Annotated in this window: 55 protein-coding genes and 1 riboswitch (1 of these 56 running past the window's edge); of the genes, 18 read left to right on the forward strand and 37 right to left on the reverse strand. The window is 68.8% G+C overall.

Annotated features, from left to right (window positions below):
• Positions 1-3,020, forward strand: a 3,020-nt coding sequence (locus ACE3TL_RS03080) for an efflux RND transporter permease subunit (RefSeq protein ID WP_374577229.1), incomplete at its 5' end; no start/stop codon positions are given.
• Positions 3,021-3,031: 11 nt separating this feature from the next.
• Here the strand turns inward: ACE3TL_RS03080 and ACE3TL_RS03085 are convergent.
• From ACE3TL_RS03085 to ACE3TL_RS03095, 3 genes are read right to left on the reverse strand one after another with little or no spacing between them, the layout of a single operon-like run.
• Positions 3,032-3,313, reverse strand: a complete 282-nt coding sequence (locus tag ACE3TL_RS03085) for a hypothetical protein (protein WP_374577231.1) — start codon at positions 3,311-3,313, stop codon at positions 3,032-3,034.
• 33 nt (positions 3,314-3,346) lie between these two features.
• Positions 3,347-5,188, reverse strand: coding sequence for an ABC transporter ATP-binding protein/permease (locus ACE3TL_RS03090; RefSeq protein WP_374577233.1), 1,842 nt, complete (start codon positions 5,186-5,188; stop codon positions 3,347-3,349).
• Positions 5,189-5,195: 7 nt separating this feature from the next.
• Positions 5,196-5,984 carry an Ig-like domain-containing protein gene (locus ACE3TL_RS03095; RefSeq protein ID WP_374577234.1) on the reverse strand — a complete coding sequence of 263 codons (789 nt, stop codon included), beginning with the start codon at positions 5,982-5,984 and terminating at the stop codon, positions 5,196-5,198.
• A gap of 97 nt (positions 5,985-6,081) precedes the next feature.
• On the opposite strand from ACE3TL_RS03095, the gene ACE3TL_RS03100 reads away from it, so the two are divergent.
• Complete coding sequence (locus tag ACE3TL_RS03100; RefSeq protein WP_374577235.1) at positions 6,082-6,678, forward strand: TIGR00730 family Rossman fold protein; 597 nt, start codon at positions 6,082-6,084, stop codon at positions 6,676-6,678.
• Positions 6,679-6,883: 205 nt separating this feature from the next.
• Here ACE3TL_RS03100 and ACE3TL_RS03105 read toward each other — a convergent pair whose 3' ends face one another.
• From ACE3TL_RS03105 to ACE3TL_RS03120, 4 genes are all read right to left on the reverse strand, one after another.
• Positions 6,884-7,411 (reverse strand): GNAT family N-acetyltransferase, encoded by a 528-nt coding sequence (locus tag ACE3TL_RS03105; protein ID WP_374577236.1) that lies wholly within the window; start codon positions 7,409-7,411, stop codon positions 6,884-6,886.
• Positions 7,408-9,075, reverse strand: coding sequence for an NAD+ synthase (locus ACE3TL_RS03110; protein WP_374577237.1), 1,668 nt, complete (start codon positions 9,073-9,075; stop codon positions 7,408-7,410). Before ACE3TL_RS03110 ends, ACE3TL_RS03105 begins: the two co-directional genes overlap by 4 nt.
• Before the next feature lie 94 nt (positions 9,076-9,169).
• Positions 9,170-9,598: an RNA polymerase-binding protein DksA gene (gene dksA / locus ACE3TL_RS03115; RefSeq protein ID WP_267229712.1), complete on the reverse strand. Its 429-nt coding sequence runs from the start codon at positions 9,596-9,598 to the stop codon at positions 9,170-9,172.
• 99 nt (positions 9,599-9,697) lie between these two features.
• Complete coding sequence (locus ACE3TL_RS03120; protein ID WP_374577239.1) at positions 9,698-10,132, reverse strand: flagellar assembly protein FliX; 435 nt, start codon at positions 10,130-10,132, stop codon at positions 9,698-9,700.
• A 193-nt stretch (positions 10,133-10,325) separates the two neighbouring features.
• Between ACE3TL_RS03120 and ACE3TL_RS03125 the strand changes: the two genes are divergently transcribed.
• From ACE3TL_RS03125 to ACE3TL_RS03140, 4 genes are all read left to right on the forward strand, one after another.
• Positions 10,326-11,447 (forward strand): flagellar basal body P-ring protein FlgI, encoded by a 1,122-nt coding sequence (locus ACE3TL_RS03125; RefSeq protein ID WP_374577240.1) that lies wholly within the window; start codon positions 10,326-10,328, stop codon positions 11,445-11,447.
• Entirely contained in the window at positions 11,447-11,752 is a 306-nt protein-coding gene (locus ACE3TL_RS03130; RefSeq protein WP_374577241.1) for a rod-binding protein, read from the forward strand. Before ACE3TL_RS03125 ends, ACE3TL_RS03130 begins: the two co-directional genes overlap by 1 nt.
• Positions 11,753-11,762: 10 nt before the next feature.
• On the forward strand, positions 11,763-12,206 hold the full coding sequence (locus tag ACE3TL_RS03135; RefSeq protein WP_374533266.1) for a flagellar basal body protein: 444 nt from the start codon (positions 11,763-11,765) through the stop codon (positions 12,204-12,206).
• 199 nt (positions 12,207-12,405) lie between these two features.
• A riboswitch (FMN riboswitch) is annotated at positions 12,406-12,558 on the forward strand.
• 97 nt (positions 12,559-12,655) lie between these two features.
• Positions 12,656-13,153, forward strand: coding sequence for a 6,7-dimethyl-8-ribityllumazine synthase (locus ACE3TL_RS03140; RefSeq protein ID WP_374577242.1), 498 nt, complete (start codon positions 12,656-12,658; stop codon positions 13,151-13,153).
• A gap of 24 nt (positions 13,154-13,177) precedes the next feature.
• Here the strand turns inward: ACE3TL_RS03140 and ACE3TL_RS03145 are convergent, their stop codons facing one another.
• Entirely contained in the window at positions 13,178-14,767 is a 1,590-nt protein-coding gene (locus tag ACE3TL_RS03145) for an ABC-F family ATP-binding cassette domain-containing protein (RefSeq protein WP_374577244.1), read from the reverse strand.
• Between the two features lie 321 nt (positions 14,768-15,088).
• Here ACE3TL_RS03145 and ada point away from each other — a divergent pair, with 321 nt between their 5' ends.
• From ada to ACE3TL_RS03160, 3 genes are all read left to right on the forward strand, one after another.
• The gene (gene ada / locus ACE3TL_RS03150) at positions 15,089-16,144 is read left to right on the forward strand and encodes a bifunctional DNA-binding transcriptional regulator/O6-methylguanine-DNA methyltransferase Ada (RefSeq protein WP_374577245.1); all 1,056 of its coding nucleotides are present in this window, start codon (positions 15,089-15,091) and stop codon (positions 16,142-16,144) included.
• Entirely contained in the window at positions 16,141-16,851 is a 711-nt protein-coding gene (locus ACE3TL_RS03155) for a 2OG-Fe(II) oxygenase (protein ID WP_374577247.1), read from the forward strand. The genes ada and ACE3TL_RS03155 overlap by 4 nt, the downstream gene beginning before the upstream one ends.
• 114 nt (positions 16,852-16,965) lie before the next feature.
• A complete protein-coding gene (locus tag ACE3TL_RS03160) occupies positions 16,966-18,183 on the forward strand; it encodes a dipeptidase (protein ID WP_374577248.1) in 1,218 nt (405 codons plus the stop codon).
• Between the two features lie 56 nt (positions 18,184-18,239).
• Here ACE3TL_RS03160 and ACE3TL_RS03165 read toward each other — a convergent pair whose 3' ends face one another.
• Positions 18,240-20,021, reverse strand: coding sequence for a DUF885 domain-containing protein (locus tag ACE3TL_RS03165; RefSeq protein WP_374577249.1), 1,782 nt, complete (start codon positions 20,019-20,021; stop codon positions 18,240-18,242).
• 252 nt (positions 20,022-20,273) lie between these two features.
• Between ACE3TL_RS03165 and uvrA the strand changes: the two genes are divergently transcribed.
• Positions 20,274-23,171: an excinuclease ABC subunit UvrA gene (uvrA, locus tag ACE3TL_RS03170; RefSeq protein WP_374577251.1), complete on the forward strand. Its 2,898-nt coding sequence runs from the start codon at positions 20,274-20,276 to the stop codon at positions 23,169-23,171.
• Here uvrA and ACE3TL_RS03175 read toward each other — a convergent pair.
• A complete protein-coding gene (locus ACE3TL_RS03175; RefSeq protein WP_374577252.1) occupies positions 23,168-23,800 on the reverse strand; it encodes a methylated-DNA--[protein]-cysteine S-methyltransferase in 633 nt (210 codons plus the stop codon). The genes uvrA and ACE3TL_RS03175 overlap by 4 nt on opposite strands.
• A 48-nt stretch (positions 23,801-23,848) precedes the next feature.
• On the opposite strand from ACE3TL_RS03175, the gene ACE3TL_RS03180 reads away from it, so the two are divergent.
• Complete coding sequence (locus ACE3TL_RS03180) at positions 23,849-24,460, forward strand: glutathione S-transferase family protein (RefSeq protein WP_374577253.1); 612 nt, start codon at positions 23,849-23,851, stop codon at positions 24,458-24,460.
• 1 nt (position 24,461) lies between these two features.
• Here ACE3TL_RS03180 and ACE3TL_RS03185 read toward each other — a convergent pair whose 3' ends face one another.
• Entirely contained in the window at positions 24,462-25,340 is an 879-nt protein-coding gene (locus ACE3TL_RS03185; protein WP_374577255.1) for a hypothetical protein, read from the reverse strand.
• A 126-nt stretch (positions 25,341-25,466) separates the two neighbouring features.
• Here ACE3TL_RS03185 and trmFO point away from each other — a divergent pair, with 126 nt between their 5' ends.
• Positions 25,467-26,873 (forward strand): methylenetetrahydrofolate--tRNA-(uracil(54)-C(5))-methyltransferase (FADH(2)-oxidizing) TrmFO, encoded by a 1,407-nt coding sequence (gene trmFO / locus ACE3TL_RS03190; protein ID WP_374577256.1) that lies wholly within the window; start codon positions 25,467-25,469, stop codon positions 26,871-26,873.
• A gap of 3 nt (positions 26,874-26,876) precedes the next feature.
• Here the strand turns inward: trmFO and ACE3TL_RS03195 are convergent, their stop codons facing one another.
• The 5 genes from ACE3TL_RS03195 to yajC are packed head-to-tail and all read right to left on the reverse strand — an operon-like array spanning position 26,877 to position 30,797.
• Positions 26,877-27,569 (reverse strand): squalene/phytoene synthase family protein, encoded by a 693-nt coding sequence (locus tag ACE3TL_RS03195; RefSeq protein WP_374577257.1) that lies wholly within the window; start codon positions 27,567-27,569, stop codon positions 26,877-26,879.
• 10 nt (positions 27,570-27,579) lie between these two features.
• Complete coding sequence (locus ACE3TL_RS03200) at positions 27,580-27,939, reverse strand: Mth938-like domain-containing protein (protein ID WP_374577258.1); 360 nt, start codon at positions 27,937-27,939, stop codon at positions 27,580-27,582.
• A 4-nt stretch (positions 27,940-27,943) separates the two neighbouring features.
• Positions 27,944-28,882, reverse strand: a complete 939-nt coding sequence (gene secF, locus ACE3TL_RS03205; protein ID WP_374577260.1) for a protein translocase subunit SecF — start codon at positions 28,880-28,882, stop codon at positions 27,944-27,946.
• Between the two features lie 10 nt (positions 28,883-28,892).
• Positions 28,893-30,494, reverse strand: a complete 1,602-nt coding sequence (gene secD / locus ACE3TL_RS03210) for a protein translocase subunit SecD (RefSeq protein ID WP_374577262.1) — start codon at positions 30,492-30,494, stop codon at positions 28,893-28,895.
• A 15-nt stretch (positions 30,495-30,509) separates the two neighbouring features.
• Positions 30,510-30,797, reverse strand: a complete 288-nt coding sequence (gene yajC / locus ACE3TL_RS03215) for a preprotein translocase subunit YajC (protein WP_374577308.1) — start codon at positions 30,795-30,797, stop codon at positions 30,510-30,512.
• 178 nt (positions 30,798-30,975) lie between these two features.
• On the opposite strand from yajC, the gene ACE3TL_RS03220 reads away from it, so the two are divergent.
• Positions 30,976-31,815: an ATP-binding protein gene (locus ACE3TL_RS03220; protein WP_374577263.1), complete on the forward strand. Its 840-nt coding sequence runs from the start codon at positions 30,976-30,978 to the stop codon at positions 31,813-31,815.
• A gap of 253 nt (positions 31,816-32,068) precedes the next feature.
• Here ACE3TL_RS03220 and ACE3TL_RS03225 read toward each other — a convergent pair whose 3' ends face one another.
• The 12 genes from ACE3TL_RS03225 to ACE3TL_RS03280 form a co-directional block, all read right to left on the reverse strand.
• Complete coding sequence (locus tag ACE3TL_RS03225; protein WP_374577264.1) at positions 32,069-33,835, reverse strand: LysM peptidoglycan-binding domain-containing protein; 1,767 nt, start codon at positions 33,833-33,835, stop codon at positions 32,069-32,071.
• A gap of 96 nt (positions 33,836-33,931) precedes the next feature.
• Positions 33,932-34,600, reverse strand: a complete 669-nt coding sequence (locus ACE3TL_RS03230; protein ID WP_374577265.1) for a protein-L-isoaspartate(D-aspartate) O-methyltransferase — start codon at positions 34,598-34,600, stop codon at positions 33,932-33,934.
• A 7-nt stretch (positions 34,601-34,607) separates the two neighbouring features.
• Positions 34,608-35,387, reverse strand: coding sequence for a 5'/3'-nucleotidase SurE (gene surE, locus ACE3TL_RS03235; RefSeq protein WP_374577266.1), 780 nt, complete (start codon positions 35,385-35,387; stop codon positions 34,608-34,610).
• Complete coding sequence (gene serS / locus ACE3TL_RS03240) at positions 35,387-36,664, reverse strand: serine--tRNA ligase (protein WP_374577267.1); 1,278 nt, start codon at positions 36,662-36,664, stop codon at positions 35,387-35,389. The genes surE and serS overlap by 1 nt, the downstream gene beginning before the upstream one ends.
• Before the next feature lie 79 nt (positions 36,665-36,743).
• Positions 36,744-37,688 (reverse strand): twin-arginine translocase subunit TatC, encoded by a 945-nt coding sequence (gene tatC, locus ACE3TL_RS03245; RefSeq protein ID WP_374577268.1) that lies wholly within the window; start codon positions 37,686-37,688, stop codon positions 36,744-36,746.
• Positions 37,685-38,188 (reverse strand): Sec-independent protein translocase protein TatB, encoded by a 504-nt coding sequence (gene tatB, locus ACE3TL_RS03250; protein ID WP_374577270.1) that lies wholly within the window; start codon positions 38,186-38,188, stop codon positions 37,685-37,687. Before tatB ends, tatC begins: the two co-directional genes overlap by 4 nt.
• Before the next feature lie 78 nt (positions 38,189-38,266).
• Positions 38,267-38,473 (reverse strand): twin-arginine translocase TatA/TatE family subunit, encoded by a 207-nt coding sequence (locus tag ACE3TL_RS03255; protein ID WP_374577271.1) that lies wholly within the window; start codon positions 38,471-38,473, stop codon positions 38,267-38,269.
• A gap of 100 nt (positions 38,474-38,573) precedes the next feature.
• Positions 38,574-39,221: an SMC-Scp complex subunit ScpB gene (gene scpB, locus ACE3TL_RS03260; RefSeq protein ID WP_374577273.1), complete on the reverse strand. Its 648-nt coding sequence runs from the start codon at positions 39,219-39,221 to the stop codon at positions 38,574-38,576.
• Complete coding sequence (locus ACE3TL_RS03265) at positions 39,218-40,030, reverse strand: ScpA family protein (protein ID WP_374577309.1); 813 nt, start codon at positions 40,028-40,030, stop codon at positions 39,218-39,220. The genes scpB and ACE3TL_RS03265 overlap by 4 nt, the downstream gene beginning before the upstream one ends.
• The gene (gene nagZ, locus ACE3TL_RS03270) at positions 40,018-41,040 is read right to left on the reverse strand and encodes a beta-N-acetylhexosaminidase (protein WP_374577275.1); all 1,023 of its coding nucleotides are present in this window, start codon (positions 41,038-41,040) and stop codon (positions 40,018-40,020) included. Before nagZ ends, ACE3TL_RS03265 begins: the two co-directional genes overlap by 13 nt.
• On the reverse strand, positions 41,037-41,855 hold the full coding sequence (locus tag ACE3TL_RS03275) for an SPOR domain-containing protein (protein WP_374577276.1): 819 nt from the start codon (positions 41,853-41,855) through the stop codon (positions 41,037-41,039). Before ACE3TL_RS03275 ends, nagZ begins: the two co-directional genes overlap by 4 nt.
• Positions 41,856-41,955: 100 nt before the next feature.
• Entirely contained in the window at positions 41,956-43,128 is a 1,173-nt protein-coding gene (locus ACE3TL_RS03280) for a deoxyguanosinetriphosphate triphosphohydrolase (protein ID WP_374577278.1), read from the reverse strand.
• Positions 43,129-43,205: 77 nt separating this feature from the next.
• On the opposite strand from ACE3TL_RS03280, the gene erpA reads away from it, so the two are divergent.
• Positions 43,206-43,538: an iron-sulfur cluster insertion protein ErpA gene (gene erpA / locus ACE3TL_RS03285; RefSeq protein ID WP_374577279.1), complete on the forward strand. Its 333-nt coding sequence runs from the start codon at positions 43,206-43,208 to the stop codon at positions 43,536-43,538.
• 54 nt (positions 43,539-43,592) lie between these two features.
• Here the strand turns inward: erpA and ACE3TL_RS03290 are convergent, their stop codons facing one another.
• Positions 43,593-44,540, reverse strand: a complete 948-nt coding sequence (locus ACE3TL_RS03290) for a CsgG/HfaB family protein (protein ID WP_374577281.1) — start codon at positions 44,538-44,540, stop codon at positions 43,593-43,595.
• A 254-nt stretch (positions 44,541-44,794) separates the two neighbouring features.
• Between ACE3TL_RS03290 and xth the strand changes: the two genes are divergently transcribed.
• On the forward strand, positions 44,795-45,574 hold the full coding sequence (xth, locus tag ACE3TL_RS03295; protein WP_374577282.1) for an exodeoxyribonuclease III: 780 nt from the start codon (positions 44,795-44,797) through the stop codon (positions 45,572-45,574).
• Between the two features lie 73 nt (positions 45,575-45,647).
• Complete coding sequence (locus ACE3TL_RS03300) at positions 45,648-46,241, forward strand: DUF4126 domain-containing protein (RefSeq protein ID WP_374577283.1); 594 nt, start codon at positions 45,648-45,650, stop codon at positions 46,239-46,241.
• On the opposite strand, the gene ACE3TL_RS03305 is transcribed toward ACE3TL_RS03300, so the two are convergent.
• Complete coding sequence (locus ACE3TL_RS03305; protein WP_374577284.1) at positions 46,238-46,630, reverse strand: YidB family protein; 393 nt, start codon at positions 46,628-46,630, stop codon at positions 46,238-46,240. The two genes, ACE3TL_RS03300 and ACE3TL_RS03305, sit on opposite strands and share 4 nt — an antisense overlap.
• A 132-nt stretch (positions 46,631-46,762) precedes the next feature.
• On the opposite strand from ACE3TL_RS03305, the gene ACE3TL_RS03310 reads away from it, so the two are divergent.
• The gene (locus ACE3TL_RS03310) at positions 46,763-47,401 is read left to right on the forward strand and encodes a hypothetical protein (RefSeq protein WP_374577285.1); all 639 of its coding nucleotides are present in this window, start codon (positions 46,763-46,765) and stop codon (positions 47,399-47,401) included.
• Between the two features lie 3 nt (positions 47,402-47,404).
• Here ACE3TL_RS03310 and ACE3TL_RS03315 read toward each other — a convergent pair whose 3' ends face one another.
• The 3 genes from ACE3TL_RS03315 to ACE3TL_RS03325 form a co-directional block, all read right to left on the reverse strand.
• The gene (locus tag ACE3TL_RS03315) at positions 47,405-48,088 is read right to left on the reverse strand and encodes an aspartate/glutamate racemase family protein (protein WP_374577286.1); all 684 of its coding nucleotides are present in this window, start codon (positions 48,086-48,088) and stop codon (positions 47,405-47,407) included.
• Positions 48,089-48,095: 7 nt separating this feature from the next.
• Positions 48,096-48,575, reverse strand: a complete 480-nt coding sequence (locus ACE3TL_RS03320) for a glutathione peroxidase (protein ID WP_374577288.1) — start codon at positions 48,573-48,575, stop codon at positions 48,096-48,098.
• A 137-nt stretch (positions 48,576-48,712) separates the two neighbouring features.
• Positions 48,713-49,639, reverse strand: a complete 927-nt coding sequence (locus ACE3TL_RS03325) for a Gfo/Idh/MocA family protein (protein ID WP_374577290.1) — start codon at positions 49,637-49,639, stop codon at positions 48,713-48,715.
• 150 nt (positions 49,640-49,789) lie between these two features.
• On the opposite strand from ACE3TL_RS03325, the gene ACE3TL_RS03330 reads away from it, so the two are divergent.
• Complete coding sequence (locus ACE3TL_RS03330) at positions 49,790-50,689, forward strand: cobalamin biosynthesis protein CbiG (protein WP_374577291.1); 900 nt, start codon at positions 49,790-49,792, stop codon at positions 50,687-50,689.
• Here the strand turns inward: ACE3TL_RS03330 and ACE3TL_RS03335 are convergent.
• The 4 genes from ACE3TL_RS03335 to ACE3TL_RS03350 all read right to left on the reverse strand — a co-directional run.
• The gene (locus ACE3TL_RS03335) at positions 50,686-51,087 is read right to left on the reverse strand and encodes a VanZ family protein (protein WP_374577292.1); all 402 of its coding nucleotides are present in this window, start codon (positions 51,085-51,087) and stop codon (positions 50,686-50,688) included. The genes ACE3TL_RS03330 and ACE3TL_RS03335 overlap by 4 nt on opposite strands.
• A gap of 59 nt (positions 51,088-51,146) precedes the next feature.
• On the reverse strand, positions 51,147-52,523 hold the full coding sequence (locus ACE3TL_RS03340; protein WP_374577294.1) for an MATE family efflux transporter: 1,377 nt from the start codon (positions 52,521-52,523) through the stop codon (positions 51,147-51,149).
• A gap of 66 nt (positions 52,524-52,589) precedes the next feature.
• Entirely contained in the window at positions 52,590-53,969 is a 1,380-nt protein-coding gene (locus tag ACE3TL_RS03345) for a class II 3-deoxy-7-phosphoheptulonate synthase (RefSeq protein ID WP_374577295.1), read from the reverse strand.
• Between the two features lie 95 nt (positions 53,970-54,064).
• Positions 54,065-54,605: the 3' end of an O-antigen ligase family protein gene (locus tag ACE3TL_RS03350; protein WP_374577297.1), read on the reverse strand. Its footprint extends 650 nt past the window's final position; 541 of the gene's 1,191 nt are visible here — the last part of the coding sequence; the start codon falls outside the window, past its right edge — the gene reads right to left on this strand; the stop codon is at positions 54,065-54,067.

Below are 54,605 nucleotides of genomic sequence, written 5' to 3' on the forward strand. Positions count from 1 at the left end.
CCGAGCTGCAGACGATCGAAGGCATTAAGGAGATGAACGCGGTCGCCCGCCAGAGCATGGCGATCGTGAACCTGGAGTTCGAGGCCAACTTCAAGAAGGACAAGGCCCTGGCCGAGGTGCGCGCCACGGTCGACCTGGCGCGCGGCAAGTTCCCGCCGGACGCCGAGGAGCCGATCATCGAGGAGGCCAACGCCTCCGGCGACCCGATCATCGGCATCGTGCTGTCCGGCGGCGCGCCGGAGCGCACGCTGTTCCAGATCTCGCGCAGCCTGCAGGACCGGCTGGAAGGCACGCCCGGCGTGCTGGAAGTCTATCTCAACGGCGGGCGCGAGGAGCTGCTGGAAGTCACCATCGACCCGGTGCGGATGGAGGCCGCCAACGTCTCCCCCGGCGAACTGGCCCTGGTGATCGGCCGCAACAACCAGCTCGTGCCGGCCGGCAACCTGGAATCGGGGGCCGGCAAGTTCGCGGTCAAGGTGCCCGGCGTGGTCAACGAGCCGGCCGACATCCTGGCCCTGCCGATCAAGAAGAACGGCGACCGGCTGATCACCGTCGGCGACATCGGCGACGTGCGCCGCACCTTCAAGGAAGCGACCTACATCACCCGCTTCAACGGCCAGCCGGCGTTCTCGGTCGACGTGGCCAAGCGCTCGGGCGCCAACATCCTCGATACGGTGAAGGAGGTCCGCAAGGTCGTCGCCGAGGAGCAGAAGCGTTGGCCCGAGACGGTCAAGGTGTCCTACATCTACGACGAGAGCGACTTCATCGGCCGGACCCTGGTGGTTCTGGAAAGCGGGCTGATCATCGCCACCATCCTGGTCATGCTGATCATCGTGGCGACGCTGGGCATCCGCCAGGGGCTGATGGTGGGGGCGGCGATCCCGGCCTGCTTCATGCTGGCCTTCCTGATGCTCAACGCCACCGGGGTCACGCTCAACCAGATGGTGATGTTCGGCCTGGTGCTGGCGGTCGGCATCCTGGTCGACGGCGGCATCGTGGTGGTCGAGTACGCCGACCGGAAGATGGCCGAGGGCATGGCCAAGGAAGAGGCGTTCGCCGCGGCCGGCAAGCGCATGTTCTGGCCGGTGCTGAACGGCACGCTGACGACGCTGTGCGCCTTCCTGCCCTTCCTGTTCTGGAACTCGATCCCCGGCAAGTTCATGAGCTTCCTGCCCATGACGCTGTTCTACGTGCTGGGCGCGTCGATCTTCATCGCCTTGATCTTCACCCCGGCGCTGGGCTCGATCTTCGGGCGCAAGGCGGCGGTGGACGAGGCGCACCTGCGCGAGATCGAGAAGTCGGAACGCGGCGACCCGCGCGAGATGACCGGCTTCATGGGCTGGTACGCCCGCACGATCGATTCCCTGGCCCACCACCCGACCTCGGCCATGTTTGCGACCCTGGCGGTGATCATCCTGGTGGTCTACGCCTTCAAGCTGGAGAACAAGCCGACCGAGTTCTTCCTGCGCCAGGACCCCGAATTCGTCTCGGTCTACGTCAAGGCGCGAGGCAACCTGTCGCCCCAGGCCCAGGACCAGCTCGTCCGGCAGGTGGAAGGCCGGCTCATCGGTCAGAAGGGCGTCAATTCGATCTTCGTCCGCTCGGGGACCGCCAGCCCCGGCGGCGGGCCCAATTCGGCGCCCAACGACACCATCGGGCGGATCAGCCTGGACTTCGTCGACTACGAGGACCGGCTGAAGCTGGGCCTGGTCGGCAAGGACATCGCCAACGAGGTGCGCAAGCGCGTCGCCAACATCCCCGGCATCGAGGTCGAGGTGCGCGAGCCGCAGGGCGGCCCGCCGGTCGGCAAGGACGTGCAGGTGGAGATGCGCAGCCAGGACCCGGCCGCGCTGAACAAGGCGGCCGACATCGTCAAGGCCAAGCTGGCCGCCGACCGGCAACTGCACGAGCTGGAGGACAACCGCACCTCGCCCGGCATCGAGTGGAACATGACCGTCGACCGCGAGGCCGCCGGCCGCTACGGCGTCGACGTGCTGACCGTCGGCCAGGCGATCCAGTTCGTGACCGGCGGGGTGCTGGTGGGCCGCTTCCGGCCCGACGACGCCGACGACGAACTGGACATCCGCGTGCGTTTCCCGCCGGAAAGCCGCAATGTCGCGGCCTTCGACAGCCTGAAGATCCCGACGCAGTTCGGGCCGGTGCCGGCCAGCTACTTCATCAACCTGGCCCCCGCCCAGCAGGTGACGACCATCCAGCGGCGCGACGGCCAGCGGCTGGCGATCATCCAGGCCAACACCATCGAAGGCGTGGCGGCCAGCCACAAGATCGCCGAGTTGCGCCCCTGGCTGGAGAAGGCGAACCTGGACCCGGCGGTCCGCTGGAAGTTCACCGGCGCCGACGAGGAAGGCCAGGAGGCCGCGCGGTTCTTCGCCGTGGCCATGGCCGCCTCGCTATTCCTGATGGGCGTGATCCTGCTCTGGCAGTTCAACTCGTACTACGGGGTGCTGGTCACCCTGTCGGCGGTGGCGCTGTCGACGGTGGGGGTGCTGCTGGGCGTGGTGGTCAATATCCACCACACCTTCGACTACATCTCGGTGATCATGTTGGGGACCGGGGTCGTGGCCCTGGCCGGGGTGGTCGTCGGGCACAACATCGTACTGGTGGACACCTACTACCAGCTCCGCCGTTCAGGCTTCCCGGCGGACGAGGCGGCCGTGCGGGCGGCGGCCCAGCGCTTCCGGCCGGTCATGCTGACGACGCTGGTGACGGTGGTGGGCCTGCTGCCGCTGATGTTCCAGCTTCACCCGAACTTCCACGGCCTGCACCTGGAGTACAAGGCGCCCGGCTCGGAGTGGTGGGTGCAGCTCTCGTCGGCGGTGGTCTGGGGCCTGTCGTTCGCGACCCTGCTGACCCTGATCCTGACGCCGGTGATGCTGGCCGCGCCGAAGGTCTATTCCCAGCGCTTCGGAAAGCTGGCCGAACGCCTGGGGCTTCGCAAGCGGAGCGATCGCGGCCAGCTTGGCGACCAGGGGCCGGAAATCCCCAAGGCCGCCGAATAGGCTGGGCGGCCTCAGGCCTCGCGCGTCAGCCGGCGGCGGTTGGCGCGCACCTTGCGGCGGTAGAGCGCCACCGCCCGCTCCGCGCCCAGGTGCGGCGCGCCCGAAAACGCCCCGCGGGCCAGCTCGGCCTGGGCCGCCATCGCCGCATCGATCTTCTCGGCGACCATGCGATGGGCTTCGGCCGCAGCGCCGGCCCCGCCGCCGGCGAGCTTGAGGCTGCGCAGGGCGATGACGCTGGCCGACTCCACGCCCAGCAGGCCCATGTTCATAGAAATCCGCATCCAGGGGTTCATGCGCCGCCCTCCTCCGCTCATGACCGCACGATCTTACGCCGTACGCGTCTGCCGACGCCATAGGGCTGCGTATTCGCCGCCCTTTTCAAGCAATTCCGCATGCCGGCCCTGTTCGACGATACGGCCGCGGCGCAGGACCAGGATCAGGTCGGCGTCGACGATGGTCGACAGGCGGTGGGCGATGACCAAGGTGGTGCGCCCGGCCCGCACCTTGCGCAGGGTCTCCTGGATCGCCGCCTCGGTCGGGCCGTCGAGGGCGCTGGTCGCCTCGTCGAGGATCAGCACCCGCGGATCGGCCAGCAGGGCGCGGGCGATGCCGACCCGCTGGCGCTCGCCCCCCGACAGCTTCAGGCCGCGCTCGCCCACCAGGGTGGCCATGCCGTGAGGCAGGCTGTCTATGAACGGCCCCAGCTCGGCCGCATCGGCCGCGGCGCGGATTTCCGCCGCGCTCGCTCCGGGCCGGGCGAAGGCGATGTTGGCGGCCAGGGTGTCGTTGAAGAGCGCCACGTCCTGCGGCACCAGGGCCACGGCCCGGCGCAGCGAGGCCAAGGTCGCCTGGCGCAGATCGACGCCGTCCAGGGTGATCGATCCGGCCTGAGGATCGATCAGCCGCAGGGCCAGGCGCACGGCGGTGGTCTTGCCCGCGCCCGAGGGGCCGACCAGGGCGACAGTGGCGCCGGGGGCGGCGCGGAAGTCGACGTCGATCAGGCCGGTCGAACGCGCGTCGTGCCGGAACTCGACATCCTTGAAGACGATCTCCGCGCCCTGGCCGCTCGCAGGCGGCAGAGGCCGCGCGCCGGGCGCATCGACGATGTCGGGTTTGACGGCCTTGAGCTGGACCATCTGCTCCATGTCGATGAAGGCCTGACGGATTTCGCGGTAGTTGAAGCCCAGCATGTTGAGCGGGCCATAGATGCCGATCAGCAGCAGGATCGCCATGGTGACGTCGCCGATCCGCATGCGCCCGTGCATCACCTCGTATCCGGCCATGATCGTCATCAGCGCCAGGCCGATGTTCAGCACCAGGGCCTGGACCGCGTTCAGCATGGCCAGGGAAGAGTTGGAGCGGACGCTGGCGCGGACATAGTCGGCCATGGCGTCGTCGTAGCGAGCGACGGTGCGGGCCTCGGTCCCGAAGGTCTTGACCGTCTCGTAGTTCAGCAGGGCGTCGACCGAGAGGCCGGCGGCGCGGCTGTCGGCCTCGTTCAGTTCGCGACGGTGGCCGAGCCGCCAGTCGGTGATGCGGAAGGTGATGGCCGCATAGAGGACGATGGTCACGAAGGCGGTGAGCGCAAAGCGCCAGTCCAGGCGCAGGGCCATCACGGTCATGGCCATCACCAGCTCGACAGCCGTGGGGCCGAGGTTGAAGACCACGCTGCGGATCAGGAAGTCGGTGGAGCGCGCGCCGCGATCGATGATCCGCGACAGGCTGCCCGTCTGCTTGCCTTGGTGATAGTCGAGGCCGAGCGCCAGAGCGTGGGCGAAGGTTTCGCCCGCCGCCTTGGCCATGGTCGATTGCGAGACCACGGTGAAGATCATGTCCCGCAGGTTCGGCGCGAAGGCCGCGGCGAAGCGCAGGCCGACGAAAGCCAGGGCCAGCAGCAGGAAGTCGAAGCCGAGCTCAGCCGCCTGGCCGCCGCCCGGCGCCAGGCGGTTGATGGCCTCGCCCAAGGCGACCGGCGCGGCGACGCCCGCCAGCTTGCCCAGGAAGACCAGCAGGAGAGATGCGCCCACCCGCCAGCGCAGGCCCGGCGCGCCCGAGCGCATGACCAGCGCCCCCAGGTCGGCCATGGAGCGCCAGAAGTCGAACTTCACTGAGGCCGGCGCGATCGCGCCCGGCGCGGCCATGCGGCGGGCGGCCATGCCCGGCGTCATGGCGCGCTCACTTCACAAGCACCGTCGACTGCGCGCCGCCGCCGGGCGTCATCCAGTCGATGCGCAGGCCTCCGTCGACCGTCGTGGTGCGGAACGGCCCGGCCGACAGCGGCGCGGCAGGCGTCACGTCGATGACAACGGCGTTTTCGGTCGCATCGCCGAAGACGTCGATCTGGCGGCGGCCCGACAGCGGCTGCTGGGTCAGGGCGATGCTGTAGCGTCCCTTGGCGTCGGCGCGCCCCTCGCCCATCTTGCGGCCGTCGACATGGATGCTGAGCGCAGCGCCGGCCGGAGCGCGGCCGGAGATCACCGCACCGCCCTCGCGGTCGAAGTCCACGGCGTCGAGACCGTTCCTACCGCCCCGCCCGACCCGCAAGGCCCCGGCCCCGGCGCGCAGCAGTACGGCTTCGCCCTCCGGCGTGAGCAGGAGATAACCCTCGCTCTGGACCGTGCGGTCGCCGGCGCTCGCCGAGAGGCCGAAGATACGCGCCTGGGCCGAAACCGGCAGGGAGAGCGACCAGGCGCCCTTGTCGCCCGCATCCGCGAACACGGCCTGGCCTTGCGGCGTCGCCAGACGGACCCTGGAATTGGCGGGGGCCGAGCCCTCCAGCCGCAACGTCCCGCCGCTGGTCTGTACGCTCCTCACCATGGGGGCGGCCTGATAGCCGACATCACCCTGCCCGGCGGGTTCGGGCGAGGCGGCCGGCGCGGCGGCCTGACGCGGGCTGCAGGCCGCCAGGGCCAGGCAGGCGGCTAAAAGGCCGGCGATCAGGAACGGAAAACGGACGCTTTGCACGGGGTTGCTTGAAACTCCTCCACCCTTGGGCCTAGCTAATCGGGCTTTCCCGGCGCGGCGGCAAGCGCCCCGCGCGATTCTCCTGGAGCTTATAGGCATGGGCGATACGCGCCTCGATTCCGTCTGCGTCTTCTGCGGCTCGTCCGACGCGGCCGCCCCGGCCCTGCTGGCGAGCGCGGCGGACCTGGGGCGCATCCTGGCGCGGGAGGGCCTGGCCCTGATCTATGGCGGCGGCGGGGTCGGGCTGATGGGCGCCTGCGCCAAGGCCGCGCACGAGGCGGGCGGCCAGGTGCTGGGGATCATCCCGCACTTCCTGAAGGAGCGCGAGCGCCGGCTGGACATCGTCGAGACCGTGGTCGTGGACTCGATGCACGAGCGCAAGATGATGATGTTCGAGCGGGCGGACGGCTTCGTGGTCCTGCCCGGCGGCATCGGCACGCTGGAAGAGGTGGTGGAGCTGCTGTCCTGGCGGCGGCTGGACCTGCACGGCAAGCCGGTGGTGTTCTATAATCCCGGCGGCTTCTGGGAGCCGCTGTTCGCCCTCTTCCAGCACACGGTCGACCAGAACCTGACCCCGCCGAGCTTCATGGCCAGTTGGGCGTCGGTCGACACTGTCGAGGCCATCGTCCCGGCCCTGCGCCGCGGCGCCCCGGAAGGCGAGGATGCGGCGAGCGACGTTGCGCAACTGACCTGACGAGAGATGCTTCCTCAATGGGAGGGTGACCGCCCCTTCTCCCCCTACGGGAGAAGGTGGCCCCGCGACGCGGGGTCGGATGAGGGGGCGGCGGCGCTTGCGGTGTTGAGGCGGCTGGGATTGGTTCTGACAGAGAGGCCAAATACCCCTCATCCGTCAGGCTTCGCCTGCCACCTTCTCCCTCAAGGGGAGAAGGAAGCCCCGACTAACCTATACGGAACCGCTCCAGCAGCACGGTTTCGCCGTGGAAGTCGGTGCGGGCGTATTCGGTGAAGCCGGCCTTCCCGGCGGCCCGCAGCGAGGCGGCGTTCTCGGGATCGATCATGCAGACGGTGCGGGGATCGTCGAAATGGCCGTCCGCCCAGGCCAGGGCCGCAGCGATGGCTTCGCTGGCGTAGCCCTTTCCGTGGGTCGCCGGGATCAGCGCCCAACCCATCTCCGGCGTGTCGCCGAAGCCGGGCTCCATGGTCCGCTTGAAGTCGGCGAAGCCGAGATCGCCGACGAACCGGCCGCCGTCCTTCTCGCAGACCGCCCAGAAACCGAAGCCCATCTCGCACCAGTGGCCGACATAGCGCAGCAGCCGCGCCCACACCTCGTCCCTGCCGAACGGGCGTCCGCCGATGAAGCGGGTGACGTCCGGATCGCCCCACAAGGCGGCGCAGGCCTCGAAGTCGGCCTTGGTGTGGCCGCGCAGGATCAGCCGTTCGGTTTCAAGGACCGGGGCGCGGCTCACTTGCCGCTCACCGCGTCGCGGAAGCCGTTGACGATGGGGTAGCGGCGGTCGCGGCCGAAGGCGCGCGGGCCGATCTTCACGCCCGGCGCGGCCTGGCGGCGCTTGTATTCGGAGTTGTAGAGCAGGCGCTGCACGCGCTCGACCGTCTCTGGCGCGTGGCCGCGGGCGACGATCTCGTCCAAGGTCGCCTCTTCCTCCACCAGGCCGTGCAGGATGGCGTCGAGCTCGGGATATTCGGGCAGGCTGTCCTGGTCCTTCTGGTCGGGACGCAGTTCGGCCGAGGGCGCCTTGGTGAGGATGCGCTCGGGGATCGGGTCGGCGGCGACGCCGTAGGGGTCGTTGGCGTTGCGCCAGCGGCAGATCGCATAGACGTCGGTCTTGTAGACGTCCTTGAGCACATTGTAGCCGCCGCACATGTCGCCATAGAGCGTGGCGTAGCCGACCGCCATCTCGGACTTGTTGCCGGTGGTCAGCAGCATGAAGCCGAGCTTGTTGGAGATGGCCATCAGCGAGAGACCGCGGATGCGGGCCTGGATATTCTCCTCGGTCAGGTCCGGTGGCCGGTTCTCGAAGTGCGGGGTCAGCATTTCGGCGAAGGCGTCGACGGCCGGCGAGATCGGGATGTCGGCCAGGCGCACGCCCAGCCGGCCGGCGCAGTCGGCGGCGTCCTCCAGGCTCTCGGCGCTGGTGTAGCGCGAGGGCAGCATGAAGCAGCGGACGCGGTCCGGGCCCAGGGCGTCGGCCGCAACCGTGGCGACGATGGCGGAGTCGACACCGCCCGAAAGTCCAAGCATGACGCCAGGAAAGCCGGATTTGTTCACGTAGTCGCGCAGGCCCAGGACCATGGCGCGATAGACTTCTTCGGCGCCGAAGACCCAGTCCTCCATCGGCGCCTGGGTGCAGGCCCAGCCGGCTTCGCCCTTCTCCCAGATGGTCAGGGCGAAGGCTTCTTCGAACATGCGCAGCCGCATGACCGGTTCGCCGCCGGCCGACAGAGCGAAGGAGCCGCCGTCGAAGACCAGTTCGTCCTGGCCGCCGACCTCGTTGACATAGAGCAGCGGCAGGCCGGTCTGGGCCACGCGGGCCCGCGCCACGCCCATCCGCTCGTCGTCGGCGGTGCGGCGATAGGGCGAGCCGTTGGGGACCAGCAGGATCTCCGCCCCCTGCGCCTTCAGCTCGGCGCAGACGCCCTCCGACCAGATGTCCTCGCAGATCGGAACGCCCAGGCGAACGCCCTTCCACTCGAAGACCGAGGGCGCGGCGCCTGCCTCGAACACCCGCTTCTCGTCGAAGACGCCGTAGTTGGGCAGGTCGCATTTGAAGGCCACGCCCTTCACCTGGCCGTCGGCGAGGAAGGCCAGGGCGTTGTGCGGCCGCCGAGCCGGGTCGGCGTTGGGCCAGATCACGCCGATCAGGGCGGCAGGACCGTCGCGGGTTTCGGCGGCGAGCCGCTCGACAGCGGCCTTGCCCGCCGCCCAGAAGGCCGGCTTCATCGCCAGGTCTTCCGGCGGATAGCCGTTGATGAACAGCTCGGAGAAGACGGCGATGTCGGCGCCTTCCGCGCGGGCGCGGCGCAGATGCTCCCGGGCGAGAGCCTCGTTATGGGCGATGGCGCCCACGGTCGGATTGGCCTGGACGGCGGCGATCACGAGACGCTGAGTCATGGCTCGTCATGTAGCCTTGCGCGAGGTTGACGGCCAGCCGGGCTTTGCGATCTGCAAACGAAGAGGGCGGCCCAAGCGAGCCGCCCCTTGCAGATCAGTCGTCGCGATGGACGCGTTCGCGTCGTTCGTGGCGTTCCTGGGCCTCCAGGCTGAGCGTCGCGATCGGACGGGCCTCGAGCCGGGCGACGCCGATCGGCTCGCCGGTGTCCTCGCAGTAGCCGTAGGAGCCGTCTTCGATTCGGCGCAGCGCCTCGTCGATCTTGGAGATCAACTTGCGCTGGCGGTCCCGGGTCCGTAGCTCAAGAGCTCGGTCAGTTTCCGACGTCGCCCTGTCGGCCAGATCAGGATGATTTTCGGTCTCGGTCTGAAGATGAGCAAGGGTTTCGCGGGACTCCCGCAAAATATCCTCTTTCCAGTTCAAGAGCTTTTGCTTGAAGTACTCAAGCTGGCGCTCGTTCATGAACTCTTCGTCCTCGGAAGGACGATACTCTGGCTTTTCCGCCAACATCGTGGCCGTGCTCATAGACGCCTCACGCCCCCTAGGTACATGCCCTCGACATTACGTCGCGCGCTTATACCAAAACGATCCACCCTTTCAACGAACCTCACTCTTCGCGGGCGTTTAAGCCGCACGATTCGCGCGTTCGAGCTTTGCGATCTCAACGGCAGCACGGGTTTCGATCTCGTTCAACACACCTTCAAGGCGATCATCCTCGGTCGCGTCACGCTCGTCGCGAACCGCTTGTTTCAAGCGCTCCAGATCGCCTGCGGACACCTCGCCCGACAGCAAGGCGACCTTCACGTCTTCGAGAACGTCCAGAATGCGCCCCGCCCGGCCCACGGCCCGGCGCTTGCGCTCGAGCGGCCCGCCGACGTCCTGGAGGGCGAGGATAGTGTCGACGCTCATCACGCCGGAGACCCCGGCCGCGCGCGCCGTCTGGACTGCGCCAGCAGCCGCAGCCGGCTGGGCGACCTGGAACCCCTGGCCGCCGCCGGCCGGCTTCGCCTTGCCCGGACCGGCCGAGGGGCCGACTCCGCTTGTACCGCTGACCTTCATGCAAGGTCCTCTACCATGCTCGATCCCGACTTTCGCCGCCCAAGCTTAGGGTATGGTTAATGCCGGGCAAATTCTGCCGCCAGGACGCCAACGCCCAGCCCAGCCCGGAGTTCCTGCGTTGTTTTTCCTCACCTTTTGAGTTGGCACGGCGGTCGCAAGGCGCGAGCGAGCATTCTTTCGCCGCCGAGGTTCCATGCGCCGTCCGTTCCGCATCTTCAGCGCCGCCCTCCTCGCCGCCGCCCTGTTCGCGCCCGCGCTGGCGGCCGGCCCGGCCTTCGCCAAGTCGAGGATCAAGGACATCGTCGAGTTCGAGGGCGTGCGCGACAACATGCTGGTCGGCTATGGCCTGGTGGTCGGCCTGAACGGCACCGGGGACTCGCTGCGCAACGCGCCCTTCACCCGCCAGAGCCTGGAGGCGATGCTGGAGCGGCTGGGCGTCAACACCCGCGACGCGAACCTGAACACCAAGAACGTCGCGGCCGTGATGGTCACCGCCAGGCTGCCGGCCTTCGTGGCGGCCGGCACGCCGATCGACGCCTCGGTCTCGGCCATGGGCGACGCCAAGAGCCTGCAGGGCGGCACCCTGCTGGTGACCCCTCTGATGGGCGCGGACGGCCAGGCCTATGCGGTCAGCCAGGGCACGGTGCAGACCGGCTCGATCTCGGCCGGCGGGGCCTCGGGCTCGTCGGTCTCCAAGGGCGTGCCGACCGCCGGGCGCATCGCCGGCGGGGCCATCGTCGAGCGCGAGATCGGCTTCCAGTTCGCAAACATGGGCGAGATGCGCATGACCCTGCGCAATCCCGACTTCTCGACCGCGCGCAAGGTGGCCGACGCGGTCAACGGCCGCTTTCCCGGCGCGGCGCGGGCCGACAACCCGACCATCGTCACCGTCCGCTCGCCCGGCGGCCAGGACATGGTCTCGTTCATGTCGCAGATCGAGAACCTGACGGTCGACACCGACAGCCCGGCCAAGGTGGTGATCGACGAGGTCGCCGGGGTCATCGTCATGGGCGAGAACGTGCGGGTCTCCACCGTGGCCATCGCTCAGGGCAACCTGACCATCACCGTGCGCGAGAGCCCGGCCGTCAGCCAGCCAGCGCCGTTCAGCCAGGGCCAGACCGCGGTCGTCCCGCAGTCGGACATCCAGGTGGACGAGGAGAAGGGCAAGCGGTTCATCACCCTGCGCGACGGCGCTTCGCTGGCCAGCCTGGTCGGCGGCCTCAACGCCCTGGGCGTCACCCCGCGCGACATGATCTCGATCCTGCAGACCATCAAGGCAGCCGGCGCGCTGCAAGCCGACATCGAGGTGATGTGATGGACCTGGCTCCCGCCTTTTCCCCGCCCACCGCGCCGGTGGAGGCGCAGAACGCCGAGCAATTGGCCAAGCGCGGCCAGATCGAGAAGACCGCCAAGGACTTCGAGGCCTCGTTCCTGTCGGTGATGCTGGGCCAGATGTTCAAGGACGTCGGCGCCGAGGCCCCCTTCAGCGGCGGCCACGGCGAGGCGGCGTTCAAGTCGTTCCTGGGCGACGCCATGGCCAAGCAGATGGTGCAGCACGGCGGGGTCGGGCTCGCCGACCGCGTCGCCAAGGAAATGCTGAAGCTTCAGGGTTTGAGTTAGGAGACCAGCCATGGCGATTTCCGCCACGGACGCAGCCGACCGCGTCGACCAATTGATCGTTCTGACCGAACGCCTGACCGAGCTGATCGCCCTGGACGCCCAGGCCTTCGAGCAGCGCCGTCCCCAGGACGCGGCGGCCAATCTCGAAGAGACCTCGCGGCTGGCCAACATCTACCGCCACGAGTCGGCGCGCGTGCGGGCCAATCCGCACCTGATCGCCGGCGCGCCCCTGGCCCAGCGCACGCGGCTGATCCGCGCCACCGAGGCCTTCGACGCGGTGCTGGCCCGCCAGGGCCGCGCGCTGGAGGCGGCCAAGACCGTCACCGAAGGCATCGTCAAGGCCATCGCCGAGGAGGTCGCCTCAAAACGCGCCACCGGCGCGGGCTACGGCCAGGGCGGCGTGGCGGCCCCGGCGGCCTCGCCGACCTCGATCACGCTGAACAAGCGGGCTTGAGGGGGCTTGATGCTCCCCTTCGGGGAGCTGTCCGCAAAGCGGACTGAGGAGACTTACTGAGTCGGCGGTCCCCTCCGTCTCGGCGCTTTGCGCCGATCCACCTTCCCCAGCGGGGGAGGAACTGGTTTGAGAAACTAAACGCTTGTTTGACGGGGCGTCATCGGCCTAGTTTGCGGATATCGTCGGGCTGTTCCGGCGATCGCGTTCTCAGGGCGGGGTGAAAGTCCCCACCGGCGGTGATGGCGGCTCGCAAGGGCCGCACAAGCCCGCGGGCGCCCGGCGGCTTCGCCGGGGACAGCAGATCCGGTGCGATTCCGGGGCCGACGGTTAGAGTCCGGTTATGAGAACCGCTGGCGACGTCCCGTCGCTTCGCGCCTTGCCGCGCGAGGATCGGGCCGGAGCCTAGCGTCTCCCTGAGTCGTGGTTCCACCCCACTCAGGGATTCGACCATGACTGTCACCCACTTCGAAGTTCCCACCGCCAACGGCGCCTATCGCCTGGCCCGCATCGCTTTCGTCCAGTCCGGCTGGCACAGCGAGATCGTCGACAACGCCTATCAGGGGTTCATCAAGGAGATCGCCGGGCTCGGCTTCTCCGAGAGCGCCATCGACCGCTTCCACACCCCCGGGGCGTTCGAGATTCCGCTGCACGCCCAGACCCTGGCCAAGACCGGCCGCTACGCCGCCATCGTCGCGGCCGGGTTCGTGGTCGACGGCGGCATCTATCGCCACGACTTCGTGGCCTCGAGCGTGATCTCGGGCCTGATGCAGGTCCAGCTCACCACCGAGGTGCCGGTGTTCTCGGTGGTGCTGACGCCGCACCATTTCCACGAACACGACGTCCACCAGGGCTTCTACCGCGAACACTTCCTGACCAAGGGCGCCGAGGCGGCCCACGCCTGCGCCCAGACCCTGGCCAGCCTCGCCAAGCTCGCGGCGGCCGCATAAGGCCCGGCGCGATGCCGGGGGCATCTAGCGCCTGCCCAGGTGCAGGCGGCGCTGGACGCCGATCGCATCGAGGAAATCGGGGTCGTGGCTGACCACCAGCATCGCGCCGTCATAGCCGCGCAAGACCGCCTCGACCGCGGCGATGGAATCGAGGTCGAGGTGGTTGGTCGGCTCGTCCAGGATCAGCAGTTGGGGCGGCGCGGGCGACATCAGCACGCAGGCCATGGCCGCGCGCAGGCGCTCGCCGCCGCTCAAGGCGCCGACCGTCTGCTCGGCGGCGGCGTTGCGGAACAGGAACCGCGCCAGGGCCGCATGGGCGTCGTTGCGGCTGGCGGCCGGGTTCAGGCGCAGGAACGCCTGCACCAGGGTTTCGTCCGGCGCCAGCATGGCGGTGTGCTGGTCGAGCAGAGCCGCGGGCGCGCCGCGGACGATCCGGCCATCGGTGGGGTCCAGCCCGCCGCTGGCCAGCCGGATCAGGGTGGTCTTGCCCGCCCCGTTGGGGCCGACCACGGCCAGCCGCTCCGGCCCGACGATCCGAAACGACAGATCGCGCAGAATAGGCTCCGCCCCCGGATAGGCGAAGGCCACGGCGTCGAATTCCAGCACCGTCCGCCCGGCGGGCAGGCGCGAGGGCGGCAGGTCGAAGGCCAGGTTCCGCAAGCGCTCGACCTTGGCCTGAGCCGCCTCCAGGCCGGCGGCGGCCTCGGCCTTCTGGCGGTCGGCCAGGCGGCCCTCGCGGGCGGCGGACAGCTCGGCGCGCTCGGCCTGACGGCCCAGCAGGATCTTGGGCTCCGAGCCGCGGGCGGCGAAGCGGCGGCCGGCGGCGTCGCGGCGGGCCTTCTTCTCGCGGGCGGCCTGGGCCTCGCGCTCGACCCGAGCCAGAGCCTGCTCGGCCTGCTCTAGGCCGCGCTCGGCGGCAGCGCTCTCCTCGGCCTTGCGCTCGACATAGAGGTCGTAGCCGCCGCCATAGACCCGTGCGCCCAGGCTGGTCAGCTCGACGATGCGGTCCATGCGGCGCAGCAGGGCGCGGTCGTGGCTAACCACCACCGCACCGCCCTTCCAGCGGCCGAGGACGTCGCCGATCAGTTCGCGGGCCTCGGCATCGAGATTGTTGGTCGGCTCGTCCAGCAGCAGCAGGTCCGGCTCGTCCGCCAGCAACGCCGCCAAGGCCGCACGCGTGGCCTGGCCGCCGCTGAGGGAGGCGGCGGGCCGTTCGGGATCGAGTCCCGCCAGGCCGACCTCGGCGAAGGCGGCGTCGAGCCGGGCCGGCAGGGTCCAGTCGGCCTCGGCGAAGTCGGCCTCGGTCCCCTCCCCACACTCGATGCGGGCCAGCCGCTGCAGGGCGGGGGCCAGGCCCACGGTCTGGGCGATGCTGGCCTGGGGCGGCGGGGCGAGCGCCTGGCGCAGGACGCCGACCTTGCCGCGCACGGCGAGGCTGCCCGCGGCGGGCGCAAGTTCGCCCAGCATCAGCCGGATCAGCGTGGTCTTGCCCACGCCGTTGCGTCCGACGAGGCCGGTGCGTTCGGCGCCGAAGGCGAGGGTCAGATTGTCGAAAAGCGGGCGGCCGTCAGGGGTTCTGGCGGAAAGGCCGTCGAGCGTGAGGAAGGCGGACATAGGAAACCATGGACGGATTGGCGTTCGGGACGAGGTCGGTCTTCGTCGCGATATCCATGGTTGCGCCTCCTAATGGTGAGCCGCCGATATAGGGGCCGGCGCGCGTCGGCGCAAATCGCGGCTTTCGGATCTTGCTCAAGACTCTTTGAATTCAGAGCATTTTCTGCGCCAAACGGGCGTCCATTTCGGCGGAAAATGCTCTGGCGATGCGGCAAGGCTTGCGATCGGCCCTCTGCGAGCGAATTTGAGAGCAAGAGCCGGAGTTTCAGCGCCCGCCGGCGGGCCTATCCCATCGCTCAAGACAAGCGATGGAGTTCAAAGATGCAGACCGCATTCGACACCGACGCCGCCCGTTGGGCCGCCCTCGCCGCCCGCGACCGCAGGGCCGACGGCGCGTTCTTCTATTCGGTGCGCACCACGGGGGTCTATTGCCGCCCCTCCTGCGCCGCCCGCGCGGCCTTGCCGCAGAACGTCGCCTTCCACGCCACCGCCGGGGAGGCCGAGGCCGCGGGCTTTCGCCCCTGCAAGCGCTGCAAGCCCGACCAGCCGTCGCTGGCCGAACGCAACGCCGCGGCGGCGACGGCGGCCTGCCGCGCCATCGATGCGGCCGAGGACGCGCCGGGGCTGGAGACCCTGGCCGCCCAGGCGGGGATGAGCCCGTTCCATTTCCACCGCGTCTTCAAGTCGGCGACGGGCCTGACGCCCAAGGCCTATGCCGACGCGCGCCGGGCCGAGCGCCTGCGTCAGGCCCTTGGCGAGACGCCGACCGTGACGGCGGCGATCTACGAGGCCGGGTTCGGTTCGGGCAGCCGGGTCTACGAAAAGACCGACAGGGTGCTGGGCATGACCCCGCGGCGCTTCCGGGCCGGCGGCGACCAGGCGGTGATCCGCTTTGCGCTTGGCGAATGTTCGCTGGGCTCGATCCTGGTGGCGGCCACCGACAAGGGCGTCTGCGCCATCCTGCTGGGCGATGATCCCCAGGCGCTGGCCGAAGACTTCCAGGACCGCTTCGCCCAGGCCGAACTCATCGGCGGCGATGCGGCGTTCGAGGCGCTGGTGGCGCGGGTCGTCGGGCTGGTGGAGCAGCCGCGGCTGGGCCACGACCTGCCGCTCGACGTGCGCGGAACCACCTTCCAGCAGCGGGTCTGGCAGGCCCTGCGCGACATCCCGGCCGGCCAGACGGCGAGCTACGCCGAGGTCGCCGCGAAGATCGGCAAGCCCGCGGCGGTCCGCGCCGTCGCCCAGGCTTGCGCGGCCAATTCGCTGGCCGTCGCCATTCCCTGCCATCGGGTGGTGCGCACCGACGGCGCGCTGTCGGGCTATCGCTGGGGCGTGGAGCGCAAGCGCGCCCTGCTGGATCGCGAGGCCGCGGCGTGAGATCGGTCGACACCCGCATCGCCGGCTTCGACTGGCCGGGCGTCGAGCGCGACCTCGACGCCCAGGGTTCGGCCTTGCTGCCGGGCCTGCTCACGCCGGAGGCATGCGCGGAACTGGCCGGGCTCTACAGCCGGGAAGCCGGGTTCCGCAGCCGGGTGGTGATGAGCCGCCACGGCTTCGGGCGCGGGGAGTACAAGTATTTCGCCTATCCCCTGCCCGCCCTGGTCGGCGACCTGCGCGGGGCGCTCTACCCTCGGCTGGTCCCCATCGCCAACCGCTGGAACACCGAGATGGGGATCGGCGTGCGCTATCCGGCCGAGCACAGCGCTTTCCTGGAGCGCTGCCACGAGGCGGGCCAGGTCCGCCCCACGCCGCTGCTGCTGCAATACGGCCCCGGCGACTACAACTGCCTGCACCAGGACCTCTATGGCGAACATGTCTTTCCGTTGCAGGTCGCCGTCCTGCTGGCCGAGCCGGGCCGCGACTTCACCGGCGGCGAGTTCGTGCTGACCGAGCAGCGGCCGCGCATGCAGTCGCGGGCGGAGGTCTCTCCCCTGCGCCAGGGCGACGGCCTGGTGTTCGCCGTCCACCACCGGCCGGTGCGCGGAACCCGCGGCAGCTATCGCGTCACCCTGCGCCACGGCGTCAGCCAGGTGCGCTCGGGCGTGCGCCACACCCTGGGCGTGATCTTCCACGACGCACTCTGAATTCGGACGCGCGCGGATGTTCCACGACGCGGAGAGACCGCAACTGAGGCTTGCGCAGACTCCCCGGAACGCTGAAGGTTCGCCCCTCAAAGACAGTTCCGGGGAGAGGCGCTCGTGCTCAAGTTTGGTCTTCCGCTCGCAATCCTGCTGGCCAGCGCCGCGCCGGTCATGGCCGCGCCCAAGGTGAAGCCGGCCACGAAGGCCCTGCACGAAAGCCTGATCGTGCTGGACACCCATTTCGACACCCCGGCGAACATGGCCTCGCCATCGTTCGACATGCGCGTGCGCCACCAGCCGATCGACGGCAGCCAGGTCGATTATCCGCGCATGATCGAGGGCGGGGTCGACGGCGGCTTCTTCGCGATCTTCACGCCCCAGGGGCCCAACACCGTCCAGGGCAATCAGGCGGCGCGCGACCACGCCCTGCTGCGAGCCGTGGTGATCCACGAGATGGTCGCCAGGAACGGCGACGTCTTCCAACTGGTCACCAAGGCCGACGACGCCGAGAGCCTCGCCAAGGCCGGCAAGAAGAAGTTCGTGTTCATCAGCATGGAGAACGGTTCGCCCGTCGCCGGCGACCTCAGCCTGATGAAGACCTTCTACGATCTGGGCGTTCGGATGATGTCGCCCGTCCACTTCGCCAACAACGACCTGGCCGATTCGGCCACCGACCCGAAGGGGCCGACCCATGGCGGCCTCTCCCCGCTCGGCAAGCAGTTCGTCGCCGAGGCCAACCGGCTCGGCATCCTGCTCGACGCCAGCCATGCTTCGGATGCGACCACCGAGCAGATGATCGAGCTTTCGAGCGCGCCGATCATCCTGTCGCACTCCGGCGTGAGGGCCGCCTACGATCATCCGCGCAACGCCCCCGACGACCTGATCCGCAAGCTGGCGGCCAAGGGCGGGGTGATCCAGCTCAACGCGCTTTCCGGCTACATGATCGACACGCCGCCGAACCCCGAACGCCGCGCGGCCCTGGTCGAGCTGGACAAGACCTACGGCGATCCGAACGTCCTGCCCGCCGACAAACTCAAGGCCTATCGCGAGGCGCGGCGTGCGATCCTGGCCAAGTATCCGGTCCCGCGCGCGACCATCGACGACTTGGTCAAGCACATCGTCCACGCCGCCCAGGTGGCCGGCAAGGCGCACATCGGCCTCTCCGGCGACTTCGACGGCGGCGGCGGGCTGGACGGCTTCGACGACATCACCGATTTCCCGATGCTGACCGAAAAGCTGCTGGCGGCCGGCTTCACCAAGGAGGACCTGGCCGGCTTCTGGGGCGGCAACGCCCTGCGCGCGCTCAAACAGGCCGACGAGATGAAGGCGAAATAGAACCGCACGCCTCCGCCCGCCCCGGCGAAAGCCGGGATGGGCGGTGAAGGATGGCGTTACGCGATCGGCTGATCGAAGAGCAGTTGGCCGGCGAAGCGCGCGGGGGGCGAGCCGAAGGAGAGCACGGCGTCGTGGTAGCGCTTCAGGGAAAAGCCCTGGCTCCAGCGCCGCTCGGCCTCCTGGCGCAAGGCGTGATGTTCCTGCCAGCCGATGAAATAGGTCGGCAACTGGGCTGAGGAGACCTGGGCGCGGACCCATTTTCCGGCCGCCTCGCGCTCCTGCTGGAAGGCCTCGACGGTCATCAGCCGCATGGCCTCGTCGCGGCTCATGCCGTCCACATGGACGCCCTGGTCGAGGATGGCGTTGGCGATCACCCGCAGGTGCAGCTTCAGGTGCGCGAGCAGGTAGAGCGGGTCGCGGTCGAGGTAACCGGCCTCGGCCATGATGTCCTGGGCGTAGACGGCCCAGCCCTCGACGAACGCGCCCGAATAGAGCACCGAGCGCAGCACCGACGGATAGCGATTGGAATGGGCGAGCTGGAGATAATGGCCCGGCATCGCCTCGTGCACCGTCACTTCCTGCATGCCGTAGACGTTGTATTCGCGCAGGAAGGACTCGGCCTGGGCGTCGGTCCAGTCGTCCGGGATCGGGGAAATCTTGTAGAAGGTGCTCTGGCCCTTATCGAGCGGTCCGGGCGGGTCGCAATAGGCCACGGCGACGCCGCGCTGGAACTCCGGCGTCAGCACCACCTTCACCGGATCGTCCGGCACGGTGACGAGGTCCCTGGCGCGCACGAAGTCGGTGGCCTGCACGAGCTGGCGCTCGGCTTCCTCCACCAGGCCGTTGCGGGCGGGCTTGCGGGCATAGGCCAGTTCCAGGGCCGCCTCGATGACCTTCTGCTGTTGGTCGGGCGTCGGCGCGGCCGGCGCCTCGGGCGCGCCGGGCCGCCCGGCCAGGACGCCGCGGGCGATGTCGTACATCTGGGCGCGGATGTCGGCGAGAGCGGCGAGCGCCTTGGCCTTGATCTCCGCCCGGCTGAGCGAGGCGTTGAGCGCGAAGGCGAGCTTCCGATCGTAAAGCTCGGCGCCGATGCGGAAGTCGCCGGCGGCGTTCGGGACCAGGGTGTTTTCGAGCCAGGCCTGATGTTCGTCGATGGCCTTGGTCAGGGCCGCGGCGGCGGCGTCCAGCCGCGCGCGGTCCGCGCCGCTCAGCGCCCCGGCCTCGGCCGTCACCTGGGCGGCCAGGGAATGCAGGCCCTTGTTCTGAAGCGCCGCGGTCTCGGCATGCACCTTCGGGACGCGTTCCGGCTGCAGCTCCCTACGGCTTTGCGCCAGCAGGGCGGGCAGCTTCTCCATCCGGGCGGTGGCCGAGCGCAGGCGCTCGGGCAGAGGCGCGAACTCGCGCGACATCAGGGTGTTGAGCGCCCCGCCCGCCACGCTCGAATAGACCAGCGGGTCCCAGGCCCAGTCCTGCAGCACCTCGTCGGTCCAGACCTGGCCGGCGAGCTGGTTCTCCAGGATGGCGGCGTCGACCTGGTTGGCGCGCGAGAGTTCGGCGCGCGGCGTCGCCTTCAGTCGCGCGAGCAGGTCGCGGTTCAGCCTGATGCGCGCAGCGCGCCCAGCGGCGCTCACGTCGTCGAGTTCGGCGTCGAAGCGGTGATCGCCGGTGGCGGTGGCGAAGACGGGGCTAACGCGCAAGCTTCCCTCCAGCCAGTCCCGGCCCAGCCGGGCGAAGGCTGCGTCCTGCGCAGAGCCGCCCTGGGCGAGCGCGGCGTTCAGCGGCAAGGCGGCGAGGCCAGCGGCGGCGATCAGGCTGCGGCGGGAGATCAGGTGATGCATGGAGGCCCCTTCGGAAGCGACGAGGACCTATGCTTACGCCTTGGCCTTACGCATCGAAAGCCAGGTGCGGCGAACGTCCTGCTGACAATGCTGCTGACAGGTTTGGGCGCGGCCTGGCCCTAAAACCCGACGACGAGATCGCCGCAGCGCAGTTTGTTCGCACAATGTTCCTGTGTTATCGGTGAGTCTCGGGACTACATTAGACGGGAGCCCGCCGAGGGGATCGGCGGCTGTTAGCGTTTCCGGAAAAACATGGCCGAACAGCTCAATTTCATCCGCGTGCGCGGCGCGCGCGAGCACAATCTGAAGGATGTCAGCGTCGACATCCCGCGTGGAGAACTGGTCGTGCTGACCGGCCTCTCCGGCTCGGGCAAGAGTTCGCTGGCGTTCGACACGATCTACGCCGAGGGCCAGCGGCGCTATGTCGAGAGCCTGTCGGCCTACGCCCGCCAGTTCCTCGAACTGATGAGCAAGCCGGACGTGGACCTGATCGAGGGCCTGTCGCCGGCGATCTCCATCGAACAGAAGACCACCAGCCGCAATCCGCGCTCGACCGTCGGCACGGTCACGGAAATCCACGACTACATGCGTCTGCTGTGGGCGCGGGTCGGGGTTCCCTATTCGCCGGCGACCGGCCTGCCCATCGAAAGCCAGACCGTCAGCCAGATGGTCGACAAGCTGACCGCCCTGCCCGACGGCGAGCGGATCTACCTGCTGGCGCCGGTGGTGCGCGGCCGCAAGGGCGAATACCGCAAGGAGATCGCCGAGTGGCAGAAGGCCGGGTTCCAGCGGCTGAAGATCGACGGCGAGTTCTATCCGATCGAGGACGCCCCGGCGCTCGACAAGAAGTTCAAGCACGACATCGACGTGGTGGTGGACCGGCTGGTCACCAAGTCCGGGCTCGAAAGCCGCTACGCCGACAGCCTGGAGACGGCGCTGAAGCTGGCCGACGGCATCGCCACCGCCGAATGGGCCGACACGGCCGAGGGTGAGACCGAGCCGCGGCGGCTGATCTTCTCGGAGAAGTTCGCCTGTCCGGTCTCGGGTTTCACGATCAGCGAGATCGAGCCGCGGCTGTTTTCGTTCAACAATCCCTATGGCGCCTGCCCGGTCTGCGACGGCCTGGGCGCCAAGCTCGCCTTCGACGCCGACCTGGTGGTTCCCGACAAGGACAAGACCCTGCACAAGGGCGCCATCGCCCCCTGGGCGAAGGGGCCCTCCCCCCTCTACACCCAGACCCTGCAGGCCCTGGCCGGCCACTACGGCTTTTCGATGGACATGTCGTGGTGGAAGCTGCCCGAGGGCGCCAAGACCGTGGTGCTGTATGGATCGGGCAGCGAGAAGATCAAGTTCGTCTACGACGACAACGCCCGCAAGTACGAGGTCAACAAGACCTTCGAGGGCGTGCTGCCGAACCTGGAGCGCCGTTGGCGCGAGACCGACTCGGCCTGGGTGCGCGAGGAATTGGGCCGCTATCAGTCCGAGACACCGTGCGAGGCGTGCGAAGGCTATCGCCTGAAACCAGAATCCCTGGCGGTGAAGATCGACGGCCGGCACATCGGCGAGATCAGCCGCCTGTCGATCCGTCATGCGGGCGAATGGTTCACCGCCCTGGAAAGTTCGCTGACCGACAAGCAGATGGAGATCGCCCGGCGAATCCTGAAGGAGATCAACGACCGCCTGCGGTTCCTGGTCAATGTCGGGCTGGACTATCTGAATCTTTCGCGCTCGTCGGGCACGCTGTCGGGCGGCGAGAGCCAGCGCATCCGCCTGGCCAGCCAGATCGGCTCGGGCCTGACCGGCGTGCTCTATGTGCTGGACGAGCCGTCCATCGGCCTGCACCAGCGCGACAACACCCGGTTGCTGGAGAGCCTGAAGGGCCTGCGCGATCTCGGCAATTCGGTGCTGGTGGTCGAGCATGACGAGGAGGCGATCCTCACCGCCGACTATGTGATCGACATGGGCCCTGCGGCCGGCGTCCACGGCGGCGAGGTGGTGGCCGAAGGCACGCCCCAGCAGGTGATGGACAATCCGAAGAGCATCACCGGCCAGTACCTCTCCGGCGTGCGCGAGATCGAGATTCCCGAACAACGCCGGCCGATCTCGAAGAAGAAGGTGCTGCGCGTCGTCGGCGCCAGCGGCAACAACCTGAAAAACGTGACGGCGGAGATTCCGACCGGGACCTTCACCTGCATCACCGGGGTCTCCGGCGGCGGCAAGTCGACCTTCACCATCGAGACGCTCTACAAGGCCGCGGCGCGGCGGCTGCACAACGCCTCGGACGCGCCGGCCCCACACGAGCGGATCGAAGGGCTGGAGCATTTCGACAAGGTCATCGACATCGACCAGTCGCCGATCGGGCGCACGCCGCGCTCGAACCCGGCGACCTATACCGGGGCCTTCCAGCCGATCCGCGACTGGTTCGCCGGCCTGCCGGAGTCCAAGGCTCGGGGCTATGGGCCGGGCCGTTTCTCGTTCAACGTCAAGGGCGGGCGCTGCGAGGCCTGCCAGGGCGACGGGGTCATCAAGATCGAGATGCACTTCCTGCCCGACGTCTACGTCACCTGCGACGTCTGCCACGGCAAGCGCTACAACCGCGAGACGCTGGAGGTGCTGTTCAAGGGCAAGTCGATCAGCGACGTGCTGGAGATGACCGTCGAAGAGGCGGCCGAGTTCTTCAAGGCGGTGCCGCCGGTGCGCGACAAGATGGAGACGCTGAAACGCGTCGGCCTCAGCTACATCAAGGTCGGCCAGCAGGCGACGACGCTGTCGGGCGGCGAGGCCCAGCGGGTGAAGCTGAGCAAGGAGCTGTCGCGCCGGGCGACCGGGCGGACGCTGTACATCCTGGACGAACCGACCACCGGCCTGCACTTCGAGGACGTGAAGAAGCTGCTGGAGGTGCTGCACGAACTGGCCGACCAGGGCAACACCATGGTGGTCATCGAGCATAACCTGGACGTGGTGAAGACCGCCGACTGGATCGTCGATTTCGGCCCCGAGGGCGGCGACGGCGGCGGCGAGATCGTCGCCCAGGGCTCGCCGGAGGACGTGGCGGCCAATCCGAAGAGCTGGACGGGCCGCTACCTGGCCGAGATCCTCCAGAAGCACGCAGCGCGGCGCAGCGCGCGACGCGCGAAGCTCAGCGCCTAGAGTCCTCCGAACAGCGGCAGGGTGTCGGGGGACAGCGCGCCCTCGATCTCCAGCATCCGCAGCTTGGTGTCGGCCCCGCCGGGCGCAGAGAAGCCGCCCTTGCGGCCACCGGCCGCCAGGATGCGGTGGCAGGGCACGACGATGGGCCAGGGATTGGCGCCCAGGGCCTGGCCCACCGCGCGCGACAGGGCCACGTCGCCAAGCTGGCGGGCGATGTCGCCATAGGTCAGGGTGCGACCCGGCGGAATGGCCCGGGCGATGGCGTAGACCCTGGCCGGCAGTTCGGCGATGTGACCGTCGTCCAGCGCGACCTCCAGCAGATCGCGCTTGTCGCCGCGCAACAGGGCCTGCATCCCCTCGATGGCCGCAGCGACGGGCGGCGACGGATCAGCCTCGAGCGCTTGCGGCCGGCTGCGCAAGAGGTGCGCCCATGGGTCGCCCCCCTCCACCAGCGGCAGCATGACGCCGGTCAGGCCGCGGTCGCTCCAGGACACGCCGCAGGTCCCGATGGTGGTTTCGAACAGGCGGAAGCCTTCGGTCATGGCGGTGACGATACCACCTGCCGCACGCCCCCGCTCGCGGGTTTCGGACTCTTCGATCCCAGCGCTGTGGGACTTGCGTTCAAACAAGCGTTCGACCTAGCTTGCGTCCATACTTAGAAGATTAGGGAGTCCCCGATGATCCTTTACGGCGCGCCGATGCCGGCGCCGAATCCTCGCCGCGTACGCATCTTCCTGGCCGAGAAGGGCGTCGACCTGCCCGAGACGACGGTCGACATGCGCAAGCGCGAGCATAAGTCGCCCGAATTCCGCGCCAAGAACTCCATGGGCCAGTTACCCACCCTGGAGCTGGACGACGGAACCTGCATCTCCGAGACCGTCGCCATCTGCCGCTATTTCGAGGAGACCCACCCCGAGCCGCCGATGTTCGGCCGCACGGCGGTCGAAAAGGCGCTGGTGGAGCAATGGATTCGCCGGGTGGAGTTCGCGGTCATGATGCCCGTCGGCAATTTCTGGCGGCACGCCCACCCGTTCACCGCCGCTTTGCTGACCCAGTACAAGGACTTCGGCGAGGCCAATCGCGAAACCTACCAGGGGGCGCAGAAGTACATCGACCGCGAACTGGCCGGGCGCGAGTTCCTGGTCGGCGACAGCTATTCGATGGCCGACATCTGCCTGCTATCCACGGTCGACTTCGCCGACTGGATCGGCCTGCCGGTCGAGGACGAGTTCCAGAACCTCAAGGCCTGGCGCGAGCGAGTGAGCGCGCGCCCCAGCGCCAAGGCCTGAATCAGCCCCGGCTCAGCGCGCGATAGGCCACTGCGGCCGGCGCGATGATCACCGCGTAGTAGAGCGCGCTGAGCCAGGCGGCGACCAGCAGGTAGAGGATCATCACCGGCGAGAAATAGGTCGCGAGCGACGACTGGTCGGGGGCGAACATCTTGCCCACCGCCTGGAGATCGCCGCCGACCGCGACGGCGACCAGGGCCGAGAAGATCGTCACCACCAGCATGGCGATGACGACGATGCCGCAGATCGCCAGGGCGTAGGCGCCGGTCAGCCGCCAGAACTGGCCATGGGTCAGCTTCCAGGAGTCGAACAGGGCGATCCGCCGCTCGGCAAAGGTGATAGCCGGCGCCAGCGACAACCGCACCCCGACATAGAACAGAAGGCCCAGGAAGAAGATCTCGGTGGCCACCGCCACCAGCAGGGCCACGTTCTGCCCCGCCGCCGAGGCGATCATGGCGATCAGGGCCGCGGCCAGGACAACGACGAACATGGTGACGCTGGCCAGCAGCACGTAGATGAAGGTCAGGGCCGCCAGGCGCGCCTCGTCCATGCCGAGCTTCAGATAGGCGAATCCCTTCTCCTCCGGCCGCAGGAGGATGCGGTAGACGGCGCCGGCCATCACGCATTGGACCGCAAGGCCCATGACCATCATCGGCAGCAAATCGCCCATGGCCTTGCCGAAGGTCGCAAGGTCGGCGGGCTGCTCGGCGGAGCTGGCCTCGAGCACGGCGCGCGCGTCCTGGCCGATCGCGATCAGATAGACCGCGCTACAGATGCTGACCAGGAAAGCGAAGACCGCCCAGATCAATACGACCTTGGGCCTTTCGCGCGTGATCCGGAAACCTTCCAAGGCGGCGTCGGTCGCCGAGAACGCAGTCATCTCAATCCTCTGGCCCACCCGCAGGCAATGAGTCGGCCTCTCTTCGGCTGCGGACTCTGGTGACGTCGCAGGCCGCCTGCAAGGCCTAGCTCGCGAAGTCGCCGGATCGTTGCTAGTTAGTCACGCATGTCGATCCAATCCGTTCATATCGTCGGCGGGGGCCTGGCTGGCTCCGAGGCCGCCTGGCAAGTCGCTCAAGCCGGAGTTCCGGTCGTGCTCTACGAGATGCGCCCGGTCCGCAAGACCGATGCGCACCAGACCGAGGGCCTGGCCGAGCTGGTCTGCTCCAACTCCTTCCGCGCCGACGACTGGACCGGCAATGCTGTGGGCCTGCTGCACGCCGAGATGCGGCGGCTGGGCTCGATCATCATGGCCTGTGGCGACGCCAACCAGGTGCCGGCCGGCGGCGCCCTGGCCGTGGACCGCGACGGCTTCTCGCAAGCCGTCACCGCGCGGCTGGAAGCCCACCCGCTGGTGACCATCGTGCGCGAAGAGATCGCCGGCCTGCCGCCGGCCGAATGGGACAACGTGATCGTCGCCACCGGCCCCCTCACCTCGCCGGCGCTGTCGCAGGCGATCTTGGAGCTGGGCGGCGAAGGCGAGCTGTCGTTCTTCGACGCCATCGCCCCGATCGTGAACTTCGATTCGATCAATATGGACGTCTGCTGGCGCCAGTCGCGCTACGACAAGGCCGGGCCGTCCGGCGAGACGGCCGCCTATATCAACTGCCCGATGGACAAGGCGCAGTACGAGGCCTTCATCGACGCCCTGCTGGACGGGCCCAAGTCCGAGTTCAAGGACTGGGAGAACGTGCCCTATTTCGACGGCTGCCTGCCGATCGAGGTGATGGCCGAGCGGGGGCGCGAGACCCTGCGCCACGGGCCGATGAAGCCGGTCGGCCTGACCAACGCCCACAAGCCCGATGAGAAGGCCTACGCCGTCGTCCAGCTTCGCCAGGACAATGCGCTGGGCACGCTCTGGAACATGGTCGGCTTCCAGACCAAGCTGAAGCATGGGGCGCAGACCGAGATCTTCCGCACCATTCCCGGCCTGGAGAAGGCCGTGTTCGCGCGGCTGGGCGGGCTGCACCGCAACACCTTCCTGAACAGCCCCAGGCTGCTGGACGCCCAACTGCGGATGAAGCAGCAGCCGCGCCTGCGCTTCGCCGGCCAGGTGACCGGGGTCGAGGGCTATGTCGAGAGCGCGGCCGTCGGCCTGCTGGCCGGCCGCTTCGCTGCGGCCGAGCGGCTGGGCCGCCCGATCGGGCCGCCGCCGGCGACCACGGCCATGGGCGCGCTGATCGGCCACATCACCGGCGGCCATATCGACGCCGGCAAGGGGTCGTTCCAGCCGATGAACATCAATTACGGCCTGCTGCCGCCGCTGGACGAGGCCGGCCCCAAGCGCCGCGAGGACGGCAGCCGCATCGGTGCCAAGGAGCGCGGCCGCAACAAGAAGCTGGCCATGGGCGAGCGCGCCCTGGCCGATCTCGACGCCTGGCTGGCCGAAGCCCAGGCCCTGGCCGCCGAATAATAGCTAGAGCCGCCCCCGCGCGACGGCCCAGAACAGACGCAGGCGGCTCTCCAGATCGGAGGGCCGCCGCCCGCGGGCTCGCTGACGGGCGAGCGTAGCGTGGGCGGCGGCGGGAAACGCCGCCACCGAGAGCCCTTGAGCCTTGGCCAACGCCTCTGCGAGCGCAGCCTGCGCGGCTGGTCCCTCCATGCCGGCCGTGGCCATGAGGCGGCCGACGGCCCAGGCCTTGCCGGCCTCGCGGGCCTTGCCGACGTCGGCGGCGGGATCGAGCGCCAGGGCTGCGGCCTGGGCCGCGCCGCCGCCGGTCCCTTCGGCCCATTCCTGGGCGTCGGCGAGATTCATTGGCGCTGGGTCGAGCTCGCGATAGCGCGCGTCGATCATGGTTTCGAGGGGGCCGCGCGGCAGGCTTCGCCGGGCGATGGCCGCCGCCAGGGCCAGGGCTGTGGGATGATGGCGCACTGCGCCGCCGCCATAGGCCTCATCCAGCATCTCGCGCCACCAGGTCAGGCGAATCTCGCCCAGCAGAGGGTTGGAGGCCACCTTCGGCGCGCGGCCCAGTTCGTGGTCGAAGGCGTAGATCGCGATCACGTCGGCCCGCGCCTGCGGATCGGAGATGAAGCGGCTGGAGAGCCAGCGCTCGGGATCGAGGCGGCGGACCTGTCCGTCGAGGTCTTCGGAGGCTTCGGGGTCGGACATGGCGCGCAGCCTAGACGGCGATCAGGGCCGCGGCCAGCTTGCGCCCTTCGGCGGTCAGGATGTTGTAGGTGCGGCAGGCGCTGGGCGTATCCATGAATTCCAGGCCGATGCCAGCGCGTTGCAGCGCCTCGCGCACCGGGCGCGGCGGCAAGGCGTTGGCCGCCCCGGCGCCCAGCAGGACGAATTCCACCTCGCCGCGGCCCGCCGCGACGATCTCGGCGAAATGCTCGGGCTTCAGCTCGGCCATGGCGCGAACGGGCCAGGGCCTGGCCTCGTCCTTGAGGATCAGCAGCGAGCCCTGATGACGCCCGGTGGAGAGGCGGAAACCGCCGTCTCCATAGGTGTCGATCTGGGGCGCGTCGCGGGCCATGGTCCTAGCGGGCGGCCTGCGGCTTCAGCGGTTCGGCCGGTTCGTCGCCGCGCTTGACGCCCCACAGCAGGATGATCGGCAGGGCGACATAGATCGACGAATAGGTGCCGACGACGATGCCGAAAACCATGGTGATGACCAGCGGCAACAGCACCGGCCCGCCGAAGAACACCGCGCCGGAGAGCGCCAGGATCGCCGTCGAACCGGTGATCAGGGTGCGCGACAGACGCTCGTTCTCCGAGCGGTTGATGACGTCGGCCAGAGGCGTGGTCTTGTACTTGCGCAGGTTCTCGCGAAGCCGGTCGAAGGTGATGACCTTCTCGTTCATCGAATAGCCGATGACGGTCAGCAAGGCGGCGATGGAGGTCATGGAGAACTCCAGATGCGTCAGCGACAGCATGCCGAGCGTCAGCAGCACGTCATGGAAGACGCCGACCACCGCGCCCAGGCCGAACTGGAGCTGGAAGCGGAACCAGATGTAGAGCAGCATCAGGAAGACCGCGACGCCGAGGGCCATGAAGCCGCCCTGCATCAGCTCGCCCGAAACCTTCGGCCCCACGACCTCGACCTTCTTGAAGGTGATGCCGGGGAATTCCTTGCTGAGCTCGGTCTTGATGCGCTCGGCCCCGTCGACCGGGCTGACGCCCTCGGCGGTGCGGAAGCGCAGGACCGCGCCGTTGGCGGCCCCCATCTGCTGAACCTGAGCGTCCTCGCCGCCGACATGCATCATGGTGGCGCGCAGCTTGGCGATGTCGGCCGGGCCCTTGGTCTGCACCTCGATCATCGAACCGCCGATGAAGTCGATGCCCAGGTTCAGGCCCTTGGTGAAGAACGACACGCCCGAGCCGGCGATCAGCAACGCCGACAGGATCGCCGCATAGGGCGCCAGCCGCACGAAGTTGAAGTGGAACTCGCGCGGGAGAATACGGATCAGAGGCCACATGTTCTGAACCCTATACGATCGGCAGGGCCTTCGGCCGCTTGGCGCGGAACCAAAGGCCGATGAGCACTTGAGTGATGACGACCGCCGTGAACACCGAGGTCACGACCCCGATCAGCAGCGTCCAGGCGAACCCGCGGATCGGGCCCGAACCGAACTGGAACATGATCAGGGCGGAGATGGCGCTGGTGATGTTGGCGTCGAGGATGGAGACCAGGGCGCGCGAATAGCCGTGCTCCAGGGCCGATATCGGCGAGCGGCCGGCATGGGCTTCGTCGCGTATCCGCTCGTAGATCAGCACGTTGGCGTCGACCGCCACCGCCAGGGTCAGGATGAGGCCGGCGATCCCGGGGAAGGTCAGGGTCGCCTGTGTGAACGACATGATCCCCAGGATCAGCAGCACGTTCACCACCAGGGCGATGGCCGCAAACACCCCGAACAGCCCGTAGGCCAGGATGATAAAGATGATGATGGCGACGCCGCCGATGGCCAGCGAGATGATGCCGGCCTTGACCGCGTCGGCCCCCAGTTCGGCCCCGACCGTCGACTGCTGCTCGACCTTCAGCGGCGCGGGCAAGGCGCCGGCGCGCAGCAGGATGGCCAGGTCGTTGGCGCTCTGCGGCGTGAAGCTGCCGCTGATCTGGCCGGAACCGCCGGTGATGGCGCTCTGGATGACCGGGGCGGAGATCACCTTGCCGTCGAGCACGATGGCGAAACGCTTGCCGATGTTCACGGCCGTCGCCTCGCCGAAGCGCCGGGCGCCCTGGCTGTTGAAGCGGAAGGAGACGACCGGCTGGCCGCTCTGCTGGTCGAAGGACTGCTGGGCGTCGGTCAGCATCTCGCCGGTGACGAGGGCGCGCTTCTTGACCAGCACCATGGAGGTGTAGCCGTCTTCGCTGGGCAGGAGTTCGGAGCCGGGCGGCACGCGGCCGGCGGCCGCCTCCTCCAGGCTGACGCTCTCGTCGACCATCTGGAAGGTCAGCTTCGCGGTCTGGCCGATCACGTCGCGCAGACGCTGGGGATCGCTTTCACCGGGCGCCTGGACGACGATGCGGTCGACGCCCTGGCGGACGATGGTCGGTTCCTTGGTGCCCAGTTCGTCGATCCGGCGACGCAGGATTTCGATGGACTGGTCGACCGCGCGACCGGCCTCGGCGGTCATGGCGTCCTGCGACAGCGACAGGCGGATGCGGCCGCCGCCGTCGTTGTTGATTGAGATCTCGCGGCCGCCCGGCGCGCCGGCCACCACGCCGGCGACTGAGGCGCGCAGCTTGTTGACCGCCGTATTGGCCTGGGCCGGGTCGTTGATCAGGACGCTGACCTCGCCGTTCACCTCGCGCAGCTCGGCGAAGGGAATCTGCACTTCGCGCAAGGTGGTGCGGGTGTCTTCGACTAGGTTGGTCAGCCGCTCGCGCTTGAGGGCCGCGGTGTCGACTTCCAGCAGCAGGTGCGAACCACCCTGCAGGTCGAGGCCGAGGTTGAGCGTCTGCTTGGGCATGAAGCCCGGCAGGCTGTCACGAACATCCGCCGGCAACAGGTTCGGCAGGGTGAACAGCACGCCGAAGATCGCCGACAGAACGACGGCGATCACCTTCCAGCGCGAGAGATTGATCATGTGCGGTTCGAGCCCTTAGGCCTTGGAGTCATTAGCCGGGGCCGGTTCACCGCGGACGCGGACCTCGGCGATCATGCCCTTGACCACCTTGATCGTGACGCCCTGGGCGATTTCAAGGCCGACTTCCTTGTCCTCGACCCGGACGACCTTGCCGATTACGCCCGAGCTCAGCACGACGACGTCGTTGCGCTTCAGGTTGGTGATCATCTGCTGATGCTGCTTCATCCGGCGCTGCTGCGGGCGGATCATCAGGAAATAGAACAGAACGACCAGGCCCACCAGCGGCAGGAACTGGATCAGCATGTCCTGCGGACCGCCGGCGGCGGCTCCTGCGGCGGTCTGGGCGAAGGCGGGCGTGGCGAACATGGCGCTCCGAAGCTCTGGTGTCGGGCGCGTCGCGGCCCGGTTTTCAAGTCGGCGGAAGCTATGCGCTGCGTCTTCGTTTTGCAATGGAAGCGCCATGCCGCTAAGCAGCGCAGCCATGGAAGACGCGTTGCATCCGGTTCTGATCCGTATCGCCGAGGCCCTCGAGCGCCTCGCCCCGCCCGCCAAGGTCGCGCCCGATTTCGCCGGCGCCCGTCTCTTCCGTCACGATCCCGTAACCGGCGCCTTCCATCCGGCGCCCGACTATCCCCTGCCCCTCGAATCCCTGCTGGGGATCGACCGGCAGAAGGAGCGGTTCCTGGAGAACCTTGAGCGGTTCGCCCGCGGCCTGCCCAGCAACCACGTCCTGCTGTGGGGCGTGCGCGGCACGGGCAAGAGCTCGATCTCCAAGGCCGCGTTCATGCAGGTGTCGGCCCAAGCGCCGGACCTGAAGCTGGTCGAGGTCGACCGCGACCAGGTGACCGAGCTGCCGGCCCTGTTCGACCTGTTGCGCGCCCGCAGCGAGCGGTTCGTGGTGCTGTGCGACGACCTGTCGTTCGAGGAAGGCGCCAGCGCGGCCAAGGCGCTGAAATCGGCGCTGGAGGGCGGGGTCTCCGGTCCGCCGGCCAATGTGCTGTTCGTCGCCACCTCGAACCGCCGCCACCTGATGCCGCGGACCAACACCGAGGATCGGGGCCTGGTCGCCTCCGCCGAGGACGCCGAGGAGGAAGTCAGCGTCTCCGACCGCTTCGGCCTGTGGATCGGCTTCCCGCCCATGGACCAGGCGACCTATCTGGCGGCGATCAACGCCTATGCCGCGCGCTATGGCCTGGCCGACGCCGACCTGGAACGGCGCGCCTTGCAATGGGCGCAGTTGCGCGGCTCGCGCTCGGGCCGCGTCGCCTACCAGTTCATCCGCGACCTGGCGGGCGAACAGGGCAAGCCGCTGCCGGTGTAGGGCGCTGTAGATGCTCCTCGCCTGAGGGGGACCGTCGCATGGAATGCAGACCGCCGGCTACGGCGCGATCGCGCATGCCGTCCCGGAAAGCGCGCAGCGCTTGTCCGGGATCCATGAACACCTGAACTTTCAGGCTCTTGCCACGCCGAGACGGATTCTGAGCCGCATGTGTTCATGGATCCCGGTCTTGCTTCGCAAACCGGGATGACACCCATATGCGAGCCACCCCTGGCCGGGGGTGAATTGGCCTCTACTACTTCGGCAGGACGAGCTTGGGGTCGATCGGGCGGGCGCGGTCCTGCGGGGTGGGCGCGTAGCGCACCTCGAAGTGGAGCTGAGGCTCGGTGACGCCGCCGGTCGTGCCGGTCTGGCCGATCTGCTGCCCCTGCACGACCTTCTGCTGCATCTTCACATCGACCCGCGACAAGTGGCCATAGGCCGTGACCCAGCCATCGGTGTGCTTGATGAGCACGAGGTTCCCGAAGCCCGGAACCTGGTCGCCGGCATAGACGATGTCGCCCGCCGCAGCGGCCCTCACCGTCTCGCCCGCGCTGGCGCGGATATTGACGCCGTCATTGCGCTGGCCCGTGCCCTTGGGGCCGAACTCGGAGATCACATCGCCGCGCACCGGCCAGATGAAGCGGCCGCGGCCGAAGCTGGAAATCTGGGCGTCGGTGGGACTGGCCGAGGCGGCCGGCGGCGTGATCGGCGGCGGAACCGGAGCAGGCGCAGGCGCGGACTGCGGTGTCGAAGGCGTGGGGGCCGGCGTCGGCCGCGGCGCCGGCATGACGGGCGCGGGCGGCGGCAGGCTGGGCGTCGGAGCCGGGGTCGGCCTGGGCCGCGGCGCGGGCGTGGTCTCGCGGATCGGTCCGCGATCGCGATAGCCGGCCGGCAGGACGACCTGGCGGCCGGGCTTGATCGCCGCGCCGACCTTCAGGCCATTGGCCTGGGCCAGCGCCTTCTGGGTGACGCCGAAACGCTGGGCGATCAGGGCCATGGTGTCGCCCTGCCCCGCCACATAGGCCTTGACCTTCACCGGCGGCCCCTTGAGCACCTGGCCCGGCTGGAGGGCGTAGGGCGCCTTCAGCTTGTTGTCGTCGGCCAGATCCTTGCGGGTGGTGTCGAGCTTGCGGGCGATGGCGTCGAGGTTGTCGCCTTTCTTGACGGTGTAGGTCGCCGGTTTGCCGGTCGCGTCGACAACCTTGCCGGTCACCTTGCGCACCACGGTCGGCGCGGCCGGTTCCTCGGGTTCGGGCGGCGGCGGCGGCGCGGGCTGCGGCGCGCGCGGCGGCGGCGGGGAGACAGGCGCGGGGGCCGCGCCGCCCGAGACCGGGACCTGGACGCGGACCACGGTTGGCCCCTTGTCCTTGAAGCCGTCCGGCAGGATCAACTTCTCGCCGGTGGCCAGGGGCGCATCGACGTCGCGGCCATTGGCCTCGGCGATGGCCGCAGGCGTGACGCCGAAACGGCGGCCGATGGCGAAGAGGGTGTCGCCCTGCTCCACTACATAGGCCTTGGCGGTCTTGCTCTTCGGGCCCTTGAGCACCTGGCCGGGGCGCAGCGCATAGGGGGCCTTGAGGTTGTTGTCGTCCGCCAGTTGCTGGCGCGTCGTGCCGAGGCTGCGGGCGATGGCGTCGAGATTGTCACCCTTCTTGACCGTGTAGTCCTGAGCCGGACCTGCAGTGTCCACCACCCGGCCGGCGGTGGTCGTGCGGGTGACCGTCTGCATCGCAGGCGGCGACGGGGCCGGACGCGGCTGAGGCGGCGGGCTTTGGGCCGGCGGCAGGCTGGGCAGCGGCGCGGCCTCGACCGGGGCGGTGGGCCTGGGCGTCAGCGGCGACGACGGCGCGGACGGGGTCGTGGCGGCCGGCGGGGGTGCTTGCACGACCGGCGGCGGCTGCGAAGGCGCCGGATTTGGACGTACGGGATAGCTCGGGCGCAGGGGCTCGACCGTGGTGCAGGCCGTCAGCGCCGTGCCGGCGAGAAGGAATAGGACCGTACGCGTAAGTGAAAGCGTCATCGCCGCTCCGGGGACTTTTGGTTCGGAATCAGTCGAGGCGTCACGGTTAATGATGGGTTACAGCCGACGCCGAAGCCAACCCAATTCCTCGTAACCTCAGGGCTCCTTCGCCACGCCGGGCAGCAGCGGCACGAAGCGGACTTCGGTCATCACCTCGGCCCGGAACACCCCGTTCCCATCGCCGAGATAGCGGATCAGTTTCTGCACCGGCCCCTTGCCCACGGGCGCCACCAGGATTCCCGACGGCTTGAGTTGCGAAAGGAGGGCCTTGGGCGCGTCCGGCGCCGCGGCCGTGACCAAAATGCGGTCAAAAGGCGCCTGCTCGGGCCAGCCCAGGCCGCCGTCGCCGAACCTGGTGATGATGTTGGTCAGGCCGAGTTGCTTGAAGCGGGCCTCGGCCTCGCCCATCAGGGTGCGATAGCGCTCGACGGTGTAAACCAGCCGCGCGAGCTTGGAGAGGATGGTGGTCTGGTAGCCCGAGCCGGTGCCGATCTCCAGCACGCGCGAGCGAGGCTCGACCTGCAGGGCCTGGCTCATCAGGCCGACGATGAAGGGCTGGCTGATCGTCTGACCGCAGGCGATCGGCAGGGCCGAATCCTCGAACGCCCGCTCCTTGAACAGGTCCGGGGTGAAGAGTTCGCGGGGAGTCGATTCAAGGGCCGCAAGCACGCCGGGATCGGTGACCCCCTGCGAGCGCAGCGCCAGGACCAGCCGGGCAAGCTGTGCGTCCCTTCCCTCGCCCGTCTCGGTATCGTCGTTCGCCATGCTCGCCTCAGGCCTTCGGCGGCGCGCCCCCGAGCACGCCCTTCAGGCGATAGACGGTTTCGACGTGAGTCAGGTCGATATGCAAGGGGGTGACGGAAATCTTACCGTCGTAAATGGCGCGAAGGTCGGTGCCCTCGGCCGGCCGCGACAATTCGTTGCGGAAGCCCATCCAGTAGTAGTCGCGGTTGCGCAGGTCGGTCCGCTTCTCGGCGTGGCGGACGGCGACGTCGCGGAACGTCTGGCGCGTGACCTCGACCTCGACGATCTGGTCCAGCGGGCGCGAGGGAAAGTTGACGTTCATCACCACGTCCTTCGGCCAGCCGATCTCGACCAGGCGGCGCACGATCCCCGGACCGAAATGCTCGGCCGGCTCGAACATCCCGCGCCCGTCGACCAGCGGCCAGCCGGTCTGGGAGAGCGCAATGGACGGAAACCCCATAGCCATGCCCTCGATCGCGCCTGCGACCGTGCCCGACAGAGTGACGTCCTCGGCGAGATTGGCGCCGCGATTGACGCCCGAGAGCACCAGGTCCGGCTTCAGTCCGCCCATCAGTTCGCTGACGGCCAGCATCACGCAGTCGGTCGGCGTGCCGGTGGTGGCGTAGCGGCGATCGTCCAGCTTTCGCACCCGCACCGGGTCGGCCAGGGTCAGGGCGCGGCTGGCGCCGGACTGCTCGTATTCTGGCGCGCAGATCCAGACATCGTCGGTCAAGGCGCGGGCGATGGCCTCCAGCGCGACGAGCCCTTCGGCGTGGATGCCGTCGTCGTTGGTCAGCAGGATACGCATCAAACCCCGCCGATGTGGGTCAGGCCGTGCATGTAGGGCTGCAGCGCCTGGGGAATGGCGATGCGGCCGTTCTCGTCCTGGTAGTTCTCCATCACCGCCACCAGGGTGCGGCCGACGGCCAGGCCAGAGCCGTTGAGGCTGTGGACGAAGCGCGTGCCCTTCTCGCCGGCCTTCTTGGCGCGGGCGTTCATGCGGCGGGCCTGGAAGTCGCCGCAGTTGGAGCAGGAGCTGATCTCGCGATAGCGGCCTTCGGAGGGAATCCAGACCTCCAGGTCGTAGGTCTTGCGCGCGCCGAAGCCCATGTCGCCGGTGCAGAGGAGCATGGTGCGGAACGGCAGTTCCAGGGCCTTCAGCACCGCCTCGGCGCAGCCCACCATCCGCTCGTGTTCCTCTTCCGATTTGTCGGGCGCGGTGATCGAGACCAGTTCGACCTTGTAGAACTGGTGCTGACGGATCATGCCGCGGGTGTCGCGGCCCGAGGCGCCGGCCTCGGAGCGGAAGCACGGCGTCAGGGCCGTCATGCGCAGCGGCAGTTCTTCCTCGGCGACGATCTGGTCCATGACCATGCTGGTCAGCGGCACTTCGGCGGTGGGGATCAGCCAGCGGCCGTCGGTGGTCTGGAACAGGTCGTCGGCGAATTTGGGCAGCTTGTCGGTGCCGTAGGCCGCCGCGTCGTTGACCAACAGCGGCGGGGAGACCTCAGTGTAGCCGTGCTCACGGGTCTGCAGGTCGAGCATGAACTGGCCGATAGCCCGCTCCAGCCGCGCGACCTGGCCCTTCAGCACCACGAAGCGCGCGCCGCTCATGCGGGCCGCGGCCTCGAAATCGACCAGGCCGAGGCCTTCGCCGAGATCGACGTGGTCCTTGGGCGCGGAGATGGCGAAGGGCTCGCCCCAGCGGCGGACTTCGACATTGTCGTGCTCATCCGCGCCGGCCGGCACGTCGGGGAGCGGGATGTTGGGCAGGCCGGCGAGCAGGTCGTGCAACTCGCCGGAGACGGCGCGCTCAATCTCGGCCTGCTCGGCCAGCACGCCCTTGACCTGCTCGACCTCGGCCATCAGGCGCGTGGCCTCGACCTCGTCCTTACGGGCCTTGGCCTGGCCGATCAGCTTGGAGGCTTCGTTGCGCCGGCTCTGAGCGGTTTCGAGGGCGAGCTTGGCGGCGCGCAGTTTCGCATCGAGGTCGACCGCCTGGGCCGCGGCGCCGGACCGCCCCTTCGCCGCCCACGCCGTCTCGTAAAGCTCGGGGGTTTCGCGAATGGCTCGGATGTCGTGCATGGGTCCGCCACAGGTGGGAGTGAGCGGACTTCTCTAGAGCGCGTTGGAAGGACGGCCAACCCCCGCCGCCTTCACCACGTCAGACCGGCACGATGTCCTGGCCCGCCTCCTCGTCTTCCTCGCGCTTGCGGCGCGCCTCGATGACGCGCACGCACCAGATCGAGATTTCGTAGAGCAGGATGATCGGCACGGCGAGCAGGGTCTGGCTGATCGGGTCGGGCGGGGTCACCACCGCGGCCACGACGAAGACCCCGACGATGGCGTAGCGGCGACCGGCGGCCAGGGCCTTGGACGAGACCAGCCCGGCCATGCCGACCAGGGTCAGGACCACCGGGAGCTGGAAGCAGAGGCCGAAGGCCAGCAGCAGGGTGGTGACCAGGCTCAGATAGTCGGAGACCTTGGGCAGCAGCTCCACCGAGACCGAGGCGTCGCCGACGATCTGCTGGGAAAGCGAGAACCACAGCACGAACGGCAGGATGACATAGTAGACGAGCGCCGCCCCCATCAGGAACAGGGCGGGCGACGCGACCAGGAACGGCAGGAAGGCCTTGCGCTCGCGCTTGTAGAGGCCCGGAGCGACGAAGCTATAGACCTGCCAGGCCAGCACCGGGAAGGTCACCACCACCGCGCCGAAGCCGGCCAGCTTCAGCTTGGTGAAGAAGAATTCCAGGGGGGCGGTGAAGACCAGCTTCAACCGTTCGGCCCCGGCGACATCGGGCGCTTCGCGCGCGCCGATCAAGGCCAGGAACAGGTCCTTGGTCCCGTTGAGGAAGCGGACCGGATCGAAGCCGCCGGCCTGGTGCGCGTGCGCCGCCTGCTCGGCCGCCAGCAACTGGGCGGCGATCGCGAACGGATGCAGCAGGAACATATAGATCTGCTTGGAGAAGGCGAAGCAGAGCACGAAGCCGAGCGCCATGGCGATGACGCAGACGATCAGGCGCGAGCGCAGCTCGACCAGATGATCGAGCAGGGGCGCGCGGGACGCTTCGATCTCGGCGTCGTCGGAATCGTAGGGATTGCTCACGCCTTGGCCTTCGGCTTGGCGGATTTCGGTTTCGCGGCCGCCTTCGGTTTGGCGGCGGTTTCGGCCTTGGGCTTGGCCGCGCGGCGGGCACGGGGCTTGGGAGCCTCAATCGCAGGCGCCGGCTCCGGCGGGGCGACGGGTTCGGGCTCGATCTTTACGGTCGGCGGATGACTGCTGGGTGGAAACTGCATTCCCGACCCCTCCAGGCTGTCGCCGATCTCCTTGAAGACCTGCTCGACCTGGGCTTTCGAGGCGTCGGCCGCGGCGCTCTCGGCGACCTGGCCGCGGCGCATGGCCTCGACCTCCTTGCGCAGCTCGTCCAGTTCGGACTGGCGCGCCATCTCATCGAAGCTGGCCCGGAATTCGTTGGCCATGCCGCGAATCTTGGCTGTGAACTGGCCGAGCTTGCGCAGCATGACGGGCAGGTCCTTGGGCCCGACGACGATCAGGGCGACCGCCGCGATGACCAGGAGTTCGAGCCCGCCGACATCGGGTAACATTCGTGAGGCAGCCTAGACGTAAGAGCCCGCGCCAGCCCAAGACCAGCGCGGGCGAAACCTTCGGGAGACGGCTGAGACTCAGCCGCGCGCTTCGTCCTTCTCGCGCTCGGCGGTGGGCAGCGGCTTGTTTTCCGCCGTCGTCGGCTCGTCCTTCAGGCCGTCGCGGAAGGCGCGGATGCCCTTGGCCGCGTCGCCCATGATGCCCGAAAGCTTGCCGCGGCCGCCGAACACCAGCGCCACGACCACCAGCACGATCAGCCAGTGCCAAATCGAAAATGAGCCCATCAGGCCAAACTCCTCAACGTCGGCGACCGACCTTGGCCGCACGTCCGTCCTTGATTGAAGACGGAATATAATCGTTCACGGCGTCCGACGCCAACGCGTCCTAAAGCTGCGCCTCGTCGTCGCCAAGAAAATCCACGTGGAATTCGGGCGCGTCGCCGTCTTCCAGCGGGTCTTCCTCGGCCAGGCCCAGGCCGGTGGGATTGGGCACGTTGAAGTCCGGCGGCAGGTCGAGGCTGAGCAGGCCGGCGGCCTTCATCTCGGCCATGCCCGGCAGGTCGCTCAAGTGCGCCAGGCCGTAGTGTTCCAAGAAGGCGTCGGTGGTGCCGTAGGTGACTGGGCGGCCCGGCGTGCGGCGGCGACCGCGCATGCGTACGAGACCGAGCTCCAGAAGGACGTCCAGCGTGCCCTTGCTGGCCTGGACGCCGCGCACCGCCTCGATCTCGGCGCGCGTCACCGGCTGGTGATAGGCGATGATGGCCAAGGTTTCCTGGGCGGCCTTGGAGAGGCGGCGCGGTTCCTCGCGCTCCTCGGTCATCAGGAAGGCGAGGTCCTCGGCCGTCTGGAAGCGCCAGCGCCCGGCGACGCAGGCGAGCACCACTCCCCTGCCCTCATAGGTCTTCCGCAAGGCGTCGATCGCCGCTTCGACATCGGCGCCGGCGGGCAGGCGCCCGGCGATGTCCTCCAGGCTCAGGGGGCCGGCGGCCGCGAACAGCAGGGCCTCGACCTGACGTTCGGTCTCGACGCTCATGGACGCAGCTCCTTACGGGCGCGCAGATAGATGTCGGCGAAGGCCTCCAGTTGCCGCGCCTCCAGCGCTCCTTCCTTCACCAGTTCGAGGCTGGCCGAGAGCGTCGAGGCTACATAGGAGGCCTGGGTGGGGCCTTCGCCCGACGGCTTCAGGGGCGCCACGCCGGTCAGGGGCGTCCAGCGCTCCAGTTCGGGCAGCAGGTGGCGCAGGCGGTCGCGGGCGTCCTCCAGCGGATAGGCTTGTTGGACACGGGGCGTGTAGTGGCGGCCCTGTTCCTTGCGGCGCTGCTCGATATAGGCGCTCATCAGGCCGTAGAGGTCGCCCTCAAGCCGCGTCGAGGGCACGATCCTGATCGCCTCCGGATCGCCACGGCCGAAGACGTCGCGGCCGAGGTGGACGCCCTCGCGCAGGGCGTCGGCCGCCTTGCGCATGGCATCGAGTTTCGCCAGCCGGAAAGCGAGCTGGGCGGCCATCTCCTCGGCCGGCGGCTCCTCGGCCTTCGGCCGTTCGGGCTTGGGCAGGAGCAGGCGCGATTTCAGATAGGCCAGCCAGGCCGCCATGACGAGATAGTCCGCCGCCAGGCTGAAACGCACCCGCCGCGCCTGCTGGACGAAGGCGAGGTACTGGTCGGCGAGCCGGGTGATCGAGAGCTGGAGCAGGTCGACCTTCTGGCTGCGCGCCAGGGCCAGCAGCACGTGCAGCGGGCCTTCGTAGCCGTCGATGTCGATGACCAGCGCATCGCCGTCCTCGGCCGCCGTGTTGGCCGCCTCGAAATCCAGCGTGGGCTGGAAGCCGCTCACGGCGTCCAGATCCCGGCGAAGGCGGCGTCGAAGCGCGCCCTCGCCGCCTCGAGGTCGAGAGGCTCAGGAAGCTTGGCGAGGCGGGCGAGCGCGGCCTTGGCGCGGCGAGCGGCCTGGCCGGAAAGCTCGCGGGTCCCGGCGATCACCGCCCGCATCTCGTCCATGTCGCCGTTGCAGTGCAGGACGACGTCGCAACCCGCGGCCAGGGAGGCCTTGGCGCGGCTGGCGAAGTCGCCGCCCAGCGCCTTCATAGACAGGTCGTCGCTCATCACCAGGCCGTCGAAGCCGATGGCGCCGCGCACGACCTTGCGCATCGCCGTCCTGGAGGTGGTGGCCGGGCGCCTGGGATCGACCGCCGAGTAGACCACGTGCGCGGTCATCACCATCGGCATGTCCGACAGCATCTTGAACGGCGCGAAATCCCAGGCGTCGAGCTCGTCGTAGGATGTTTCGACCACCGGCAGGTCCAGGTGGCTGTCAGCCTTGGCGCGGCCGTGGCCGGGGATGTGCTTGACGACCGGCAGCACGCCCCCGGCGATCAGCCCCTCACAGGCGGCGCGGCCCAGGCGGGCGACGCCCTCCGGCGTCTTGGCGTAGGCGCGGTCGCCGATGACGTCGTGCGCCCCCTCGACCGGTACGTCGAGCACCGGCACGCAGTCGACATTGATCCCCAACTCAGCCAGGTCGTGCGCCAGCAGCCGGGCGCCGAGACGCGCGATCTCCCGCTGCAGCAGGAGATCGTTGGCCGGCAACTCGCCATAGGCGCGGCCGGGCGGGTAGCGCCGCCAGTGCGGCGGGCCGAGCCGCTGGACCCGTCCGCCCTCCTGGTCGATCAGCACCGGCGCGTCCGGGCGATCGACGCTCGCGCGCAGGTCCTCCACCAGCCGGCGGACCTGGTCGGGGTTTTCGACGTTGCGGGCGAAGAGGATGAATCCCCACGGCCGCACGTCGCGGAAGAAGGCCTGTTCCTCGCGGGAGAGGCCCTGCCCCGAGCAGCCGAGGATCGCCGCGTGGGTCACTTCACGAAGCAGCTCTTGCCGGCCGCCTTCAGCTTGTCGCAGAAGGCCGCGGCGTCGGCGCGGCTGGAGAAGCCGGTGACCTGGGTGCGGTAGAGGGTGGCGCCGTTCTTTTCGACGGTCTCGACCTTCTTGCCCTTGCCGGCGGCTGCGCCGGGCGCGACGGCGACCGCCTTGGTCCATTCGCTGTCAGCCAGGGCCTGGGACGAGAAGGCGCCGATCTGAACGGCGGCGACGCCGCCGCCCGCGGGCTTGGGCGCCGGAGCCGCCGGGGCCGCCGCCGCAGGCTTGGGCGCGGGCGGCGGGGCGACCTTGACCACCGGAGTCGCGGTCGGCGCAGGCGGCTGGACCGCTGGCTTCAGGCCGCTGCTGGTGGGCGCAGGCGTCGCCGCGGCGATGGGCGCGGCGGAGACCGGCGCGGTCGGTGCGGGCCGCGGGGGCGGCTGGACGGCGACGGGGGCCGGACGCGCCTGGGGCTGTTCGGGGGGAGCTGTGAAGCTGGGAGCTTCGGCCGGCGCCTCGCCAGCCTCGGTCTGGTAGATTTGCAGGCCGGCGGCGGGATCGGCGGGCTGGGCCTCGGCCGGCGGCGGCGCCTTCATCTCGGCGACCGGCGCGCCGACCGTGCGCGGCGGCTGGCCCGCTTCGCGCACGCCGGAGCGGTAGAACATGACGATGGCGATCACGAGCGCGATCAGGACCAGGGCGCTCAGGATCAGCATGACAGGCGCCGGCCCGCCGCCGCGGACCGGCTGGCGCGCGTCGAAGGACAGCGGCGCGTCGGTCGGCGGGGTATAGGCGCCGCGGTCGGGGTCGGACATCGAAGGCTCCGAATTGGATTCGATTGGCCGCGGCGCGAATCGCGCACGGCGTTCAGGCGATTTTATCGAAGCGAACCCGCCTACGAAGCCAGCCTTGCGTCTAATTCCAGACGTCGAGGTGGAAAAGTCGCCGGTGTTCCTCGATGGCGAACCGGTCGGTCATGCCGGCGATGTAGTCGCACACCACCCGCGCACGGCCGGCTTCGTCGCGGTTCTGCGAGCGGGCGAACCACTCTGTCGGCAGGACATCGGGCTCGGCCATGAACAACTGGAACATCTCGGCGAGAATGCGGCGCGCCTGGCTGCGGGTCCGGTTGACCTTCCAGTAGCGGTACATGCGCGACATCAGGAACTCGCGCAGGCGCGAGAGGTCTTCGAGCATGTCGCGCGAGAACGACACCAGGGCGTGGTCCATGTTGCGCACGTCCTCCGGCGAAGCGACCTTGGCCGCTGCGGCGCGACGGCGGGTTTCGGCCAGCACGTCGTCGACCATGGCCCCGATCATGCGGCGAACCGCCTCGAGGCGGATGATCACCGGGTCGAGGCCCGGGAAGTCCTTGAACACCCCGGCCAGGATCGGGCCGATCAGCGGCACGTCGAGCAGGTCTTCCAGCGTGAAAAGGCCGGCGGCCACGCCGTCGTCGACGTCGTGGTTGTTGTAGGCGATGTCGTCGGCGAGGGCCGCGACCTGAGCCTCGGCCGAGGCCCAGGTGCCCAGGCGCAGGTTGTAGTCCTTGTCGAACTCGGCGATCGCGTTCCAGGAGGGACGGCCGAGTTTGTCGGCCACCGGACCATTGTGCTTGATGACGCCTTCCAGAGTCTCCCAGGTCAGGTTCAGCCCGTCCCAGCGCGGATAGCGCCGCTCCAGCTTGCTGACCACGCGGAAGGTCTGGACGTTGTGGTCGAAGCCGCCGTACTTCTCCATCTGGATCTGGAGTTCGTCCTCGCCAGCGTGGCCGAACGGAGGGTGGCCGAGATCGTGGGCCAGGGCGATGGTCTCGGCGAGATCCGGCTCCAGCCCAAGGGCCGTGGCGACCGAGCGAGCGACCTGGGCGACCTCCAGCGAATGGGTCAGGCGCGTGCGGAAATGGTCGCCCTCGTGGGCGACGAAGACCTGGGTCTTCTCCTTCAGCCTGCGAAAGGCGGTGGCGTGGATGATCCGGTCGCGGTCGCGCGCGAACGGCGTACGCGTGCGGCTCTCCGGCTCAGGAACCTTGCGGCCGAGGGACTTGGCGGAATCTTCGGCGTAGGCCGCGCGGGGCGGAGGGTTCATCGGATCTCGTGTGGCGACGCCCTCTTGGACGAAGGGCCTAGTGATCTCATATAGTCCAGGCAGAGGTTTTCCGCAGCATGACCACCACCGAACTCACCCTGTCCCCCGCCGCAGCCAAGCGGCTTCATGAAATCGGCGCGGCCGAAGGCAAGCCGATCATGCTGCGCGTGGCGGTGGAGGGCGGCGGCTGCTCGGGCTTCCAATACCAGTTCGACCTGGTGGACGCCGCCCAACCCGACGACCTGAAGATCGAGCGCGACGGCGCCGCGGCCCTGGTGGACGAGATGTCGCTGGTGCTGCTCAAGGGTTCGGAAATCGACTTCGTCGACGAACTGGCCGGCGCGGAGTTCAAGGTCCGCAATCCCAACGCCAAGTCGAGCTGCGGCTGCGGCGTCAGCTTCTCGATCTAGAATCGAAAAGGCTGGAATCGAAAGGGCGGGAGCCTCGGCCCCCGCCCCTCACGTTTAGCGGCTCGGTTCGAGCTTGGTGTTCAGCACCCAGCCGACGTTGTCGTTCTCGTCGGCCACTTCCCACCACATGTCCTGCTTGGCGCCCGTCGGATAGACGATGGAGCCCGGCGGCAGCGAGCGCACCAGGGCGGCCTTGGCGTCCGGCCCGCGGCGCATGTTCACCGGCGCGGTGGCGGTGAAGGTCTTGGTGGGGGAGTTCTGAGCCGCGGCCGGCGAATCGGAGACGAGGCCGAGTTCGCCCACCATCTTGGCGTAGGCCTGGATGAAAGCCAGCGAGACGATACGGCCGATGTCGGTGTCTTCGTAGCCGCCGCCGACCGCGCCGCCGAAGCCGGTCGAGCCGAAGCCGCCGCCGCCGGCGCTCCAGCCGACGTCGTTCTTCACGGCGTAACCCTCGGTCACGGCCAGGGTCTCGGTCGTGCGGACATTGGTCAGCGACAGGACGGTGTTGGCTTCGAGCTTGCGGGTCTTGATACCTCCGACCAGGGCGCCGGCGGTGCCGCCGATCAGGCCCCCGGCGATGCCCGCCAGGGCCGAACCGCCGGCGTTGCTGTTGGAGCCCTGCACCTCGGCCACCAGCACGTAGTCGGCGGCCTTCACCTGGCCCTGCCCCACGTTGGAGCCGCGTTGCAGGCCAAGGCCCGAGCCGATGTCGCGCTCGGTCACGGCGGCGTTCAGGCCGGCGCCGCGGTCGACGAGGTTGAAGCAGCCCGACTTCTGGACGATCGAACGCAGCAGCTTGGCCGGCGGCGCCAGGTTGTACTGGTTCCAACCGCGCGGATCGTCGCCGTTGGTGATCGAAAGCGTGCCGAGCTTGCGTCCGCAGTGCGGGATCTGGGCCGCTGCGGCCTCTTGCATCTTCTGGCCGTTGGACGGCTTGGCCGCGCGGCCTTGAGCCGCTGCGCCGACCGGGGCCGCCGTCATGATAGCCGCGCCAAACATGGCAAGTTTTGCGATACGCGACATGAATACCCCCACGTAATGACAATAGGTCGCAGTTAGCTAGACTATCCTGGCGACCAGGTCACGCCCCAACGGGGGACTTGAGGCGTCGATATTCTGAAACTAGAGCGAAATTCGATTCAAGGGAATCGGTTTCCGCCCTCGCCTCATTGAATTCAGAGCATTTTCCGCGCCAGACCGGTAGCTGCCCGCGGAAAATGCTCTAGCCTCGCCCGCCGAAGCTGGAGCCCTCGATGCGTATCGCCACCTGGAACGTCAATTCCGTCAACGCCCGCCTGGAAACCGTCCTGCGCTGGTTCGGGGAGACATCTCCCGACGTCGCCTGCCTGCAGGAGATCAAGTGCGTGGACGAGAAGTTCCCGGCCGAGGCGTTCGAGCGGCTGGGCTACAACGTCGCGGTGCATGGGCAGAAGTCCTACAACGGCGTGGCCCTGCTCTCGAAGACGCCGCTGGAAGACGTGCGGCGCGGCTTGCCGGGCGACGAAACCGACGAACAAGCCCGCTATATCGAGGCGGTGGTCGGCGGGGAGCGCCCGGTTCGGGTGGCGTCGATCTACCTGCCCAACGGCAATCCGGTCGAGACCGAGAAGTTCGGCTACAAGCTGGCCTGGATGGAGCGCCTCAAGGTCCATGCACGCGGCCTGCTGACCTATGAGGAACCGCTGGCCCTGATGGGCGACTACAACGTGATTCCCGAGGCGCGCGACGCCGCCCGCCCCCAGGACTGGGTGGGCGACGCGCTCTTCCAGCCGCAGAGCCGCGAGGCGTTCCGGGCGCTGCAATGGCTGGGCTTCACCGAGGCGTTCATGGCCATAGACGGCCACGAGGGCGCCTACACCTTCTGGGACTATCAGGCCGGCGCCTGGCAGAAGAACAACGGCATCCGCATCGACCACGCCCTGCTCTCGCCCCAGGCCGCCGATCTGCTACGCGCCTGCGTGATCCACAAGGACGTGCGCGCCTGGGAAAAGCCCTCCGACCACGTGCCGGTGATGGTCGAACTCGATCTCTAACCCTTCTCTGACCCTTCTCGGGCCGGCCATTGAGCGTTAGCCTTGGCCACGGGAGCTGGCGGGAGGATGCCGCATGGGCGCAGTCGAACTGGTCGGAGTTGCGGCGAGCCTGAGCTTCCTGGCGGGGTGGCGGCTCTACGCCTGCATCGCCGCGGCGGGCTTGGCCATGCGCTACGGCCTTCTCGACCTGCCGCAGAAGATTCAGGCGCTGGACGCCCTGGCCAATCCCTGGGTGATCGGGATCGCCGCCCTGGGCGCGATCGCCGAACTGCTGGCCGACAAGGTGATGTGGCTCGACAGCCTCTGGGACGGGGCCCACACCCTGATCCGCCCCATCGGCGGAGCCCTGCTGGCGCTGGCGGTCGTGGACGCCCAGGACCCGGCCTGGCAGGTCGCAGCCTTCCTGCTCGGCGGCGGCGCAGCCCTGCTGAGCCACAGCGCCAAGGCCGGCGCGCGAGCGGCGGTCAACACCAGTCCCGAGCCGGTCAGCAACATCGCCGTCAGCGGCTTCGAGGACGTGGCCACCGCAGGCGGCCTTTGGCTTGTGCTCAGCCAACCGCACATCGCCATCGCGGTCGCGGCGATCCTGGCGCTGGGGGCGGTCGGCGTGATCTTCCTCAGTTGGCGCATCCTGAAGAGGATGCGCCGCTGGTGGAGCGAGCTTTAGCCCCGCAGCCTTCCGAGCAGGCCGCCGAGCCCGCCAAGAGCGCCGCCGAGCGCTCCGCCCTGGGCATGGCCGTCCGGCGTGAGCTGATCGATCACCTGCGGGAGGATCTGCGCCAAGGTTCCAGCCGCCTGCTTGGGATCGACGCCCAGCTTGGCCGCGAAATCGGCGATCATGCCCGAGGACAATACGGTCTCGATCTGCTCGGCGCTGATCGGCAGGTTCTCGCCCTTTCCGACCCAGGATGCCGCCACACCGCCCAGGCCGCTCTTTTCGAAGGCGCCGATCAGGCCGCCGAGGCCTCCTTCCTGCGCGCCCAGAAGTTCGCCCAGCGCGCCGGCCGCGCCGCCTCCGCCGCCCGCAGCGCCCAGAATGCTGTCCAGCAGACCCATCTCGTACTCCTAACCCGTCTTGAGGGCTTGCGCCCGGTTGAGCGCCCCCGCTCGCATAAACACTAGGCGCGCGGCGGCTCGCCCGTCCATGGGCGACTTCTCGCCCCGGCCGAACAGCGTTAGCGTCGCGCCATGAACGAATGGCCGAGGCTCCTGCTGATGCTCGCCCTGGCGGGGCTGGCCGTCACGCTCCTGGGCAGCCTGGCGGCGTGGCTGCTCAACGAGGAGCGCCGCGTGCGTCGCAACCTGAAGCGCGTGCTGAGGGGACCGCCGGAGGCGATGATCCTGGCCCGCGGCCGCGGGCGCGCCGCCGGCTTCAACTTTTCCACCGGCCTGGCCGCCGTCGCGTGGGACGCCGGCGGCTGGATGCTGGTCTACCGCCTGGACGAACTGATGGGCGCCGAACTGATCGTCGACGGCCAGGTGCTGGCGAGGGCCTATCGCGGAGAGCCGCGCCGGGCGCTCGACCAGACCGTAGAGCATGCCGCGCGGGTGACGCTGCGGCTGATCTTCGATGATCCGCACTATCCCGACTTCGACCTCGACCTGTGGTTGGCTGGCGACGAGACGCGCCGCGGATCGACCCCTCCAGCCGAGGCGATGCAGGAAGCCAACCACTGGCTGGCCCGGTCCGAGGCGGTGCTGCGCCGGCCGGTAGCGCCCCGGGTGGACGACGCGCCGAGCCCTCTGCGCCCAGCGCCGCCGGCCCAGGATGACGATGACGAGGATGAACCGCCGTTCCACCTGGACGACGACGAGCGGCTGGTCTGAACCTCAGCCCAGGGCGAAGTCCACGCCGGCTGCGGCATGGACGAGCGCGGTGTCGATCACCGGCGCGGATACGTCATCGGGCGCAAGCAGCAACCCAATCTCGGTGCAACCGAAGATGACGCTGTCGGCGTCGCCCGCGCGGGCGATCATCGCCAGCACCTCGGCCTTCGACGCGGTCGAGACGACGCCCTGGCAGAGCTCGTCATAGATGATGGCGTGCAGACGCTCGCGGTCGGCCTCGCCGGGGATCGACGCCTCGACGCCGCTGGCCCCCAACCGCTCGCGATAGAACGGCTTTTCCATCGTAAAACGCGTGGCCAGCAGCAGCGGGCGCGAGCAACCGGCGGCTTTCACCGCATCGGCCGTCGCATCGCAGATGTGCAGCAGGGGAACGCCGATCGCCGCCTGCACCTGGTCGGCGACGAGGTGCATGGTGTTGGCGCCGATCATGATCGCCTCGGCGCCGGCGCGTTCCAGCCGCTGGGCGGCCTGGGCCAACACCTCCCCTGCCCGGTTCCAGTCTCCATCGGCCTGCATTTGCGCGATGGGCGCGAAGTCTACCGACCACATCAGGAGTTGGATGGAATGCAGGCCGCCCAGGCGCTCGCGCACCAGGCGGTTCATGGCCTGATAGTAATAGGTGGTGCTCTCGGCGCTCATGCCGCCGAGCAGTCCGACGGTGCGCACGCTGCGTCTACAGCGCCGCCTTGATCGCGCCGACCACCTCGTCGGCCAAGGGTTCCGTGCGCGATCCGAACGCGCCGATAAGCTTGCCGTCCCGACCCACCAGCAACTTGTGGAAGTTCCAGGCCGGCTCGGCCGGTTCGCCCAGGACCTCCTTGGCCCACTTGTAGAACGGATGGGCGCTCTCGCCCTTCACGTCGGTCTTGCCGGTCAGGGGGAAATCGACGGCGAAGCGGGTTTCGCAGAAGCTCTTGATCTCGCTTTCGGTGCCCGGCTCCTGGCCCGCGAACTGGTTGCAGGGCACGCCCAGGACGACGAGGCCCTGATCGCGATAGTCCGAATAGAGCTTCTCGAGCCCGTCGTACTGCGGGGTCAGGCCGCATCGCGAGGCGGTGTTGACCACCAGCACGACCTTGTCGCGGAAGGTTTCGAGCGGCAGGTGGCCGCCGTCGATGGTGAGGAACTCGAAATCGTAGGCGAACTTGGTCATGGCCGTGCTCCCGCTGGAAGGCCCAGCCTAGAGCATTTTCCGCCGAAGTGGATACCGGTTCGGCGCAGAAAATGCTCTAAATTCAAAGAGTCTTGAGCAAAATCCGATCCAGTCGGATCGGATTTTGCTCTGGTGCCCTAACTGCGATCCTCCAGCGCCCGTTCCACGCCCAAAGCCAGATCGAGCGCGCGTGTGGCCTCGCGGGCGGTCACGATCGGGCGAGGCGCTTGGCCGCGCACGGCCGCCAGGAAGCCGGCGACGCTGGTGGCCAGGGTGTCCTGCACCGCCGGGGTATCGGCATAGTCGGCGTTGAGCGGGAAACCGGTGGTGTTGCGGAAGGCGCGGCTGATGAAGTCGATCTCCACCTCGCCGGACGGATAGACCAGCTTCATGCTGCGCTTGCGCTCGGGCGCCATGCGAGAGGAATCGAAGATGGCGGTGAAGCCGTCGTCGAAAGTGACCTCGGCGCGGGCCTGGTCCCAACCACCGGAGAAATCGACCGTTCCTTCCGCCTCGACGGCCAGCGGCTCGGCGGTAGAGAGCGACAGGGCGAGGTCCAGGTCGTGGATCATCAGGTCGAGCACGACCGAGACGTCGAGGCTCCGCTCGGACGGCGTGCCATGGCGCACCGATTCCAGGCGCAGCGGCTGCTCGGGAATGTCGAACAGGCCCATGGCCTGGAACACCACCCGCTCCTGGTGACCGCAGGCGACGACTAGGTTCCGCCGGGCGGCCTCGGCCATGATCGCCTCGGCGTCGGCCAGGCTGATGGCGATGGGCTTTTCGACATAGACCGGCTTGCCCGCCTTCAGGGCCGCCAGGGCGCCTTCGACATGGACGCTGGCCGGCGAGGCCACGGTGACCACATCCACCGTCTGAAGAAACTCGTCCAGTCGGTGAAAGGCGCGCCCGCCGAGCGGCACGGCCAGGGCCGCGGCGCGGTCGGGATGATGGGTGTCCAGCACCGCCGACAGCACCACATCCGGCGCTGCGGCGTATTTTCGAGCATGGTGGCCGCCGAAAACGCCGGCGCCGATCACGCCAGCTCGCAGGATTTCGCCCATGACTCAGCTCCCGACCAGTTCACCGCGCGCCTAACACGGAACCGGAGGGGCGCGCCACCTGGGCGCCTGGAGGCGCGATCGACGTAACCTCCCGTTGGCCCGGCGGGGGCGAGCCGCTAAAAGCCTGGGGTCAGTCTTGCGGAGTCTTCTGTGTCCCGTCTCTTCAGCGCCTATGTGATCGTCGACTGGAGCGCCGCGGCCAAGCCGGCGACCGGGCCGGACTCCGTCTGGATCGGCGTGATGAAGCGCGACCTGCGCTTCCGCCTGACCTTCGAGGCCTTCAACCCGCCGACCCGCGCCGAGGCCGAGAAGAAGCTCGGCGAGATTCTCGACGACTTCAGGAAGCGCGGCGAGCGCGCCCTGGTCGGTTTCGACTTCCCGCTCGGCTTCCCGCGCGGCCTGGCCAAGGCGCTGAACCTGCCCGGCGATCAGCCCTGGCGCGCGGTCTGGGACCAGCTCGACAAGATGGTCAAGGACAAGGCCGACAACACCAACAACCGCTTCGGCGTCGGGTCGGAGATCAACCGCCGGCTGACCGGCGGCCCCTTCCCGTTCTGGGGTTGCCCGCCGAAGGACGCCCTGACCACGCTGCAGCCGAAGCGCCCCCGCGCGCATGGGCCTGACGACCTGCCGGAGTTCCGACATACGGACCTGGCGGCCAAGGGCGCGGCCTCGATCTGGAAGCTCTATTACAATGGCTCGGTCGGCGGCCAGGCGATCCTGGGCGTCCCGGCGGTGCGGCGGCTGAAGCTGGCGCGCGGCGAGGCGGTAAAGGTCTGGCCGTTCGAGGGCGGCTTCAAGGCCCTGACCGAGGCCGACCTCGCCGGCGTCGAGGTGGTGGTGGCCGAGGTCTATCCCTCGCTCTACAAGGCCCAGCCTCAGCCGGGCGAGATCAAGGACCAGGCCCAGGTGCGCGTCACCGCCGAGCATTTCGCGCGGTTGGACGAGACCGGCAAGCTGGGCGCGATCTTCGCCGCGACCAACTCGGCCGCCGACACGGTGATCGACGCCGAGACCGAGGAAGGCTGGATCCTGGGGGTCGAAGCCTAGACCGCCGTCTTCACGGCGTCGCTGGCGCGGCGGCGGCGCTCGATCCCCGGCGGGCTGCGCAACGATTGCAGCCACATCGGAGCCCAGACCGCGAAGGCGCCGGCCGCGTCCGCGGCCAGGTCGCCGAAGCTCACGCCGCGATGGGTGAACATCTGAGCGATCTCCATCGCCCCGCCCATCAGCACCGCGGCCAGGGCGATCTCAAGCCGCCGGTTCTTGGGGAACGCGGCCATCATCAGCGCGGTCAGCCCGTAGAAGGCGATGAAGTGCGCGGCCTTGTCGGCCGGGACGAAGGCCTTTTCGACGCCCTGCAGCGAGGGTGTGATCATGCCTATGGCGCACACGGCGGCGGCCAGGACAAGCAGGATGCGCGCAAGGATCTTGGTCTGAACGGCCATGGCGCGGACCCTCGCAGATCAGCGTGAATCCGGGGTTCACCGCGCGAAAAATAGTTCGGCTACAACCGGCGGCGCGCCAGCAGGGCGAAGCGCGCGCCCAGGAGACCGGCCGACAGGAACGAGGCGACGATCACCGCCCAGACGATGCCGTTGAGGCCGATCTTCAGGTGGACCGCCAGGAACCAGGCCAGCGGCATCATCACCAGCACATAGCTGGTCATATGGGTGAAGGTCGGCAGCCAGACGTCTCCCCGCGCCCGCAGCGCCTGGGCGATCACCACCTGCAGCGCGTCGACCAGGAAGAACAGGCAGGAGAGGACGAGCGCCGCCGAGGCCATGGCGATGACCTGCGGATCGGAGGTGTAGGCCTGGCTGATCAAGCCGGCGCTGGGCCAGATCACCACCGAGATGACCAGGCCGAAGGCGGCGGTGACCCCGAACCCGATCAACCCCGCCCGCGTCACGCCGCGGCCATCGCGCGCGCCATAGGCGCGGCCGACCATGACGGCGGTCCCGGTCGAAAGGCCGAGCGGCACCATGAAGATGATCGCCGCCACGTTCAGCACCACCGCCCAGGCGGCGACCGACAATCCGCCCATCCAGCCGGCGAAGACGTTCATCGAGGCGAAGGCCGCCACCTCGAAGAAGTTGGAGGCGCCCGCGCCATAGCCGATACGGCGCTGCTCCACTTCCGAAGGCCGGTCGCGCTCGGGCTTGTCGAACACGCCGAGCGTGCGGGCCTCGGGCAGGCGCCAGATGTAGACGAGGAAGGCCAGCGCCAGGAAGGTGCGCGCGCCCGTCGTCGCCCAGGCCCCGCCGACCGCGCCCAGCGCCGGCAGGCCGAAGGTTCCCGGCACGAGGAGCAGCAGGAGCGCCAGATTGACGCCATTGGCCACCCACATCATCACCGCCCCGGGCTTGGGCTTGCCCAACCCCTCCAGCCAGAAGCTGGCGGCGACGCTGAACGCATAGCCGGGCAGCGAAAGGGCGAAGATCAGCATGGCCTTGGCCGCGCCGTCGGCGAGGTCCTGCTCCAGCCTCAGCAGATGCAGGAAGCCCGGCCCGCCCGCCAGGGTGACCGCGGTCGAGACAGCGCCGATCCAGAAGGCGTAGATCAGGCCGCGGCGCAGCACCGCGCCGGTCATCTCACGCCGCCCCTCCCCGATCCGCCGGGCGGTCATCACCTGGACCCCGGTCAGCAGGCCCACGCACATGGTCACCACCACGCTGGTCGGCGCCCAGGCCAGGGCGTGATAGCCGAGCTGGGTCGCCGAGAACCGGCCCACCACGATGGCGTCGGACAGGCCCATGACCATGATGCCCAGGCGCGACAGGACGACGGGCCAGGAGAGCCGCCAAAGCTCGCCGGCCTCCTTGCGCACAACGTCGATTTCGCGCCCTTCGGAAGGAAGGGCCGCCTGGGCCGGATCGGCCATGGTCCCACCGATTTTCAAAGAACTGCGAAGCCTGACGGTGCGCCAGGCCCTAAACCTGCAAGGGCTTTAGACCGCCGCGCGCAGGGCCGCTTCCAGCCGCTCTTCCTTGAGCTTTTCGGCCACCAGGAAGGCCAGTTCCAGCGCCTGCTCGCCATTGAGGCGCGGGTCGCAGTGGGTGTGGTAGCGGTCGGCCAAATCGCCCTCGGTCAGGGCGCGCGCGCCGCCCAGGCATTCGGTGACGTTCTGGCCGGTCATCTCCAGGTGCACGCCGCCCGGATGGACGCCCTGGGATACGGCGATCTGCACGAAGCTGCGCACCTCCGAGAGGATGCGGTCGAACGGCCGGGTCTTGTAGCCATTGGCCGCGGTCAGGGTGTTGCCGTGCATCGGGTCGATGGCCCACACCACCGAACGGCCCGCCGCCTTGGTGGCCTGGAGCAGGCGCGGCAGGCGCTCGGCGATCTTGTCGTGGCCGAAGCGGCCATAGAGCGTGAGGCGTCCCGGCTCGTTCTTCGGGTTCAGGGCGTCGATGAGACGCAGCAGGTCATCCGGCTCCATGGTCGGGCCGCACTTCACGCCGACCGGGTTCTTCACCCCGCGGAAGAATTCGATGTGGGCGCCGTCGAGCTGGCGGGTGCGCTCGCCGATCCAGATCAGGTGGGCGGAGGTGTCGTACCAGTCGCCCGAGGTGGAATCGACGCGGGTGAGCGCCTCCTCGTAACCCAGCAGCAGGGCCTCGTGGCTGGTGAAGAACTCGACGCGGTGCAGGTCCGGCTGGCTCTCGGGTGTGACGCCGATGGCGGCCATGAAGGTCAGGGCTTCGCTGATCTTCTCCGACAGTTCGCGATACTTCGCGCCCTGGGGGCTGTCGGCGACGAAGCCGAGGGTCCAGCGATGGATGTTGTAGAGGTCGGCGTAGCCGCCGCCCGCGAAGGCGCGCAGCAGGTTGAGCGTCGCCGCCGACTGACCGTAGGCCTGCAGCAGGCGCTGGGGATCGGGCGTGCGCGAGCCGGGGTCGAACTCCATGCCGTTGATGATGTCGCCGCGGTAGGAAGGCAGCTCGACCCCGTCCACCGTCTCGACCGGCGAGGAGCGCGGCTTGGCGAACTGGCCGGCCATGCGCCCGACCTTCACCACCGGCTTGCCGCCGGCGAAGGTCAGCACCACCGCCATCTGCAGGATCAGGCGGAAGGTGTCGCGGATGTTGTCGGCGTGGAATTCCTTGAAGCTCTCGGCGCAGTCGCCGCCTTGCAGCAGGAAGGCGCGGCCCTCGGCCACCTCGCCCAGCAGGCTCTTCAAGCGGCGCGCCTCGCCGGCGAAGACCAGCGGCGGCATGCCGCGCAGCACCTGCTCGACCTTGGTCAGCTCCGCCAGGTCCGGATAGTCGGTCGGAACGTGCTTAGCGGTCTTGCTCCTCCAGGAAGCAGGGGTCCAGTGGTCGCTCATGGCTCTACAACTCCGCGCCCGGCTCGATCAGGCCGCTGGCTTCTAACCCCAGAACACCCGCGTAGTCGATGACATAGGCCGACTTTAGCTGCCGACTAGGGCCTTTCGGCCACGCCCGGACGCTGGAGCGCCAGGCAGGCGGTCGCGGCGAGCGCGCCGACCGCGAGCCACCATTCCTGCCAGACGCCGAAGGAGACCGCGCCCATCACCAGATAGGCGCTGGCCGCGGCGACCGCGGCGGCCGCGCCGAGGTCCCGGCGAGCCCGTGCCTGGCGAGCCATGGCGACGGCGAAGAAGACCGCCGCGGCCATGGCGCCGATGAGGCCGAGCTCCAGCCAGACCTGCAGGGCGCCGTTGTGCGGATGCAAGGTGATGCCGGGACCGAACATCCGGCTCGCGTCCAGGCCCCAGCCGCGGAAGGGGTGGTCGCGGGTCCAGTCCACCGCATGACGCCAATAGCCCAGGCGCATCGACCAGGAGAGCTCGACCCTGGTCTCGACCTGCTGGAGCAGGCCGCTCTTCCAGCCTGCGGCCAGCACCCACGGCATGGCCAGGAAGTAGACGGCCGCGCAGGCGGCGAGCAGGCGGGGCGCCGCCTTCGGCCAGGCATAGGCCGCAGCCCCCGCCAGAAACCCG

Origin of the sequence: Phenylobacterium sp. (assembly GCF_041920015.1) — a bacterium.
Lineage (GTDB): Bacteria > Pseudomonadota > Alphaproteobacteria > Caulobacterales > Caulobacteraceae > Phenylobacterium.

What these genes read in the sequence shown, in the direction of transcription:
- ACE3TL_RS03085 (WP_374577231.1), bottom strand. Translation starts at nt 3,313, where the DNA reads ATGAACCCCTGGATGCGGATTTCTATGAACATGGGCCTGCTGGGCGTG.
- ACE3TL_RS03090 (WP_374577233.1), bottom strand. Translation starts at nt 5,188, where the DNA reads ATGACGCCGGGCATGGCCGCCCGCCGCATGGCCGCGCCGGGCGCGATC.
- ACE3TL_RS03100 (WP_374577235.1), top strand. Translation starts at nt 6,082, where the DNA reads ATGGGCGATACGCGCCTCGATTCCGTCTGCGTCTTCTGCGGCTCGTCC.
- ACE3TL_RS03110 (WP_374577237.1), bottom strand. Translation starts at nt 9,075, where the DNA reads ATGACTCAGCGTCTCGTGATCGCCGCCGTCCAGGCCAATCCGACCGTG.
- dksA (WP_267229712.1), bottom strand. Translation starts at nt 9,598, where the DNA reads ATGAGCACGGCCACGATGTTGGCGGAAAAGCCAGAGTATCGTCCTTCC.
- ACE3TL_RS03120 (WP_374577239.1), bottom strand. Translation starts at nt 10,132, where the DNA reads ATGAAGGTCAGCGGTACAAGCGGAGTCGGCCCCTCGGCCGGTCCGGGC.
- ACE3TL_RS03125 (WP_374577240.1), top strand. Translation starts at nt 10,326, where the DNA reads ATGCGCCGTCCGTTCCGCATCTTCAGCGCCGCCCTCCTCGCCGCCGCC.
- ACE3TL_RS03130 (WP_374577241.1), top strand. Translation starts at nt 11,447, where the DNA reads ATGGACCTGGCTCCCGCCTTTTCCCCGCCCACCGCGCCGGTGGAGGCG.
- ACE3TL_RS03135 (WP_374533266.1), top strand. Translation starts at nt 11,763, where the DNA reads ATGGCGATTTCCGCCACGGACGCAGCCGACCGCGTCGACCAATTGATC.
- ACE3TL_RS03140 (WP_374577242.1), top strand. Translation starts at nt 12,656, where the DNA reads ATGACTGTCACCCACTTCGAAGTTCCCACCGCCAACGGCGCCTATCGC.
- ACE3TL_RS03145 (WP_374577244.1), bottom strand. Translation starts at nt 14,767, where the DNA reads ATGTCCGCCTTCCTCACGCTCGACGGCCTTTCCGCCAGAACCCCTGAC.
- ada (WP_374577245.1), top strand. Translation starts at nt 15,089, where the DNA reads ATGCAGACCGCATTCGACACCGACGCCGCCCGTTGGGCCGCCCTCGCC.
- ACE3TL_RS03165 (WP_374577249.1), bottom strand. Translation starts at nt 20,021, where the DNA reads ATGCATCACCTGATCTCCCGCCGCAGCCTGATCGCCGCCGCTGGCCTC.
- uvrA (WP_374577251.1), top strand. Translation starts at nt 20,274, where the DNA reads ATGGCCGAACAGCTCAATTTCATCCGCGTGCGCGGCGCGCGCGAGCAC.
- ACE3TL_RS03180 (WP_374577253.1), top strand. Translation starts at nt 23,849, where the DNA reads ATGATCCTTTACGGCGCGCCGATGCCGGCGCCGAATCCTCGCCGCGTA.
- ACE3TL_RS03185 (WP_374577255.1), bottom strand. Translation starts at nt 25,340, where the DNA reads ATGACTGCGTTCTCGGCGACCGACGCCGCCTTGGAAGGTTTCCGGATC.
- trmFO (WP_374577256.1), top strand. Translation starts at nt 25,467, where the DNA reads ATGTCGATCCAATCCGTTCATATCGTCGGCGGGGGCCTGGCTGGCTCC.
- ACE3TL_RS03195 (WP_374577257.1), bottom strand. Translation starts at nt 27,569, where the DNA reads ATGTCCGACCCCGAAGCCTCCGAAGACCTCGACGGACAGGTCCGCCGC.
- ACE3TL_RS03200 (WP_374577258.1), bottom strand. Translation starts at nt 27,939, where the DNA reads ATGGCCCGCGACGCGCCCCAGATCGACACCTATGGAGACGGCGGTTTC.
- secF (WP_374577260.1), bottom strand. Translation starts at nt 28,882, where the DNA reads ATGTGGCCTCTGATCCGTATTCTCCCGCGCGAGTTCCACTTCAACTTC.
- secD (WP_374577262.1), bottom strand. Translation starts at nt 30,494, where the DNA reads ATGATCAATCTCTCGCGCTGGAAGGTGATCGCCGTCGTTCTGTCGGCG.
- yajC (WP_374577308.1), bottom strand. Translation starts at nt 30,797, where the DNA reads ATGCTGATCCAGTTCCTGCCGCTGGTGGGCCTGGTCGTTCTGTTCTAT.
- ACE3TL_RS03220 (WP_374577263.1), top strand. Translation starts at nt 30,976, where the DNA reads ATGGAAGACGCGTTGCATCCGGTTCTGATCCGTATCGCCGAGGCCCTC.
- ACE3TL_RS03225 (WP_374577264.1), bottom strand. Translation starts at nt 33,835, where the DNA reads ATGACGCTTTCACTTACGCGTACGGTCCTATTCCTTCTCGCCGGCACG.
- ACE3TL_RS03230 (WP_374577265.1), bottom strand. Translation starts at nt 34,600, where the DNA reads ATGGCGAACGACGATACCGAGACGGGCGAGGGAAGGGACGCACAGCTT.
- surE (WP_374577266.1), bottom strand. Translation starts at nt 35,387, where the DNA reads ATGCGTATCCTGCTGACCAACGACGACGGCATCCACGCCGAAGGGCTC.
- serS (WP_374577267.1), bottom strand. Translation starts at nt 36,664, where the DNA reads ATGCACGACATCCGAGCCATTCGCGAAACCCCCGAGCTTTACGAGACG.
- tatB (WP_374577270.1), bottom strand. Translation starts at nt 38,188, where the DNA reads ATGTTACCCGATGTCGGCGGGCTCGAACTCCTGGTCATCGCGGCGGTC.
- ACE3TL_RS03255 (WP_374577271.1), bottom strand. Translation starts at nt 38,473, where the DNA reads ATGGGCTCATTTTCGATTTGGCACTGGCTGATCGTGCTGGTGGTCGTG.
- scpB (WP_374577273.1), bottom strand. Translation starts at nt 39,221, where the DNA reads ATGAGCGTCGAGACCGAACGTCAGGTCGAGGCCCTGCTGTTCGCGGCC.
- ACE3TL_RS03275 (WP_374577276.1), bottom strand. Translation starts at nt 41,855, where the DNA reads ATGTCCGACCCCGACCGCGGCGCCTATACCCCGCCGACCGACGCGCCG.
- ACE3TL_RS03280 (WP_374577278.1), bottom strand. Translation starts at nt 43,128, where the DNA reads ATGAACCCTCCGCCCCGCGCGGCCTACGCCGAAGATTCCGCCAAGTCC.
- erpA (WP_374577279.1), top strand. Translation starts at nt 43,206, where the DNA reads ATGACCACCACCGAACTCACCCTGTCCCCCGCCGCAGCCAAGCGGCTT.
- ACE3TL_RS03290 (WP_374577281.1), bottom strand. Translation starts at nt 44,540, where the DNA reads ATGTTTGGCGCGGCTATCATGACGGCGGCCCCGGTCGGCGCAGCGGCT.
- xth (WP_374577282.1), top strand. Translation starts at nt 44,795, where the DNA reads ATGCGTATCGCCACCTGGAACGTCAATTCCGTCAACGCCCGCCTGGAA.
- ACE3TL_RS03300 (WP_374577283.1), top strand. Translation starts at nt 45,648, where the DNA reads ATGGGCGCAGTCGAACTGGTCGGAGTTGCGGCGAGCCTGAGCTTCCTG.
- ACE3TL_RS03305 (WP_374577284.1), bottom strand. Translation starts at nt 46,630, where the DNA reads ATGGGTCTGCTGGACAGCATTCTGGGCGCTGCGGGCGGCGGAGGCGGC.
- ACE3TL_RS03310 (WP_374577285.1), top strand. Translation starts at nt 46,763, where the DNA reads ATGAACGAATGGCCGAGGCTCCTGCTGATGCTCGCCCTGGCGGGGCTG.
- ACE3TL_RS03320 (WP_374577288.1), bottom strand. Translation starts at nt 48,575, where the DNA reads ATGACCAAGTTCGCCTACGATTTCGAGTTCCTCACCATCGACGGCGGC.
- ACE3TL_RS03325 (WP_374577290.1), bottom strand. Translation starts at nt 49,639, where the DNA reads ATGGGCGAAATCCTGCGAGCTGGCGTGATCGGCGCCGGCGTTTTCGGC.
- ACE3TL_RS03335 (WP_374577292.1), bottom strand. Translation starts at nt 51,087, where the DNA reads ATGGCCGTTCAGACCAAGATCCTTGCGCGCATCCTGCTTGTCCTGGCC.
- ACE3TL_RS03340 (WP_374577294.1), bottom strand. Translation starts at nt 52,523, where the DNA reads ATGGCCGATCCGGCCCAGGCGGCCCTTCCTTCCGAAGGGCGCGAAATC.
- ACE3TL_RS03345 (WP_374577295.1), bottom strand. Translation starts at nt 53,969, where the DNA reads ATGAGCGACCACTGGACCCCTGCTTCCTGGAGGAGCAAGACCGCTAAG.